At 71.4% G+C, this 44,115-nt stretch carries 38 protein-coding genes and 1 pseudogene; 26 read left to right on the plus strand and 13 right to left on the minus strand.

Going from position 1 to position 44,115, the window contains the following annotated elements; genetic code table 11:
• Nucleotides 1–4 precede the first annotated feature (4 nt).
• A complete protein-coding gene (locus tag FPZ41_RS17775) occupies nt 5–1,006 on the plus strand; it encodes a ScbA/BarX family gamma-butyrolactone biosynthesis protein (protein ID WP_228022792.1) in 1,002 nt (333 codons plus the stop codon).
• Nucleotides 1,007–1,105: 99 nt separating this feature from the next.
• A complete protein-coding gene (locus FPZ41_RS17780; RefSeq protein WP_322620376.1) occupies nt 1,106–1,711 on the plus strand; it encodes a response regulator transcription factor in 606 nt (201 codons plus the stop codon).
• Nucleotides 1,712–1,742: 31 nt separating this feature from the next.
• Here FPZ41_RS17780 and FPZ41_RS17785 read toward each other — a convergent pair whose 3' ends face one another.
• The gene (locus tag FPZ41_RS17785) at nt 1,743–2,993 is read right to left on the minus strand and encodes a sensor histidine kinase (protein WP_152863764.1); all 1,251 of its coding nucleotides are present in this window, start codon (nt 2,991–2,993) and stop codon (nt 1,743–1,745) included.
• A gap of 82 nt (nt 2,994–3,075) precedes the next feature.
• Entirely contained in the window at nt 3,076–4,671 is a 1,596-nt protein-coding gene (locus tag FPZ41_RS17790; protein ID WP_152863766.1) for a SagB/ThcOx family dehydrogenase, read from the minus strand.
• A 458-nt stretch (nt 4,672–5,129) separates the two neighbouring features.
• On the opposite strand from FPZ41_RS17790, the gene FPZ41_RS17795 reads away from it, so the two are divergent.
• From FPZ41_RS17795 to FPZ41_RS17820, 6 genes are all read left to right on the plus strand, one after another.
• On the plus strand, nt 5,130–5,966 hold the full coding sequence (locus FPZ41_RS17795) for an AfsR/SARP family transcriptional regulator (protein ID WP_152863768.1): 837 nt from the start codon (nt 5,130–5,132) through the stop codon (nt 5,964–5,966).
• A 117-nt stretch (nt 5,967–6,083) separates the two neighbouring features.
• Complete coding sequence (locus tag FPZ41_RS17800; RefSeq protein ID WP_228022791.1) at nt 6,084–6,875, plus strand: thioesterase II family protein; 792 nt, start codon at nt 6,084–6,086, stop codon at nt 6,873–6,875.
• 206 nt (nt 6,876–7,081) lie between these two features.
• Nucleotides 7,082–8,395, plus strand: a complete 1,314-nt coding sequence (locus FPZ41_RS17805) for an MFS transporter (protein WP_152863770.1) — start codon at nt 7,082–7,084, stop codon at nt 8,393–8,395.
• Between the two features lie 289 nt (nt 8,396–8,684).
• Entirely contained in the window at nt 8,685–10,271 is a 1,587-nt protein-coding gene (locus tag FPZ41_RS17810; RefSeq protein ID WP_152863773.1) for a class I adenylate-forming enzyme family protein, read from the plus strand.
• Nucleotides 10,261–11,685 carry a type III PLP-dependent enzyme domain-containing protein gene (locus FPZ41_RS17815; protein ID WP_152863775.1) on the plus strand — a complete coding sequence of 475 codons (1,425 nt, stop codon included), beginning with the start codon at nt 10,261–10,263 and terminating at the stop codon, nt 11,683–11,685. The genes FPZ41_RS17810 and FPZ41_RS17815 overlap by 11 nt, the downstream gene beginning before the upstream one ends.
• Nucleotides 11,686–11,864: 179 nt before the next feature.
• The gene (locus FPZ41_RS17820; RefSeq protein ID WP_152863777.1) at nt 11,865–13,109 is read left to right on the plus strand and encodes a cytochrome P450; all 1,245 of its coding nucleotides are present in this window, start codon (nt 11,865–11,867) and stop codon (nt 13,107–13,109) included.
• 88 nt (nt 13,110–13,197) lie between these two features.
• On the opposite strand, the gene FPZ41_RS17825 is transcribed toward FPZ41_RS17820, so the two are convergent.
• The 4 genes from FPZ41_RS17825 to FPZ41_RS17840 all read right to left on the minus strand — a co-directional run bounded on the left by FPZ41_RS17825 (nt 13,198) and on the right by FPZ41_RS17840 (nt 17,609).
• Nucleotides 13,198–14,460, minus strand: coding sequence for an FAD-dependent oxidoreductase (locus FPZ41_RS17825; protein WP_194236127.1), 1,263 nt, complete (start codon nt 14,458–14,460; stop codon nt 13,198–13,200).
• 25 nt (nt 14,461–14,485) lie between these two features.
• Entirely contained in the window at nt 14,486–15,763 is a 1,278-nt protein-coding gene (locus FPZ41_RS17830; RefSeq protein WP_322620372.1) for an MFS transporter, read from the minus strand.
• The gene (locus FPZ41_RS17835) at nt 15,760–16,947 is read right to left on the minus strand and encodes a PLP-dependent cysteine synthase family protein (protein WP_152863779.1); all 1,188 of its coding nucleotides are present in this window, start codon (nt 16,945–16,947) and stop codon (nt 15,760–15,762) included. The genes FPZ41_RS17830 and FPZ41_RS17835 overlap by 4 nt, the downstream gene beginning before the upstream one ends.
• 191 nt (nt 16,948–17,138) lie before the next feature.
• On the minus strand, nt 17,139–17,609 hold the full coding sequence (locus FPZ41_RS17840; RefSeq protein ID WP_152863781.1) for a hypothetical protein: 471 nt from the start codon (nt 17,607–17,609) through the stop codon (nt 17,139–17,141).
• A gap of 282 nt (nt 17,610–17,891) precedes the next feature.
• Here FPZ41_RS17840 and FPZ41_RS17845 point away from each other — a divergent pair, with 282 nt between their 5' ends.
• Genes FPZ41_RS17845 through FPZ41_RS17855 form a run of 3 tightly spaced genes read left to right on the plus strand, consistent with a single transcriptional unit; the run spans nt 17,892 to nt 19,641 of the window.
• A complete protein-coding gene (locus FPZ41_RS17845) occupies nt 17,892–18,248 on the plus strand; it encodes an ArsR/SmtB family transcription factor (RefSeq protein ID WP_152863783.1) in 357 nt (118 codons plus the stop codon).
• A complete protein-coding gene (locus FPZ41_RS17850) occupies nt 18,248–19,009 on the plus strand; it encodes a cation transporter (protein WP_407698790.1) in 762 nt (253 codons plus the stop codon). The genes FPZ41_RS17845 and FPZ41_RS17850 overlap by 1 nt, the downstream gene beginning before the upstream one ends.
• Nucleotides 19,006–19,641: a methyltransferase family protein gene (locus FPZ41_RS17855; RefSeq protein ID WP_322620373.1), complete on the plus strand. Its 636-nt coding sequence runs from the start codon at nt 19,006–19,008 to the stop codon at nt 19,639–19,641. The genes FPZ41_RS17850 and FPZ41_RS17855 overlap by 4 nt, the downstream gene beginning before the upstream one ends.
• A gap of 3 nt (nt 19,642–19,644) precedes the next feature.
• Here the strand turns inward: FPZ41_RS17855 and FPZ41_RS17860 are convergent, their stop codons facing one another.
• From FPZ41_RS17860 to FPZ41_RS17885, 6 genes are read right to left on the minus strand one after another with little or no spacing between them, the layout of a single operon-like run.
• Nucleotides 19,645–20,484, minus strand: coding sequence for an STM4011 family radical SAM protein (locus FPZ41_RS17860; RefSeq protein WP_152863787.1), 840 nt, complete (start codon nt 20,482–20,484; stop codon nt 19,645–19,647).
• Nucleotides 20,485–20,494: 10 nt separating this feature from the next.
• The gene (locus tag FPZ41_RS17865; protein WP_152863789.1) at nt 20,495–21,958 is read right to left on the minus strand and encodes an STM4012 family radical SAM protein; all 1,464 of its coding nucleotides are present in this window, start codon (nt 21,956–21,958) and stop codon (nt 20,495–20,497) included.
• Nucleotides 21,955–22,761 carry an STM4013/SEN3800 family hydrolase gene (locus tag FPZ41_RS17870; protein WP_152863835.1) on the minus strand — a complete coding sequence of 269 codons (807 nt, stop codon included), beginning with the start codon at nt 22,759–22,761 and terminating at the stop codon, nt 21,955–21,957. Before FPZ41_RS17870 ends, FPZ41_RS17865 begins: the two co-directional genes overlap by 4 nt.
• Before the next feature lie 59 nt (nt 22,762–22,820).
• Nucleotides 22,821–24,014: an STM4014 family protein gene (locus tag FPZ41_RS17875; RefSeq protein WP_152863791.1), complete on the minus strand. Its 1,194-nt coding sequence runs from the start codon at nt 24,012–24,014 to the stop codon at nt 22,821–22,823.
• On the minus strand, nt 23,995–24,960 hold the full coding sequence (locus FPZ41_RS17880; protein ID WP_152863793.1) for an STM4015 family protein: 966 nt from the start codon (nt 24,958–24,960) through the stop codon (nt 23,995–23,997). Before FPZ41_RS17880 ends, FPZ41_RS17875 begins: the two co-directional genes overlap by 20 nt.
• A 7-nt stretch (nt 24,961–24,967) precedes the next feature.
• Complete coding sequence (locus FPZ41_RS17885) at nt 24,968–25,924, minus strand: STM4015 family protein (protein ID WP_152863795.1); 957 nt, start codon at nt 25,922–25,924, stop codon at nt 24,968–24,970.
• A gap of 581 nt (nt 25,925–26,505) precedes the next feature.
• Between FPZ41_RS17885 and FPZ41_RS17890 the strand changes: the two genes are divergently transcribed.
• The 14 genes from FPZ41_RS17890 (at nt 26,506) to FPZ41_RS17955 (ending at nt 42,241) form a co-directional block, all read left to right on the plus strand.
• The gene (locus FPZ41_RS17890) at nt 26,506–28,032 is read left to right on the plus strand and encodes a DUF1593 domain-containing protein (RefSeq protein WP_152863797.1); all 1,527 of its coding nucleotides are present in this window, start codon (nt 26,506–26,508) and stop codon (nt 28,030–28,032) included.
• Between the two features lie 343 nt (nt 28,033–28,375).
• Nucleotides 28,376–29,413 (plus strand): sugar phosphate isomerase/epimerase family protein, encoded by a 1,038-nt coding sequence (locus FPZ41_RS17895; RefSeq protein ID WP_152863799.1) that lies wholly within the window; start codon nt 28,376–28,378, stop codon nt 29,411–29,413.
• On the plus strand, nt 29,410–30,321 hold the full coding sequence (locus tag FPZ41_RS17900) for a transketolase (protein ID WP_322620374.1): 912 nt from the start codon (nt 29,410–29,412) through the stop codon (nt 30,319–30,321). The genes FPZ41_RS17895 and FPZ41_RS17900 overlap by 4 nt, the downstream gene beginning before the upstream one ends.
• Nucleotides 30,318–31,274, plus strand: a complete 957-nt coding sequence (locus FPZ41_RS17905) for a transketolase family protein (protein WP_152863801.1) — start codon at nt 30,318–30,320, stop codon at nt 31,272–31,274. The genes FPZ41_RS17900 and FPZ41_RS17905 overlap by 4 nt, the downstream gene beginning before the upstream one ends.
• A complete protein-coding gene (locus FPZ41_RS17910) occupies nt 31,271–32,728 on the plus strand; it encodes an FGGY family carbohydrate kinase (protein WP_152863803.1) in 1,458 nt (485 codons plus the stop codon). Before FPZ41_RS17905 ends, FPZ41_RS17910 begins: the two co-directional genes overlap by 4 nt.
• 8 nt (nt 32,729–32,736) lie before the next feature.
• Entirely contained in the window at nt 32,737–33,420 is a 684-nt protein-coding gene (locus FPZ41_RS17915) for a DUF2291 family protein (RefSeq protein WP_194236129.1), read from the plus strand.
• 41 nt (nt 33,421–33,461) lie between these two features.
• Nucleotides 33,462–34,985: a sugar ABC transporter ATP-binding protein gene (locus tag FPZ41_RS17920; protein ID WP_322620375.1), complete on the plus strand. Its 1,524-nt coding sequence runs from the start codon at nt 33,462–33,464 to the stop codon at nt 34,983–34,985.
• Nucleotides 34,978–36,126 carry an ABC transporter permease gene (locus FPZ41_RS17925; RefSeq protein WP_152863809.1) on the plus strand — a complete coding sequence of 383 codons (1,149 nt, stop codon included), beginning with the start codon at nt 34,978–34,980 and terminating at the stop codon, nt 36,124–36,126. The genes FPZ41_RS17920 and FPZ41_RS17925 overlap by 8 nt, the downstream gene beginning before the upstream one ends.
• A gap of 65 nt (nt 36,127–36,191) precedes the next feature.
• Nucleotides 36,192–37,172 carry a D-ribose ABC transporter substrate-binding protein gene (locus tag FPZ41_RS17930; RefSeq protein WP_152863811.1) on the plus strand — a complete coding sequence of 327 codons (981 nt, stop codon included), beginning with the start codon at nt 36,192–36,194 and terminating at the stop codon, nt 37,170–37,172.
• Nucleotides 37,173–37,327: 155 nt separating this feature from the next.
• Nucleotides 37,328–38,260 (plus strand): sugar-binding transcriptional regulator, encoded by a 933-nt coding sequence (locus tag FPZ41_RS17935; protein WP_152863813.1) that lies wholly within the window; start codon nt 37,328–37,330, stop codon nt 38,258–38,260.
• A gap of 372 nt (nt 38,261–38,632) precedes the next feature.
• Nucleotides 38,633–38,959, plus strand: a complete 327-nt coding sequence (locus FPZ41_RS17940) for a hypothetical protein (protein ID WP_152863815.1) — start codon at nt 38,633–38,635, stop codon at nt 38,957–38,959.
• Nucleotides 38,960–38,977: 18 nt separating this feature from the next.
• Complete coding sequence (locus tag FPZ41_RS17945) at nt 38,978–40,042, plus strand: DUF6745 domain-containing protein (protein ID WP_152863817.1); 1,065 nt, start codon at nt 38,978–38,980, stop codon at nt 40,040–40,042.
• A gap of 702 nt (nt 40,043–40,744) precedes the next feature.
• On the plus strand, nt 40,745–41,515 hold the full coding sequence (locus FPZ41_RS17950; RefSeq protein WP_152863819.1) for a LamG domain-containing protein: 771 nt from the start codon (nt 40,745–40,747) through the stop codon (nt 41,513–41,515).
• Nucleotides 41,516–41,656: 141 nt separating this feature from the next.
• Nucleotides 41,657–42,241, plus strand: a complete 585-nt coding sequence (locus FPZ41_RS17955) for a sigma-70 family RNA polymerase sigma factor (protein WP_152863821.1) — start codon at nt 41,657–41,659, stop codon at nt 42,239–42,241.
• Nucleotides 42,242–42,244: 3 nt separating this feature from the next.
• Here the strand turns inward: FPZ41_RS17955 and FPZ41_RS17960 are convergent, their stop codons facing one another.
• Nucleotides 42,245–43,186, minus strand: a complete 942-nt coding sequence (locus tag FPZ41_RS17960; protein WP_152863823.1) for a hypothetical protein — start codon at nt 43,184–43,186, stop codon at nt 42,245–42,247.
• Between the two features lie 242 nt (nt 43,187–43,428).
• Between FPZ41_RS17960 and FPZ41_RS17965 the strand changes: the two are divergent.
• Nucleotides 43,429–44,115 (plus strand): annotated as a pseudogene (locus FPZ41_RS17965) (FtsK/SpoIIIE domain-containing protein); the annotation flags it as partial.

Consider the following 44,115-nt stretch of genomic DNA (forward strand, 5'->3'; position numbering starts at 1 on the left):
CCCCATGCCCGCCTCCACCCCCGCGACCGGGACGGCCCCGGTGCCACCCGGGAACGACCATGTGGAGCTGAGCTACGACGCGACCGTTCCACGCGCCCTGGTCCACAGAGCCTCGATAGCCGAGGTCTTCGTCACCGACTCGGCCAAGACGGGCGAGGACACGTTCGTCGTCGCCGCGCAGCTCCCGCGCGGCCATCTGATCGGGGAGAACTCCCCGCTGTACGACTTCAGCCTGATGGTCGAAGTAGTGCGTCAGGCAGGGGTCCTGATCGCCCACCGCCACCTGGAGGTGCGACTGGACTCCGCGTTCATCTTCCGGGACCTGACACTCCGTACCACCGCCTTCGAACCGCTGCGCATCGGCCGGCGGCCCGCCAGCGCGCGGATCACCGTGAGCGTGCGGACCCGGCGCAACAAGGCCGGCCGGCTGCAGGGGTTCAGCTTCCTCGGGGACATCGAGGTCGACGGACGGTCCGCGATGAAGGGTGAGGGCGGGCTGCTGATCCTGTCCAAGGCCGCCTACCAGGCCATGCGCAGCAGGCGGCTGTCGCCCGAGCACCCCGGCTTCCTGCTGCCGCGCTTCACGGCTGCCGAGCCGTCCCACGTGGGACGGCGGGACGCCCGGAACGTGTTCATCACCGAACCCGTCGCCGACGCGGGGCAGTTCGCCTGCCAGCTGGTGGTGGACACCAGTCATCCGCACGTCTTCGACCATCCGCTGGACCATGTGCCGGGCCATCTGCAGATGGAGGCCGCGCGTCAGCTGGCCGTCGCCGCCGTCGCCCGGCTGCACGCCCTGGACCCCTACAGCCTGTCGGTCGCCTCCATCGCCACCGACTTCACGGACTACGCGGAGCTGGACCGCATCACCAGGCTGCGGGCGACCGTCGACGGATTCCGCTGGGACGAGGAGCTGGGCACCTTCACCACGCCCGTCGTGGTGGAGGCCGTGCAGGAGGACACCATCACCACGGCCATGCGGCTCGAGGTGTCACAGTGGGTTTGAGAATTAAATGAACTCGTCACCGGAACCCTCCACTTCATAAAGTAAGGTTCCCGCCAAACAGATCGGCCTGATCATCCGAGCTTGACGTGGGGAAGCTTCGTGATACGCATCCTGCTAGCCGAGGACATGCACATGGTTCGCGGGGCGCTGGTCGCCCTGCTGTCCCTGGAGGATGACCTGAAGGTGGTCGCGGAGGTTGAGCGGGGTGACCACATCGTCCGTACGGCACTCGACTGCGACCCCGACGTCGCCATCATCGACGTCGACCTGCCCGGTCTCGACGGACTGAGTGCCGCCGCCCTGCTGGCCGAACAGCTGCCCTCGTGCCGCACGCTGATCCTCACGAGCCTCGGCCGGCCGGGGACGCTGCGCAAGGCGCTCGCGGCCCAGGTGGGCGGGTTCCTCCTCAAGGACGCGCCACCGGACCGACTGGCCGACGCGGTGCGGGAGGTCTCGGTGGGGAGGCGGGTGATCGACCCCCAACTGGCCCTGGCGGCCTTCGACAACGGCGAGAACCCGCTGACCCCCCGTGAGGTCGAGGTGCTGCGGATGGCCGCGGACGGAGCGGAGGCGGCGGAGATCGCCGGACGGCTGTTCCTGTCGGTGGGCACCGTGCGGAACTATCTGACAACGGTCGTTTCCAAACTCAACGCGCGTAACCGGGTCGACGCGATCCGGGTCGCCCGGGAGAGCGGCTGGCTGTAGGACATCGGTTTCGGGGGCGCCGCCGGCCGGTTCATCCGGCGGCGGGCCACCGGACCGGGGCCACCGCCCGCAGGACGAACCAGCCCGCCTCGTCCACCCCGGTCGACAGGCTGCCGCCGATCGACGTCAGCCGGAACTGAAGGTTCCCCAGGCCGCTGCCGTCCGGGATCGCGGGCGCGCCGTCGGGGCTCTGCGCGATGGGCTGCACCCCGTCGTTGGTGATGGTGAGGACCAGCTCGCCCAGGGCGGTCGTCCAGCTTTCGAGCCGGCAGCGCTCCGCCTTGCTGTGACGCAGCAGATTGGTGATGGCCTCCCGGAGGACGGTCGCCATGATGGTGTTCACCTCGCCCTCGGTGGGCGCGCCCCGGAAGTCCGTCGTCACCTGGATGCCGGCGGCCTCCAGCACCGACTGCGCCGACACCGCCTCCGTGGCCAGGGACATGTCCCGGTAGCCGCGGGCGACGGTGCGGACGTCGGCGAGTGCCTGGCGTGAGATCTCCAGGATGCTCTTCATCTCCTCCAGGGCGCGCTCGGGAGTCGCGGGCACGAGGCGGCACGCCAGCTCGCTCTTGAGGGTGACCGCCGACAGGCTGTAGCCGAGCAGGTCGTGAAGGTCCCGGGCGAACCGCAGCCGTTCCTGGCTGACGGCCAGCCGGGCGAGCTCCGCCTGCGCCGCCTGTACGTCGACCACGAGCTGGGCGAGGCGGCTCAGCCCGTACACGATCAGGCCCGTCAGCACGGTGGAGACGGTGATGTCGGCCGAGTCCGTGGCACTCATACCGAGCATCGGCCCCGTGGCGGCCGCCGTCACGGTGATGAGCCCGAACAGCGGCCAGGCCAGTACGGGTCTGAGGACCAGCAGCAGGGAGGCGCCCAGGAACCCGGCCATTTCGCCCCACCCGAGCCCCAGGGCGAACAGCGGCAGATAGGTCAGCACGGCCTGCAGGCTGAGGGTCCACCGGTACCAGCGGGCCCGGAAGTGCCGCAGGCGGTACGAGGAGTGGACCAGCTGGAGAAGGCCGATGAGGGCGAAGCTGAGACCCGAGACGACGAGGACGAACGCGCCCGGTTCCTCGGCCATGACGTTCAGGAAACCCACCAGGACGAAGCCGCACTCGACGATCACGACGACGCTCAGGGCGAGACGGGGTGGCGGGGCGTTCAGGCCCAGCGCGCGCACGGCGGTGGAGAGGGCCGAACCAGTGGTGCCGGCGCCGCCGGTGGAGATGTCCCGAGGGGATGTGTCGGTGTCTCTCCCCGAGCGCGGCGCAGCTGCCCCCATGAACGTCCCCCACAACGCGTACCGGATCAAGTGCTCTCAGTTTAGGTGGAGTGGCTGAAATTCGAAGGGGGGAATGCGGGGCTCATGAACTAACTGTGGGAGAACTGGGAGAAGTTGATGACGGTTCGGGCGGTGTGCCCAGGATGAAGCCCCCGACGCTTGGCTCGATCCGCCAGTCCGTGCCGGTGGTGCGGGCGGCCAGTTCGATGTCGCCGCTGCCGAGGGCGCAGGAGGCCAGGCCCATCGCGGTTCCGATCAGGTACAGGTTCTGGATCACCGCGCCGACGTGCTTGAGCGTCAGCGCGTAGGGCAGGCCGCTGTACTTCCACGCCAGGCGGTGGATGCGCGAGGTGATGGTGATGACCACGGCGGGCGGCTCGGTCAGCCCGGCGGTGACCTGTGCCTCCGCGAGCCGCTCGGGCAGCGTCGGATCCGTCTCGCCGTCACCGAGCCGCACCAGGCAGTGCTCCAGCGGGGCGTAGTAGTAGGTGCCCGGCGGGACGTCGGCGCAGTCCCGGACCGTGAGGTAGAACTCCAGCTCGTAGGCGTTGGCGCCACTGGGGTACGGGCGGTCGCTGAACGACTCCGTGTGCCCGCTCTCGTCGGGCGACTCGTGCAGGCTGCGGATCCTGAGCGCCCGGTACAGGAACTCGCCGAGCACGGCGGCCGTGAGCCGGTCCGGGCCGAAGGAGCGGACGGTGCGGCGCTCCTCCACCACGGTGGTCAGCGGCGGGTCGCTCGCCGCCACCTCGGTCAGGGAGGGCCGGGCGAGGGGGAGACGCGGGCCGTCCGGCAGCGGCTTGACGGCCGGGGCGGGGGCCGTGCGCTGGGCGAGCGGGTACGTGGCGCCGAAGTCCGCGTCGTGCCTGCCGAGCGTCGAGCGGCTGTGGAAGAACAGGTCGACGGCGGACCACGACAGCAGCGCCGGGTCCTGGTCCTCGGCGAAGTGCGGGACCGCGCCGCCGCCCGCCGGGGCGTCGCCCTGCGTGCCCTCCCCGGTGTGCGGCCGTTCCGCGGGGACCACCATGCCGGTCGCGAGCAGATGGGCGACGATGCCCGAGATCACCGGGGCGCTCAGCGGTACGGAGGCCGCCATCTGGTCGATGGTGACCGGACGGCCGAGCATGCCGATCAGCCAGGACACCTCCGGGCCGTGCACCACCACGCGATACAGCGACGCGGGGGACTCCAGGACGAAGCCCTGGCCCTCGCTGCGCAGGAACGCGAAGCGGGACAGCCGCACCGGATGGCACCGGTCGGCCGCGACCGGGCGGTAACGGGCCGACCGGGCGATCGGGACCACCGACATCAGCAGATGGTCCGACTCCTCCATGCTCAGCGAGCGCACCACCAGGTGCTGCAGCCGGTGCAGCACCGCGAGGATCTCCGTCTCCGGTCCCCCCGAAGGGGGGTGCATGGAGTCGTCGGCCGTCAGCCCGGCCACCGCGTTGGCCAGCGAGATCGGGCCGAGGCTCATCCGGCGCAGCGTCTCACGCACCGACGGGCCCGCCCCGCGCAGCCGCACTTCCCCCCACCGTCCGGAGAGCACCACGCAGCCGCTCGGGCCGCTCGTATCCACCAGGACGTCCTCGCGTAGCGACCAGAAGGAGACACAGCGCCTTTCGGTCTGCGCGGTCTGCGCGGTCACGGTGGTGCTGAACGGGCTCACAACGGACATGGCGGCTCCTACGGTGTACAGGCGACGGCGGTGGGGGACGCTGCGCGGCTCGGGCGGACGCGGATAGACGGTGAGGGGGGTGAGTCGAGCGGGCGGGGAGACGGTCAGGGGCAGGCCGTCAGGGACAAGCCGTCAGGGGGGAGGAGACCAACAAAAGCGGGCGGGCAGGGGGCGGCGAACAGGGTCAGGCAAACACGGAAACGGCTGTGTGAGGGTGCACAGCCGCCGTGAGCTGATCGGCGCTGATCGGCATACAGGATTGTTCGGGCATCGAGGGCACTAAGACAGTGTTCGTTTCATGGCTCCCCTGTGAATCCGTCATGGGTCGCCACCTCGGTAATTCATATGCGGCCAATGAAGCGCTCACTGGGGCGGCGTGGGCCGAGGTGCCATCGTTGAGCGCCGAGGAAGCCGAGCGGTTGGGGCTGCCGAGTGGTACTGGCTGAAGGGAGAACCAGATGGAGATCCGGGTCCTGGGGCCGCTCGTCGCCCAGCTCGACCGTACGTCCGTGGTACCCAGCGCGGCCAAGCCCCGTCAGGTGCTCGCCCTGCTGGCCCTGCACGCGGGCCAGGTCGTGACCGTGTCCACCCTGCTCGACGAACTGTGGGGGGACGCGCCGCCGCGCACCGCGCCCGCCACGCTCCAGACCTACATAAGACAGTTGCGCCGCATGCTGGCCTCGGCCCTGGGCCCGGCCGCCGTGCGCGGCCCCAAGGACGTGCTGTGCACGCGCTACGGCGGCTACGCGCTGGACGTGGCGCACGCCGGTGACGCGGTGGAGTTCCAGCAGCTGAGTGTGGCCGGGCAGATGGCGCTGCGTGAGGGAGCCACCCGTGAGGCCTCCCAGCTGCTGCACCAGGCGTTGGGGCTGTGGCGGGGACCCGCCCTGGCCGACGTACAGATCGGCCGCGCCCTGGAGATCGAGGTGGTGCGACTGGAGGAGACCAGGCTCGGCGCCCTCGACGCCCGGATCGAGGCCGACATGCGGCTCGGCCGGCACGCCCTGCTGCTCGGCGAGCTGACCGCGCTGGCCGCCCAGCACCCGCTGCACGAGACCGTGCACGCCCAACTCATGCTGGCGCTCTACCGCTGCGGCCGGCCCTCCCACGCCCTGAGTGCCTACCAGCGGCTGCGCACCTCCCTGATCCGCGAGCTCGCCCTGGAACCGTCGATGCGGCTCCAGCGCCTGCACCAGGCCATCCTCCAGGCCGACCCGGCACTGGAGTCACCGGACCCGCCGGCGGTCGGCGGCGACGACTGGTCCACCCTGCCCCTGACGGCTGCTTCGGCCTGAGCCGGTCCACTCCTTTCGGCGCGTTTGGCGGTCCTTAAGCGCTGCTTGAGACGCTGCGTCCACCAGGGGCCCCGCTCGTTCGGTGGCCACCGCGTACCGAGAGGAGATCGGGGCACTATGACGCGATACCTGAGGCGCGGTGGCACAGGCGAGGCCGACCGCCTCCGTATGTTCTGCTTCCCCTTCGCGGGCGGTGGCGCCTCCATCTACGCGGGGTGGCAGCGCCGGCTGGGAACCCAGGTGGAGGTGCTGCCGGTACAACTGCCCGGCCGCGAGGGCCGGATGGCGGAGCCGCGCTTCACCGATCTCCCCGCGCTCGTCGAGGACCTGGACCGCGAGCTCGGCGACGAACTCGACCGTCCCCATGTGGTGTACGGGCACAGCATGGGTGCCCTCATCGCCTTCGCCCTGGCCCAGTACCGCCAGGCCCGCGGCGAACGGCTGCCCCTCGCTCTCCTCCTCGGAGCCCACCGCGCCCCGCACCTGCCGGCCCCGCCGATCACCCACGGCTATGTGGCCGACGACAGCGAACTGGTGCGAAGACTCGCCTCCTTGGGCGGACTGCCCCAGGTGCTGCTGGACCGCCCGGACTGGCTGGCGGCTCTGCTGCCCGTCGTCAGGGACGACCTGCTGCTCTGCGAGGGTGCCGGGGGCGTGGACCGTACCCCGCTGCCGATTCCGTTGCACACCTTCGCCGGTGCCGACGACCGGCTGGTGACCGTCCCGGAGGTACGGGAGTGGTCCCTGTACTCCACCCGGGACAGCGAGACCGTGGAGGTGCCGGGCGGCCACTTCTTCATCAGGGAGCAGGAGACCGCCTTCCTCGACCGTCTCTCGGACGTGGTCAGCCGTTATGTCGACATCGTCGATCTGATGGGCATGGACCTGGTGGGCGCGCCGGTCGACTGACCGCCGGACCCGCACACGAAGCGGCCGCCTCTCCTCGAACACGTCGGAGGAAGGCGGCCGTTCGCCGACCGGGGCGGTGCCCGGAGGGCGGCGCTCCGGCCCAGGGGGCTGCCGCCGCGCAAGCCGTACTTCAGCGGTGCTCCCTACGGTCACGTCGGCGCTGCCCTCGGGCGAGTGGCGGCGAACCGAACACCGAAGGAGGTGCCATGGAGATCCCGGTACGCCTGCGACAGGCCCGCTCCGCGCTGCTGCTGGTCTTTCTCGTCCACGGAGCGGTCTTCGCCCTGCTGGTCACCCGTATCCCGGCGATCCAGGATCGTTACGGCCTCAGCGACGCCCAGCTCCCGATGTTCCTCGCGGCCGTACCGGCCCTGGCCGGCGTCGGCAGCATCACCGTCTCGCGAGTGGTGCGCCGGGTCCCCGCCCCCGTGGTGGTACGCGTGATCCAGCCCGTGATCTGTCTGTGCCTGGTCGGCGTCGGGGCGGGCGAGACCTTCTGGCAGCTCGCGGTCTGCCTGGCCGTCTTCGGGCTGCTGGTGGGCGCCCTGGAGGCGAGCCTGAACATGACGGGCGTCGGGATTCAGCGCGGCTACGGGCGCAGCATCATGCTGGGCTTCCACGGCGCCGCCAGCCTCGGCGGCATCCTCGGCGCCGTGCTCGCCTGGGCCGGAGCCAACTGGGACCTCTCCCTGCTCACGCTCTTCGCCGGTTCGGTCGTCCTGCTGCTGCCGGTCGCGATGTCGGTCGCCCCGCGCCTGACGCGGCAGGCGGACGGAGAGGCCGGACGGGACGGAGGTGCCGGACCGGCCACGGAGCAGCCCTCCCCGCAGTCCGCTCGCCCGCGGGGAGTGCCCTGGAAGCCGCTGCTGCCGCTCTGCCTGATCATGGCCGTGTCCGTCGTCGCCGACTCCACCGCCACCAACTGGAGCGCCAAGTTCCTTGAGGACACCCTGAACAGCTCGGAGGCGATGGCGACCGTGCCGTACGCCCTCTATATGGCGGCCACCCTGGTGGGCCGCGGGCTCGGGGACGGCTGGGTGCAGCGGTGGGGAGCGGCGGCCGTGGTGCGGGCGGGCGCCCTGCTCACCGCCGTCGGGTTCGCCATCGTCGCCGCCGCACCGGAACCCCTGACGGGTGCGTTCGGTTTCGCCGTCCTCGGCGCGGGGCTGTCCGTGATCCTGCCCCAGATCTTCGTGATCGGTGCGCAGCGGCTGCCGGGGGCGCCGGACACCGCCGTGGCCCGCGTCAACCTCTTCAACTACGTGGGCTTCCTGATCGGCCCGCCCCTGGTCGGGGCCATCGGGGCGGCCGTCTCCTACCGGGCGGCCATGTGTGTGCCGCTGGTGCTCATCCTGAGCGTCGTCCTCGTCGCCCGGTCGCTGACTCCGCCGGACCCGGCCAAGTCCGGCTCCGACTCCGACTCCGATTCCGAATCGGGCTCGGGTTCGGGCTCCGGCTCTGGCTCCGGTTCCGCCTCGCCCGTCCCGCGGCCCGAGGCAACCACGACAACCACCGGCTGAGGGACACCAGTTGACGGCTGACGGCTGACGGCTGACGGCTGAGGGCTGATGTCTGACGGCTGACGGCGCTGGTTCTCCCTCGCCGTCCGCCCGGAACCGTGCCCCGGCTGCCCGAGCGGCAGCCGGGGCACGGCCGTCTCCGCCCGGCCCGGTAACCCGTACCCGGCCCCGTACCCCGGCCCGCCAGGTCTTTAGCCAGGCCAAAGCACCAGCGCCGACGATCACGGAAGGGCGGATTCCAGGGCCCCAGCCGTGCGCCCCGCCGGACCGCAGACACCGAGGAGCAGCGATGACCGCGACCATGGTCGGTTCCCTCCCTGCCTCGGCGCTCATCGACGACGCCGTCGGCACGGAGAGCGCCCCCAGGGTCGACAACGCGGCCGAAGTGTTCCTGACGGCGGCCGTGGCCCGGCACCCCGACGCCCCGGCCGTGCGGGACCGCTACGGGCGGTGGACCTACGCCGAACTCGACGCCGCCGCCGACTCCTTCGCCCGTGAGCTGGACGGGCACGGCATCCGGCCCGGCGACCGGGTGCTGGCCCGCGTCGACAGCATCCGGGAGTTCACGGCCGTGCTCTACGGCACCTGGCGGCGTGGAGCCGTCCTGGTCCCGGTCAACCCGGGCATGAAGGCCTTCCATCTGCGTGCCGTGCTCGCCGACTGCGAGCCCTCGCTGATCGTCGTAGACAGCGGGGAGCGCACCGGCGCCGACGGTCTCACCTGGCCGTCCGGTGTACCGGTCGCCGTCGCCGGCGAGCTGGACCTGTCCGGACGCGCCGACCCCGCCGCCCGCACTCAGGCCGAGGTCCCCGCCGACCGGCTCGCCCTGCTCGTCTACACCTCGGGCAGCACCTCGGCGCCCAAGGCGGTGGCCTGCCCGCACGGCGCCGTGGTGTTCGCCGCGCGCGCCATCCAGGCCCGGCTGAACTACCGCCCGGACGACGTCGTGCTCACCGCCGTCCCCCTCTCCTTCGACTACGGCCTCTACCAGGCCCTGATCGGCGCGCTGGCCGGCGCCGAGCTGCTGCTGTCGGGACCCGCCGACCACGCCCGGCTGCTGGGCTTCGCCCGGGACCACGCCGCGACCGTCGTACCGCTCGTGCCGTCGCTGGGTGAACTGCTGGTCAAGCTCGCCACCCGCGACCCGCGGCCCACCCGCGTCCGGCTGTTCACCAGCACCGGGGCGACCCTCAACCCGCCGCTCATCGCCTCGCTCCGGGAGACCTTCCCGGGCGCCTCGGTGGCGCCCATGTACGGCACCACCGAGTGCAAGCGCATCACCATCCTGGAGCCCGACGGCGATCTCGCCCGCCCCGGCTCGGTCGGGCCCGCGCTGCCCGGCACCGAGGTGCTCGTCGTCGACGATGACGGACGACCCCTCCCGACGGGTGAGACCGGCGAGATCGTGGTGCGCGGCCCGCATGTGATGGCCGGTTACTGGCGGGCCCCGGAGCAGACCGCCCTGCACTTCCGGCAGGAGCGGGACGGCGGCCCGGTCACCCTGCACACCGGTGACTACGGCCGGCTCGACGAGGACGGGCACGTCTACTTCCAGGGCCGCAGGGACGACCTGTTCAAACGGCGCGGCTCGCGGATGAGTTCCGTCGAGATCGAGGCCGCCGTGCTCGACATCGACGGCGTACAGGAGGCCGCGCTGCTCGTCCCGAGGGACGACCGCGACATGGCCCTCTTCGTCGTCCCCGAGACACCGGACGTGACCGGCGAACAGGTACTGGCCCGGCTCGGGGACCGCCTCGAAGCGGCCAAGGTGCCCGACGTCTGCCATGTCCTGACCGCCCTGCCGCTCACCCCCACCGGCAAGACCAACCGCAAGGAGCTGCGCCGACAGCTCATGGAGGACACCGATGTCCGCTGACAAGAACCCCACGCGGCGCTCCGGCGACGATCTGACGCTCCGTCGGCTCATCGACCGGTACGGCAGCCCGCTCTACGTCTACGACCTGGCCCGCGTGCGCACCGCCCTGGAGGACCTGCGCGCGTCCCTGCCCCAGCCGGCCCGTATCTACTACTCGCTCAAAGCCAACGCGCACCCCTGCCTCGTCTCCGAACTCCGGCGGGGCGGAGCCCGCGCCGAGGCGACCTCGCGGGGCGAACTGGCCGCGGCCCTTCGGGCGGGCCATTCGGCGGCGGAGCTGATGTACTCCGGCCCCGGCAAGGGTCCGGCGGAACTCGGCGAGGCCGTCGCGGCGGGCATACGCACCTTCTCCGCCGAGTCGTTCGGCGACCTGGAGCGGATCGGGGCCGCCGCGGACGCCCGGGGTGTGACCGCGGACTGCATGCTGCGGATCAACGCCGCCGGCGCCCCCGGCCAGGACGAGCCGTGGATGACCGGCGGCCCGTCCCGGTTCGGCTTCGACCTCGACGAACTGGCGGAGCACGGGGGCGCCCGGCTCCTGGTGAAGGGCGTGCGGATCATCGGCATGCACTTCGTCCCGCTCACCAACGCCGGGAACGAGCAGGTCCTCCTCGCCGAACTGGCCCAGAGCGTGCGCACCGCCGCCCGGCTCCGGGACGAACTCGACATCCCGCTGCACCTGCTGGACCTCGGCGGAGGGTTCGCCGCCCCGTACGCGACCCCCGGCGAGCGGCCCGTCTACCCGGGGCTGCGCACGGCGTTGTGCGCCGTCCTCGACGAGCACCTCCCGGGCTGGCGGCACGGCGAACCGGTGGTCGCCTTCGAGTCCGGGCGTCATCTGGTCGGCGACAGCGGACGGCTGGTCGTCACCGTCACCGATGTGCGCAGCAGCCGCGGCAAGACGTACGCGGTGCTCGACGCGGGCGTCAACCATCTGGGCGGTCAGTCCGGTCTGGGCCGTCTCCTGCCGCTCTCCGCCCAGCCACTGACCGCTCCCGACCGCGTGACGGACGACGCGGGCGACACGGGGGCCGGTGACGCCAGGATCGGTGACACGGGGACTGGCGACTTGGGGGCCGGTGGCACGGGGACTGACGACACGGGGGCAGCCGAACCGTCCTTCGTGACGCTCGCCGGGCCGCTGTGCACGCCCGCCGACGTCCTGTCCCGCGCCGTCGACCTGCCAGGGGTGCGCCCGGGCGACCTGCTGGTCTTCCCCAACGTGGGGGCCTACGGACTGTCCGCGAACCTGCTCGGGTTCCTCGGCCATCCGGCCCCCGTCGAGGTCGTCGTGGACGGCGGCGAGACCGTCTCCGCCACCCGCCTGACCCTGAGCCGCCGCACCGCCGAACCCCGCACCGAGCCCCCACCGAACCCCGCACCGCATCCGGTACGGAAGACACCACCTCCCTGACCGGGACGGCCGAGCCCCGGCCGAGCGGCACCCCAAGGCCCACAGCCCTTCCCGGCGCTGTGGGCCCGCCCCCGCCGGTTCAGGCGCTCTTTATCGGTGCACAAGGCGCTCCTGCAACGGTCGCCTGGCAGCCCGACACCCGACACGTCTGCGAAGTCCGAAACCCTGGAGGCCACACGATGGACACCGCCTCATCGCCGTCCGCCGAGACCGAGACCAAGACCGGGACGGAGCCTGGACTCCAGTACCCCTTCCACCGTCCCTCGGCCGTGGAGGTGCCGCCCGTCTACGAGGAGCTGCGCGCCAAGTGCCCGGTGGCCAAGGTCCAGCTGCCCACCGGTGACGACGGGTATGTGGTCAGCCGTTACGACGACGTCCGTACCGTCCTGGCCGACCCCCGCTTCAGCCGTGCCGCGATGCTGGCCGAGGGGGCCCCGCAGCTCACCCCGGCCCCGCCCGTGCCCGGCAGCCTCTTCACGATGGACCCGCCCGAGCACACCAGGCTGCGCAAGCTCGTCTCGCGTGAGTTCACCGCGCGCCGGGTGCAGAACCTCCGCCCCCGTATCCAGGAGCTCACCGACCAGCTGCTGGACGAGATGGAGAAGCAGGCCCCGCCGCTCGACCTCAACCCGGCCTTCGCGTTCCCGCTGCCGGTGATGGTCATCTGCGAACTGCTCGGCGTTCCCTTCGAGGACCGGGAGAAGTTCCGCGGCTGGTCCGACGCCTTCGTCTCGCTCACCGCGCACACCGCCGACGAGGTGATGGCGCAGCGCATGTCGATGGTCCAGTACCTGGGCGAGCTGGTGCAGCGCAAGCGCGAGGAGCCCGCCGACGACCTCATGAGCGCCCTGGTCTCCGTGCACGACGAGGACGGCGACCGGCTCAGCGAGCACGAGCTGATCATCATGGGCATCACGCTGCTGGTGGCCGGGCACGAGACCACCGTCAGCATGATCGGCAAGTGTGTGCTGACGCTGCTGCGCCACCCCGAGCACCTGGCCGCGCTGCGGGAGCAGCCCGAGATGATCGAGCACGTGGTGGAGGAGCTGCTGCGGGTCAACCCCATCGGTGACGGCGGCCCGTTCCGCATCACCCTGGAGGACGTCGAGATCGGCGGCACCACCATCCCCAAGGGCAGCGGTGTGATCGCGGCGGTCGCCTCCGCCAACCAGGACCCGGACCGCTTCGGCGAGGAGCCCGAGGCCTTCGACCCGTCCCGGTCCTCGGCCACCGCTCACGTCGCGCTGGGCCACGGCCCGCACTTCTGCCTGGGTGCCGCTCTCGCGCGGGCCGAGCTGCAGATCGCCATCTCCTCGCTGGTCCGCCGCTTCCCGGAGCTGAGCCTGGCCGACGAGGTCGACAACCTCTCCATGACCAGCGGAATGATGGTGCACGCCCTGAACCGTCTGCCCGTCACCTGGTGAACCGCCGGCCCCGGTGAACGGCTCGCTGCCCGGGTTCCCCGACGGGAACCCGGGCAGCGGTCTGTCGTACGCCGTCCGGTGCGACGGATCAGTTGTGCGAGGCCGGCTGCTGCACGATGCGCTGGGCCACGGTCGGACCCGGCTCCTGCACCTGGAAGTACGCCCTGGCCAGCACCCGCTGCTGCAACGCCCGGTTGCCGTTCACGATCCGGTAGAGGGACCGGCGGGTCAGACCGCCCAGCCGCCCGTCGAGTGCGAAGAGCCGCTCCTGGCGCAGCTGGAGGGCACGCGAGAGGCGTACCGCTTCCTCGCGCGACTGCTGGAACTGTTCGCAGGCCCGTGTCAGTGCGTCCGCGCCGCCGCCGTCGGCCATCGCCTCCTCGACCAGCGGCGCCAGGGTGACCGCGTCGATGATCGCGTGGTTGACGCCCTGACCGAGGATCGGGGTCAGTGTGTGCGCGGCGTCGCCCATGAGGACCAGACCGGGCATGGACCAGCGGGGCACCACGGTGGTGAAGATGTCCAGCATCGAGGTGTCCGACCAGGCCTGCACCTCCTTGCGCACCGAGGCCGACAGCTCGGGGGCGAGCCGGTCCAGCTTCTCGTGCAGCGCGCTCAGCCCCTGGGCGCGCAGGTCCCTCAGGCCGCCCTTGGCGATGTTCAGGCCCACGCGCACGCTGTCCGGGTGGGTGGGGATGAACAGCCCGTGCTCACCGCCCCGGATGCGGATGCGGTACGTGTGGCTGTCCCACTCCTCGGGGAAGGGCAACCGCAGCCAGATGACGTCCCGGTCCAGCGGCTGCTTCTCGTACGCCAGCCCGGACATCTCCCGGACCTTGCTGAACCGTCCGTCGGCCGCCACCGTCAGGTCGGCCCGGACGACGATCTCACCGTCGGGGGTGCGGGCGCGCACCCCGGTCACCGGACCGCTCTCGCCCTGCTCCCGGAGCAGGCCCACGGCGGTGGCCGACTGACGGAGGGTGAAACCGGAGTGCTCCCGTCCGACATCGGCGAGGGCGGACAGCAGAGCGGGCTGGGGCAGCTCCACCGGGTACGGGTGGGGGTAGGGGAAGTCGGAGAAGTCGACATTCAGCACGGCGCTGCCGGAGTCGAGGATCTCCAAATGGTGCACCTGCGCGTACGTTCCGTCGAGGCGGCCGAGCAGTCCGAGCCGGTCCAGCAGCCACACCGAGTCCGGCGACACCGACTCGCCGCGGAACGACCGGTTGAAGTGCCCGCTCTGCTCCAGCACCACCACGGACACGGAACGCTTGGCGAGTTCCACGGCCAGGGCGAGCCCGGCGGGGCCTCCTCCGACCACGCACACCTGTGCGGTCAGCTCTGCTGTCATCGTTTTGCCGCCCCTCCAGGGAAAGTCATGGTCGGTCGATCGTGGGACGCCGGACTAAAGCTCCCCTTGCAGCGGCCCGGTGCCCGGGGCCGAGGTGTCCGGTGCGGGCGAGGGCGGCGACCGAGGCCGCGCACCCCAGCCCGGTGGCGGTCAGGGCACCCCAGGTGAGCCAGAGGGCGCCATGCCGCTCGGCGAAGTCCCACAGGGCGCCGGTCACGAGGTTGCCGAGGGTGATGCCCAGGCCTGAGACGGTGTTGTAGAGGCCGTAGTGGGTGGCGACCAGGCGGTTGCCGGACAGGGCGACGACGGTGTCCATCTCGAAGGGGTAGACCACGGCGGAGCCGGCCGCGAGCAGCCCCACCGCCGTGACCAGGGACACGAGGACCACCGCCGACGAACCGGGCGGGGTGAGCGCGAGGGGAAGGAACGCCAGGCCCATCGCGGTCAGTCCCCGTACCAGCGCCTGGCTGGGCCGCCACCGGTTCTTCGCCCAGCCGGTCAGGCGCAGTTGGCCGACGACGGCGACCGCGGCGGAGACGACGAAGAGCCCGCTGGTGGCGGCCGTGCCGTGCGCGCCGAGAGCGTCGGACGCGGCCAGCGGAAGGGCCAGGTAGACCTGGAAGGTCAGCACGTACGAGCCGATCATCGCGGCGGAGAAGAGCAGGAAGGGCCGGTTGGCCACCACCGTGCGCCACTGGGCCAGCACCCCGCCCCGGTCCTCGGTGGGACCGCGGTGGTCGGGCAGCGCCCGCCACTGCAGCACGGTCAGTACGGCGAAGATGGCCGCCGCGACCGTGCACACCAGGCGGAAGTCGGCGGCCAGCAGGGCCAGTCCGACCAGAGGGCCGAGGAACATGCCCGCCTGGTAGTAGACGTTGAAGGTGGCGAAGGCGTCCACGCGCCGCTCTCCCGCCTCGGCCGCGAGGTAGGCGCGCACAGCGGGGTTGAACAGGGCTCCGGCGAAGCCGGTCGCGGCGGACGCCGCGATCAGTGCGGGCAGATGGTCGACCCAGCCGAGAAGCGCGAAGCCCACGGTGCGCAGGAGGCACCCGGCCAGGATGGGGGCCTTGTAGCCGAAGCGGTCGGCGAGGGTGCCGCCGATGAGGAACATGCCCTGCTGGGAGAGGTTGCGCACGCCCAGCACCAGGCCGACGGCCCAGGCGGCGAGCGCGAGCTCGCCGGACAGATGGGCGGCCAGGTAGGGCATGAGCATGTAGAAGGCGAGGTTGATGGCGAACTGGTTGGCCATCAACAGCCTCACGGCCGGCGGAAAGGAGCGGGTCTGCCGCCACAGCGCCCTCACACCGACACCTCCACCGTCAGGCGCTCGCGGGCGGCATGGTCGACGTGCTCCTCGTGCTCTTCGCGCTCCTCGTGCTGTGCGGCCAGCGGGTCGACGACCGTGGTGCAGCGCGTCCAGCGGGCGACGGTCGTCTCGCCGGAGTGGGCGATCTCCTCCGGCTCGTCGGCCACTTGAACGTCCAGCAGGCCGTGCGTGCGGCAGTAGGTGTCGTCGAAGACCGTGCCGACGTAGCGCTGCGGCCCGTCGGGGAACACCGCCACGATCCGTGCCTCCGCCGGCATCCGGCCCGCCAGCCAGCGGGCCACCAGGGCGACCGCGCCGACGCTCCAGCCGCCGGTGGCGTACCGGCAGCGGGCCAGCGCGCGGGCCGCCCACACCGCTTCGGGGGCGGCGACCCAGTGGACCTCGTCGAACAGGTCGTAGGCCACGTTGCGGGGGTAGATGCTGCTGCCCAGGCCGCGCATCAGCCGCTGCCCGGCGGGCTGCCCGAAGATCGTCGATCCGGTGGTGTCGACGCCCACGATCCGCAGGGAGGGGAAGTACCGGCGCAGCACCGAACCGATCCCGGCGGAGTGGCCGCCGGTGCCGACGGACACGACCAGGGCGTCGATACGGCCGAGCTGGGCGACGAGTTCATGGGCGAGCGGTGCGTAGGCGGCCACGTTGTCCGGGTTGTGGTACTGGTCGGGGCACCAGGCGTCAGGGCACGCGGCGAGCAGGTCCTCGACGCGTTCACGGCGGGCCTGCTGCCAGCCGCCGTCCGGGTGCGGGGTGTCGACGACCTGGACGTCGGCGCCGTACGCGGTGAGCAGCCCGGTCATCAACGGTTCCATGCCGGGGTCGGTGACGACGGTGACCGGGTGGCCGAGGGTGACCCCGGCCAGGGCGAGTCCGAGGCCGAGGGTGCCGGAGGTGGACTCCACGATCCGGGCGCCGGGCAGCAGCAGGCCCCGCTCCCGGGCCGCCCGCACCATGTGCAGCGCGGTGCGGTCCTTGATGCCGCCGGGGTTGTGACCTTCGAGTTTGGCCCAGAAGCCGCGTCCGGCGGCGGTGAAGGGTTCCCCGACCCAGAGGACGGGGGTGTCGCCGACCAGCCCGGCCGGGGTGTGCGTGGGGCGTTTGGCGTCGGCGAGGAGCTGGGCGGGGCATTCGGGGACGGTGGTGCGGGTGGGGTGGTGGTTCATGGCGTGTCTCTCCTGCGGTCGGCGGGCGTGAGGGCGGGCCGACCGGATGGTGGCGGGACCCGGATGGTGAGGGGACCCGGGCCGTGGTGGGATCCGGACCGTGGTGGGATCCGGGCAGGACTGATCGACGGCCGCGGTGGGGCCGGCGGGAGCGTGGCTCGCCGCCCGGCCTGTGCGGCTTCAGCGGTCGGTCAGGTCCGCCACACGCCCAGACGGGCTCGTACCTGCCCGGCGGGAGACGGCACGGCGCCTGGATACGGCGGCGCGCCCGCGCGCACGGAGGAGGACGGCGGTTGCGGTTCGGCGTGCTCGACGGCGGGCTCGGTCTGGACGGCCGGCGCCGCCGGGGCGATACCGCGGGGCGGCTGCACAGTGGGCTCGTCCCGGTCCAGGCAACCCAGTTCGCTGCCGGAGCCCTCTCCGGTCTGCTGCTCGCCTTCACTGTGCGTGGTGTGCGCGGTGTGTGGCGTGCCGGACGGCTGTCCGCAGGACGGGGACGCGGCAGCCGCAGGAGGGGAGTCGACGCGGCCTGTGGCTGTCGGCGTCGGGCCGTGGGCGCAGGCGAGCAGATGCAGCAGGGCGCCCAGCAGCACCACGAGCACCGCCCCGATCCGCGACCGGGAGCGGCTGCCCTGGAAGACCGTGACCGTCCCAGCCGTCATGAACACAAACCGTAGTCAAGTGAACGCATAAGGTTCTGGTGAGTCTGCTGAGTCGTACGTGCCCGCAGGGGTGCGGCGGACGCGGGGAAACCAGGGGATACAGGGGGAACCGCTGGGCGGGGGCTGACCGCCGCGGTCTGGGCGGGCGGAGAAATCCGACTCCTGATCATCACCGCATCGGGTGAATCGGCCCCCTGGTCGGCCCCCGCGGCGCGGCGCTCTCGCCCCGGCATTTTGAGTTCAGGGTTTCCTGAATTCAGGAATTTGTGTACCGTCGGCCTCATGCTTATCGCCTCCGACTCTGCTTCCGGCACCGGCACCGACGTCGACGCCCTGGCCCGGTTCGGCCGTGCGCTCGCCGACCCGATCCGCTGCCGCATCCTGCTCGCCCTGCGTGAAGCCCCCGCCCACCCGGCGGACCTGGCCGAGGAGCTCGACATCTCCCGCACCCGGCTGTCGAACCACCTCGCCTGCCTGCGCGACTGCGGCATCGTCGTCGCGGTCCCCGAAGGCCGACGCGTGCGCTACGAACTCGCCGACGCCCGCCTCGGTCACGCCCTGGACGACCTGCGCGGCGCGGTCCTCGCCGTGGAGGCCGACCGCACCTGTCCGGACGCCGACGAGAAGGGATGCTGCTGATGGCGGCGACAGCTCCCGGCCCGAGCCCGCAGCGCGCCACCCAACTGGTCCGTCGCATACGGCTGCTCGTCGCCGTCACGATCACCTACAACGTGATCGAGGCAGTCGTCGCGATCACCGCGGGCACGATCGCCTCCTCCACCGCCCTCATCGGCTTCGGACTGGACTCGGTCATCGAGGTTTCCTCGGCGGCGGCCGTCGCCTGGCAGTTCTCCACCGCCGACCACGCCCTCCGCGAAGCCCGCGAGAAGACCGCCCTGCGCGTCATCGCCGTCTCCTTCTTCGCGCTCGCCGCGTACGTCACTGTGGACTCCGTCCGCGCGCTGGCGGGCACCGGCGAGGCCCGGCACTCCACCCCCGGCATGGTGCTGGCCGCCCTGTCCCTGCTCGTGATGCCGTTCCTGTCGGCGGCCCAGCGCCGCGCCGGACGCGAACTCGGCTCCGCCTCGGCGGTCGCCGACTCCAAGCAGACCCTGCTGTGCACCTACCTGTCCGGCGTGCTGCTCGTGGGCCTGCTCGCCAACTCCCTGCTCGGCTGGTCCTGGGCCGACCCGATCGCCGCCCTGGTGATCGCCGCCGTAGCCGTCAAGGAGGGCCGCGAGGCGTGGCGCGGTGACAACTGCTGCGCGGTACCGGCCGCCGGCACCGTCCCCCAGGGGCAGCAGAACGAGGTGCAGCAGAACGAGGTGCAACAGGACGTGTGCGGCTGCGGGCCGGGCTGCGCGTGCCGCGCCCCGCTGAAGGAGGTGGGCGTACGGTGACCGGCTGGGCCTGGACGGCACTCGCGCTCTACGTGGGGTGGCTGGCCGCCGCCTTCGGCGTCCGCTCGATCATCCAGCGCCTCCGTACCGGTGACACCGGCTTCCGCGGCCTGTCCCGCGCGTCGGGCCGGGCCGCCCGGGGGGCCGGAGTGCTCTTCGTCGCGGCACTCCTCGGCGCCGTCGTCGCACCCGCCGGGACCCTGGCCGGCCTGCCGGTCCTCGTCGAGGATGCTCCGGCCCTGTACGGCACCGGAGCGGCGATCACCGTGCTCGGCATCGTCGCCACGCTGATCGCGCAGGGAGCCATGGGAACGTCCTGGCGCGTCGGCGTGGACCAGGGCGAACGGACCGCACTCGTCACGAGGGGCCCCTTCTCGTACGTACGGAACCCGATCTTCACCGCGATGGGCATCACCGGGACCGGACTTGCGCTCATGGTGCCCAGCGTCCTGGCCCTGGCTGCCCTCGTCGCGCTGGCTGTCGCCGTCGAACTGCAGGTTCGGATCGTCGAAGAACCCTACCTACGGGCGGTGCACGGCACGGACTATCTCACGTACGGAGCCACGACCGGGCGCTTCGTGCCCGGCGTGGGGCAGTTGAGGTCCGGCGAGAAGAGCCCGGACACCGAGTGACGATCAGGCGGGTATCCGCTCCAGCACTCCGCCCGCGAACACGTCGTACAGCGGCAGGGTCTCCAGGTGGACGTAGCCGATGTGGCAGTCGCAGAGGGCCAGCGGGCAGGTGCGGGGGCGCAGTGCCCGCCGGTAGGAGCCGTCGTAGAGGTTGCCCAGCTCCGAGCGGACGAAGTGGCAGCGGCGGACCGTGCCCTCGCCGTCCACCGATATGACGGACTCGCCCGTCCGGCAGGGCAGTCCGGCGCTGCGATGCGCGTGGCGGCTGTACGGGAAGAGCGGGTCCAGGGCGGTCCACTCGTCGGCCTCGGCATCGGTGTACGTATGGCCCTCGGCGGCGTTGACCCACAGGTACACGTGGGCGGGGAGGTCGGCGCGCAGGCGGCGCGCGTGCTCCAGGTGCTCGGGAAGGCCGACGACGCCGACGCTGTGGCGGACGCCGCGGGTGGCCAGGTCGTGGCACTTGCTCAGGAAACGGTCGTACGGCGTCTGCCCGGGGTGGAAGGTGCACCACAGGGCGGCGGTGTCCAGGTCGGCGTCGGCGAGCCAGTCCGTACGGCAGCTGAGATTGGTCTGGATCGCCACCCGGCGGATGTGCGGCAGCCGGCTCAGCTCCACGAGCGTCCGCCGGTACCAGGAGCGCACCAGGCCCTCGCCCCACGGCGTGAACAGCAGGGAGAGCCGGTCTTCGTGCTGCTCGGCCGCCCACGCGGCGAAGCGCTCCAGCGCGGCGCGGTCCGCGGTCAGTTGGGCGCGGCTGTCCCGTCGCTTGGCGAAGGGGCAGTACGGGCAGTCGTAGTCGCACGACGCCAGCGGACCGCGGTAGAGGATCGTGAGGTCCATGCGGGCTCCGTCACTTCGGTTCGTACGAGGCCATGCGCTCCCGCACGGCCGGGGAGAACAGCTCGGGCCCCAGCGCGTCGGAATGGGCCAGCCCCTCCGGGGACAGCCGCAGCACGCCCTGTCCCGCGGAGTCGTCCAGCCAGCCCCGGTCGCCGAACCGCTCCAGCTCGGCGGGGAAGTCTTCGGCGGGCGAGGTGCCGAAACGGGCCCGGTAGTCGGCGACGGGCATGCCCTCGGCCTGCAGCAGCGACTGCAGCAGATGGCGGCGCCGGGCCTCCCCGGCGTCCATCCGCCGGCCGAAGTCGGCGTGACGGAAGTCCTCGGCCCCGCGAGCCGTGTAGTCGTCGATGATCCGGCGTATCTGGTGCATGTCCACGGCGTAGTCGAAGGAATAGTGCAGCGCGGAGGTGTAGGAGCGGGCGCCGCAGCCGAGGCCGACCATGCCGTCGGTCTGGCACGCGTAGTCCTCCCCGCCGGTGGTGGGGGCATCCGTGCGGCGGAACATGCGCATCGACACCTGTTCGTAGCCCCGCGCGAGCAGATGGTCGCGGCCGTGGCGGTACAGCCGCAGCCGCTGCTCGTCCCACTCGGCGTCGCCGGGCACAGGCCCTGGGTGCCGGCCGAGACCGGTGAGCGGGCGGACGTAGAGGGGATAGAGGTACAGCTCCTCGGGCCGCCAGGCGAGAGCCGCGTCGAGGGAGTGGCGCCAGGATTCCTCGGTCTGGCCGTCGATGCCGTAGATGAGGTCGATGTTGAGGACGGGGATGCCGGCGTCACGGATCCTGGCGAGGGCTGCCTCGACCTCCGCCCGGCGCTGCGGGCGTACGGCCGTGCGTGCCTCGGCGTCGACGAAGCTCTGCACGCCCAGGCTCAGCCGCGTGGTGCCACGTGCGGCCAGCACGGCCAGCCGGTCGGTGGTCGCGGTGGCGGGCGAGGCTTCCACGGACAGCGGGATCGCCGACAGATCGGCGCCCAGGCCCTGTTCGGCCAGATCACACAGCCGCTCCAGCTCGGCGGCCTCCAGGAACGTCGGCGTGCCGCCGCCGAAGGCCGCGCCCGCGAACCGCGCCCCCTCGCCCAGCGCCTCGCGCACCGCGGCCGCCTGACGTTCCAGCGCGTCCAGGTAGGCGGTGGTCAGGCCGTCGGGTGCCCCGATCCGGGTGAAGAGGTTGCAGAAGCCGCAGCGCACCTCGCAGAAGGGGATGTGGAAGTAGAGCGACAGGGCGTTCTTGGGCTCGTCCGCCCACAGGTCGCGCAAGGACGCGTCGTCCCGGCGCAGCGGGCGGTACGCGGTCTTGTGCGGATACGCGTAGACGTAGTGCTGGTACGGGCGGACGGCGGACGAGGCCGGGGTTTCGGAGACGGCCGTCTCGGTGCCGGTCGTTTCGGTGATGGCTGCTTCGGAGATTGCCGTCTCGGAGATTACCGTTTCGGAGATGGCCGTTTCGGAGATGGCCGTTTCGGCGCTGGTCATGAGGCCTCGTCGAGGAAGAAGTGGGCGTAGGGCACGGTCCAGACGACGTCATGGCCGATGCGGTGGCCGCTGTAGCCGTCCTCGCCGTACGCGGTGCCGTGGTCGGAGCAGACGATGGCGAAGCACGGGCGGCGGCTGCGGACGGCCGCGAAGAGCCGTCCCATGTGCCGGTCCACGTACTCAAGGGCCGCGGCGTGGGTGGCCCGGGAGTCGCCCGCATCACGGGTGGCGCCGGGCAGATGGAACCAGTTGGGCTGGTGCAGCGCCGACACGTTCACGAAGAGGAACAGACGCTGCTCCTGCGGGAGCCCGGCGACGACCTGCTCGGCGCGGGCCACCTGTGCCTCGAAGGACGCGGGGGAAGGCACCCCGAACTCGGGCTCCCAGTGGCTCTCCTGGAACATCCCGGGCAGGACGGAGCCCAGCGGCCCCCGCTTGTTGAAGAAGCCGACGCCGCCGATGCACACGGTGCGGTAGCCGGCGGCGGCCAGACCCGACACCAGGTCGGGCGTGTCGTAGACGAAGGTGTCGGGCGCGGTGGTCTCGCTGCCCTCGAAGCGGGCGGCGAAGAGACGTGGGTGCGGTCCCGGTGCGGCCGGTGTGGGCAGGAAGCCCGCGAACATCGCCTGGTGGGAGGCGTAGGTGAAGCTGCCCGGGGCGTGCCGGCGCTCCCAGACGCCGCCGGGCAGGTGCCGGGCGAGGTTCGGGATACGGCCGTCCGCCGCCAGTTCCTGGGCCACGTCGTAGCGGAGCGTGTCGAGCGTGACCAGCAGGAGGTCGTGACTGCCGACCACTTCGTTCATGTCGATCACGTCGTTCATGTTGTTCACGTCGTTCATGTTGTTCATGTCGATCGGCGGCGTCATGAGGATGCTCCTTGCGCCTCGCGCGTCCGCGCGGGGGTCGTTTCGCGCGTCGGTACGGGTGTCGTTTCCCCCATCCGCACGGCGGCCGGAACGGCGGCGACCTGCGCGGCGTACGTGTCCAGGCCCTCGGCGCCACTGCCCGGCAGGCCGGTCAGTCGGGGCAGCAGATCCCCGAAGGCGTTCACCTCGCCGACGGCGAAGCGGCTCCACCCGGTGGACGGCAGGACGTCCACGCCCACGCACAACGTGCCCGGGAAACACGCCGCCGCCCGCTCGGCGGCGTCCAGCACCTGGTCGAAGCCGCCGCCCGCGGCCCGGATCGCCTCGCGTGCCGCGTCCAGGTCACCGCGGGCGCCCCCCAGGTGCAGATTCGTCATGGGGTGACGGCTGGTCCGCACGACGGCGTGCGTGGCGCGTCCGGCGACCACGACCACCCGGAGATCGGCGGCACGGCCGCCCAGCGAGGCCTTCGGCAGCCACTGCTCGACATGGAGCCCGTCCGGGGCCAGGGCGTCGACGAGGGCGGCGACTTCGGGCTCCGAGGCGTACTGCCGCACCCGCAGGGAGTTGAAGAGCCGGCCGTCGGAGGCGGTCTCCACGGAGGTCGTCGCCCTGACCCGGCCGGGGCCCGCCACCGAGAGCGCCACGACACCGGACGCCGACGAACCGTGCGCCGGCTTCACGAACGCCCGCGAGATGCGCGCCGCCTTCAGCTTCTCCCGCAGCTCGTCCCAGCCGCCGAGCGGGCCCGTCAGAGCGGGAGGCACCGGGGCACCCGCGGCGGCGAGCCGGGCATGGCAGCGCCGCTTGTCGAACATCACCGCCACGTCCTCGGCATCGGCGGAGGGCACCGCACCCGCACGGCGCGCCGCGCCGGTCACATCCCGGACCGCCGCCGTGAAGCGCCGGTACCAGAGGGCTGTTCCCTCCACGCGGGTGGGATCTTCGGTGTTCCGCAGCAGCTCGTCGACCTCGGCATTCTCACCGGGGGAGTCGATCCGTACGAACTCGCCCGGCCGGAACGCGAACCGCCCGCACAGCACGTCGCGCCACGCCAGAACGCGCGGTTCCGTGTGCCCCGCCGCGCGGACGGCGTCGGCGAACATCGTCGTCCGCCGGTTCTCCGGATTGCTGACGACGGCGAACCGAAGGCCGGTGCCGGGGGTGTGGCTACTCGGAGACAGCGACATAGCGCCACTCCTCGTTCTGCCGGCGATGCGGAGTCTGATGCTCCGACAGGTCCACCTCGGTCCCGGCGGAGCCGAAGGCATTACGGACCCGGTCGGCCATGGCCTCACTCAGGAAGTGGTGGTGCAGGTCGAGCCACTTGAGATCGGTCAGCGGCTGGCCATCGAGCAGGGCTTCGGCACCGCTGTCGGTGAGGGTGCCCATGGACAGGCTCAGCGATTCGAGCTGGGCGACGACGGGGGCCGCGGCGACGGCGGCGGCGATCTCGTCCTGCAGCTCGCTGTCCTGCAGCCCGAGATGTCGCAGTGCCGGGAACCGGCCGCCGGACAGGATCGGAGCGAGGTCGGAGACGGTCGCGTCGCCGCCGTAGTGCGACACCCCGAGCCACAGCTCCAAGTGCTCCAGAGCGGGCAGTTCGCACGCTCCGACGGCCCGCACCACCTGCCCGGGCAGGCCTCCCGACTCGAACCGCAGCACACGCAGCGCCTCGTGGCGCACCGGGCGCAGCGACAGGGCCTCCTCGCCGAGCCCCTGGGAGTCGCCGCCGCGGACGCAGAACTCCTCCAGCAGCGGAAAGGCCTCCAGGGCGGGGGTGACATCGGTGAGCTGCAGCCAGGAGATCTCACACTCCTCGCCGGTGACATCGGCCAGAAAAAGAGCGCGCAGCGCGGGGAAGCGCTCCGCGTCGGCCGGGATCAGCTCCAGCGCCGGACGCAGCTCGGTGTACTCGCCGTCCCACCACGGCCCGATGACCAGAGCCCGTACATCCGGGCTCGGCACCCGGTCCATGAAGCTCCGCCACAGCTCGGGGAACGGCAGCTCCCCGGCCTCGTAGCAGTCCAGCCGCCAGGCCACGCCGTCCGCGGCCGGGAGCGGCTCCTCCCGGGGCTCGGGGAGCCAGAAGACGGGCAGCCCGTGAAAGGTCTCGAAGTGATCGGCGAAGGTCATGACCGCCTCATTCCGCGACCGCGGTGAAGCGGTGGACGACGCCGTCGTGCTCCCACGGCTCGCGTGTCTCGGACAGGTCGACCTCGACGCCGGACGGCTCCAGTGCCCCCCGAATCCGCTGGGCCACCGGCTCGGTGACGAAGTTGTGGTGGAGGTCCAGCCGGGCCAGGTGGGTGAGCGGCTGGCCGCCGAGCAGCGCCGTCACGCCCTCGTCGGAGAGCGCGCCGAGAGACAGGTCCAGCGAGGTGAGCTGGGCGACGACCGGGGCCGAGGCGACGGCAGCGGCGATCTCGTCCTGGATCTCGCTGTTGCGCAGGCCGAGGCGGCGCAGCGCCGGGAACTGCCCGCCGGCGAGGATCGGCGCGAGATCGGCGACGGTCGCGTCGCCGCCGTACCCCTCCACACCGAGCCACATGTCGAGGTGCTCCAGCGCGGGCAGCTCGCTGGCGGCGACCCCGCGTACCACCTCGCCGGGCAGGCCGCCGGCCTCGAAGCGGAGGGTGCGCAGACGCTTGTGCCGGATCGCGGGGAAGCGCAGTGCGGTGCCGCCGCGGACCCCGAACTCCTCCAGCAGCGGATAGGCATCGAGGACCGGCGTCACATCGGACTGCTCGATCCAGGAGATCTCGGCCTCCTCCATCTCCAGGTCACCGATGAAGACGGCCTGAAGGCCCGTCAGCCGCTCCCGGGCATCCACCAGCAGCTGCACGATGACGCCGGAGTCGTTGTCGTAGGGCTCGTCCCACTGGCCTACGACTATCGCGCGGACACCCGCAGGGTCCACGGAGTCGAGGAAGCGGCCCCACAGGTCGCTGAACTCCTCGTCCGAGCCGCCCCTGTAAGGATCGACGGCCAGCCGCCAGGCGACTGCGCCTGCCTCCGGCAACTCCTTCTGCGCGCCAGGCAGGGGGAATTCGAAGGCCGGAAGGCCGTGCAGTTCCTGCAGATGCTCGACGAGGGACATGTCGCTGGCCTCCAGAGGCGGATGAACGTGGTGCGCTGCCTGCGGAGAGTTCTACCAACCCGCACTGACAACGCCCTGCACGGGCCGTCCGGGTTCGTCGGGAGGCCGGGCGGGCCGTCCGGGTTCGTCGGGAGGCCGGTTCGGGGCCGCCGCACGGCTCGTCACCCCGCATCGGTGCCGGTGTCGCGAGCGTCCCTTCCGTAAATCCGGGCCCGGGTGGGTCGTTGGGTGGTCGGGAGGAACTTGCGTTCACACCGTTGACATGGTGTTGCAACGCACCCAGAATCCGACTGCGTAACCAGTCATGCATGAATAGACATTCAGTCGGTGTCCGAAGTCCTGAAGTCGGCCTGTTCACCCGACTCCGCACTCACCGACCACCGTGGCGAGGGGACGGCAACCCGTAGGCGCAGAACCAGAGTCACGCCTCGGCAAGCACTCGCCGCTCGACTGACGCGCGACTTCACGCCCGTACGCGGCAATGGGCAGTAATCAGCACCTGGAGGTGCCCGGTGGATCACCGACCCCAGACCAGCAGGACCAGGGCCCCGTCCCGCCTCTCCCGCGCCACCATCGTGTGCATGACCGCTCTCGGCCTCACGCTGTCGATCACCCCGACCGCGTCGATGGCCGCCTCCCACGCCTCGGCAGGCGGGCATCGGTACGTGGGCGTGGGCAGCCACGCCACCTCGCTGTCGGCCGCACCGCGCACGATCGTCACGACCGACCCGGAGCTGGACGACCTGAACTCGATGCTGCGCATGCTGCTGTACAGCAACGAGATCAACATCGCCGGCCTGGTCTACTCCTCCAGTCAGCACCACTACAAGGGCGACCCGAGCCGCGGTCTGGAACCGCACCGCTGGCCCGCTCCGGGCGCGCGCCTGCACATCGACGAGGCCGTCGACGCCTACGCCAAAGTCCACCCGAACCTCGTCCGGCACGACCAGCGCTACCCCTCGCCCGCCCGGCTGCGGTCCCTGATCGCGACGGGCAATGTCACCGACGAGGGCGACATGGCGGCGGACACCGAGGGCTCCGACCTGATCAAGAAGGTGCTGCTCGACGACAAGCCGGGGCAGGTGTTCCTCCAGGCCTGGGGCGGGCCCAACACCATCGCCCGTGCCCTCAAGTCGATCCAGGACCAGTACCGGGGCACCCCCCGCTGGCGCTCCGTCTACAACAAGATCGTGAACAAGGCGGTCATCACCAGCTTCGGGCAGCAGGACTCCACGTTCGAGGACTACATCAAGCCGAACTGGCCGGACATCCAGAACCGGGAGGTGGCCACCTCCATTTGGGGCTACGGCTCCCGCGACGTCGTCCGCCCCGAGGAGTCGTACTACCACTCGGCCGAATGGACCAGGGCCAACGTCTCCAGCGTCGGGCCGATCGGGGCCTCCTACCGCGTCTGGGGCGACGGCAAGCAGATGGCCGCGGGCTTCGACGACGAGGACTACTTCGGGCTGTCCGGGTACACCGCCGAGGAACTGAAGGCGATGGGCTACCTGGTCTGGACCCCGCCGCAGACCAAGGGGTCATGGATATCCGAGGGCGACTCCTCCAACTTCGCCCTCCTCATCGACAACGGTCTGCGCAGTTACGAGCACCCGAGTTGGGGCGGCTGGGGTGGCCGGCAGGTCGTCGACCCCGAGGATCCCCGTCGGTGGTCCAACCGGGGCGCACAGGACGCCGACGAGACGGGAGCCAAGCCCCGCGACTACGCCGCCGGGCGCTGGTTCTCCGCCATCCAGAACGACTTCGCGGCTCGTCTGAGATGGAGCGTCAGCGAGTTCCGCGACGCGAACCACAGCCCCCGCGTCCGCGTCGACCAGGGCCAGGACATCGTCCGCCGCGCGGGCCAGTCCGTCACGCTCACCTCCCGGGCCGGCGACCCGGACGGCGACGCCGTCACGCTCCGGTGGTGGCAGTACCGGGAGGCCGGAACCTACCCGGGCACCGTCGACGTCCAAGGCGAGGATGTCGCACGACTGACCATCCCGGCGGATGCCCGGCGCGGCCAGACCATCCATCTCATCCTGGAGGCCACGGACAACGGCACGCCCGCCCTCACCAGTTACCAGCGGGTCGTCGTCACCGTCCGCTGACCCGGTGGAGGGGCCCGCCTCAGCACCGGAGGCGGGCCGGTCCGGACACGCTCGCGGGACCACCCCGCGCCGTGGACGGGACCTGGGCGACGCACGCTGTCGTGCCCTCGCCGCGATCGAAGAAATACCGGGCCGGACGTGTGAACCGGACGGGCACACCAGGTGTGGCGGGCCGGAGCGCCCGCGAGGCCCCTCCCCCCGGGGGTGCCGGTGTGCCGGTCCGTCCGCGTGCCCGGAGCCGGACGCGCTTCCCGCGGCTTCCCCCTTTCCATCACCCGAGTTTCATCACCCGAGTCGGTCAGAACTCTTGACGCCCATGACTCCTGTTCATACCTTGAGCCGCATGTCCAGTCAGCAACGCATAGACATTCAGGAACCGGCTGGTGCAGAACCGCTCTACGGAGCCGGCGTCTGGCATTTCGCCACCTACGTCGACCGCTACGCCACCGACGGATACGGTGAGCCGCGCACCATCCTCGACGCGATCGAACTGGCCGGAGCGGTCGGTGACCTGTCGGTCCTCGACCTCAACTGGCCCTTCCCGCCCGGCGGCATCAGCACGGCGCAGGTGAAGTCCGCGCTGGCCGAGCACGGTCTGCGCGCCATGGCGATCACGCCGGAGTTCTACACCGGCAGGTTCGCCAAGGGAGGCTTCACCAACCCGGACCCCTCGACCCGCCGTGAGGCCATAGACCTCGTGGCGAGTGCGGCCGAGGTCGGCCGTGAACTCGGTGTGGACTACGTCAAGCTGTGGCCGGGTCAGGACGGCTACGACTACCCGTTCCAGGCCGACCACAGTGACCTGTGGGACAAGTCGGTGGGCGCCGTGCGTGAACTCGCGCAGGCATTCCCCGACTTGAAGTTCGCCATCGAGTACAAGCCCCGCGAGCCGCGCAACCGCATGGTCTTCTCCTCGATGGCCCGCACCTTGCTGGCCGTCCAGGACATGGGCGTGGACAACGTGGGCGTCCTGCTGGACTTCGGCCACTCGCTGTACGGCGGCGAGACGCCGGCGGAAGCGGCCCGGATGGCCATCGCCCGCGACAAGCTCTTCGCGATCGACGTCAACGACAACTTCCGGGGCTGGGACGACGACATGGTCGTCGGCTCGGTCCACCTGCTCGAAACCTTCGAGTTCTTCTTCGCGCTGCACGACGCGGGATGGCAGGGGGTCTGGCAGCTGGACCAGTTCCCCTTCCGGGAGGACCCGGTCGAGGCCGCGCGCGCCGGTGTCCGCACCATGCGTGCCTTCCACCACGCGCTCGAACTGCTCGACCGGGACGAGCTCGCCGCCGCTCAGTCGGACCAGGACGCGCTGCGCGCCCAGCGCATCGCCAAGCGAGCGCTCTTCCGGGCGCTCGCGGAAAGCGAGTCCGAGTGACGCTCACCGCGGGGGCCGCCACGGGTTCCCTTCATCACGACGCGGAGCAGGCCGAGCTCTACCGTGACCGCAGTGCGCGTCTGCGGGCGATGTCGTCCGCGGACGCCGCGCCGGAACTCGCCGGGATCGCCACCTCGGTTCGCCGTGACATCCTCACCACCATCCAGTCCGCCGGCATGGGCCATGTGGGAGGCGACCTGTCGGTCACCGACCTCCTGGTCACGGCCCTGTGGGGGACGCTGCGTCTCGACCCCCGAGACCCCGGCGCTCCGGAGCGCGACCGGTTCGTGCTGAGCAAGGGCCACTGTGCCGCCGCCCTGTACTCGGCCCTCGCCTCCTGCGGCTTCTTCCCCCGTGCGCGGCTGAGCGAGTTCATGGCGCCGCTGTCGCCGCTCAACGGCCATCCGGCACGTCTGAAGGTGCCGGGTGTGGAGACGAACACCGGTCCGCTGGGACACGGTCTCCCCGTCGCGACCGGCTGCGCACTGGGCGCTCGGCTCCGCGGGGAGTCCTGGCGCACCGTCGTCGTCCTGGGCGACGGCGAGATGCAGGAGGGCAGCAACTGGGAGGCCGCGATGACCGCCGCCCACTACGAGCTCGGCAACCTGACGGCCGTGGTGGACCGCAACCGGCTGCAGCAGGGGGCACGGACCGAGGACACCACGGCCCTGGACCCCCTGGACGCCAAGTGGGCGAGCTTCGGCTGGGAGGTGCGGGACATCGACGGTCACGACCACCAGGCGATCAAGGAGGCGTACACCCCCTCGTCCACGGGCCGCCCGGTCGCCGTCATCGCCCACACCGTCAAGGGCAAGGGGGTGTCCTTCATGGAGGACCGCGTCGAGTGGCACCACAAGGTGCCCACGGACGAACAGGTCCGTCTGGCGCTGGAGGAGTTGAACCGATGACCGTCGTCGCCGAAGAAGCCCCCACCCACGACTGCCGTGTCGACTTCGCCGACGAGCTGATCGCACTGGCCCGCGCCGACGAGCGCATCGTGGCCGTCTGCAATGACTCGGTCGGCTCCAGCAACCTCGTGAAGTTCCGCGAGGAGTTCCCCGACCGGCTGATCAATGTCGGGATAGCCGAGCAGGACCTGGTCGGTGTCGCGGCCGGCCTGGCCAACGCGGGCTTCATCCCCTTCGCGTCCGCTGCCGCGCCGTTCCTCACCGGGCGCGCCCTGGAACAGATCAAGGCCGACGTGGCCTACACGCACCGCCACGTCGTCCTCTGCGGCCAGAGCCCCGGCATGGCGTACGGCGAGCTGGGTCCCACGCACCACTCCATCGAGGACCTGTCGTGGATGCGGGCGGTTCCGGGGCTGCAGATCATCGTCCCCGCGGATCCCGTCGAGACCCGGCAGGCGGTCCGCTGGGCCGTCGAGTCGGGCGTGCCGACCTATCTGCGCATCCCGCGGTTCAAGATCCCTGCCGTGACCCCGGTCGGCACGTCGTTCGAAGCCGGCCGCGCCACCCGGCTCGCCGAGGGTTCGGACGTCGCCGTGCTCGCCGTGGGCACCATGGTCTCCCGGGCCGTGGAAGCCGCCCGCCTGCTGCGTGAGGACGGTGTCTCCGCGCGGGTGCTGAACATGGCTTCCGTCGAGCCGCTCGACACCGGGGCCGTGCTCGCGGCGGCACGGGAGACCGGAGTGATCGTGACCGCGGAGGAGGGCCTCCTCTCCGGTGGCCTGGGCGCCGCCGTCGCACGTGTCGTCGCCGAGCGGCACCCGGTGCCCCTGCGGATGCTGGGTGTCCCCTCCTTCGCCCCCACCGGAAGCACCGCCTTCCTGCTCGAACACTTCGGTCTCACCGCGCAGGGCGTCCGCACCGCCGCCCGGGAGCTGCTGGGACAGGTGCGATGACCACACACATCCTCGCTGTCGACCAGGGCACCAGTTCCACCAAGGCCGTGCTGCTGGACGCCGCCGGTCAGGTGGTCGCCCGCGCCAGTGCGCCGCTGGCCCAGTCCCACCCCGGTCCGGGGCTCGTGGAGCAGGACGCCCCGGCCCTGCTCGACAGTGTCCGCACGGCGGTGGCCGGGTGTCTGGCGGACGTCGACCCGCGGTCCGTGGCGGGTGTCGCGCTGAGCACGCAGCGGGAGTCGGTCGTCCTGTGGGACGCCCGGACCGGTACACCCCTGGCACCTGTGGTGAGCTGGCAGGACCGGCGCGGCGGCTCCCGCGCGGCCCGTATCGAGCGCGACGGCATGGGCGAGGAGGTGCGGCGCCGCACCGGCCTGCCCCTCGACCCCATGTTCTCCGCGCTGAAGATGGCCGCGCTCCTCGACGAGCACGACCCCCGGCGGGTGCGCGGGCGGGCCGGGCAGCTGCGGCTGGGCACGGTGGAGGCGTTCCTGCTCGACACCTTCACCGGGACGCCGGTCACCGAGATCGGCAACGCGTCCCGGACCCAGCTGCTCGACCTGGGCACGGGCGGCTGGGACGAGGAACTGCTCGCTCTCTTCGACGTCCCGCGCGCGGCACTGGGCGAGGTGGTCGCCTCCGACGGCGCTTTCGGGGAGATCCGGGGGCTCGCGCCCCTGCCCGACGGCACACCCGTGCTCGCGGTGCTGGGGGACTCGCATGCGGCGCTCTTCGCGCATGCCGGGTGGCGGCAGGGCACGGTCAAGGCCACGTACGGAACCGGTTCGTCGATCATGACGGTGGCCGGGTCCGCCGAGCCGGCGAACGGCATGTGCACCACGATCGCCTGGTCCATGGGGCAGGCGACGTTCGCGCACGAGGCCAACATCCGGTCCACCGGCCGTACGGTGACCTGGCTGGCCGACCTGCTGAAGACCTCGCCGGAGCAGATCCTCACCCGGGCCGCCGACGCGGACGCGGGCGACGTCACCCTGGTGCCGGCCTTCGGCGGCATCGGTGCCCCCTGGTGGGACGCCGGAGCCGTCCCCGTACTCGCCGGGTTCGATCTGTCCACCGGGCCCGAGCAGTTGGCGCGCGCCGCACTGGAGTCGGTGGCGCACCAGGTGGACGACGTCCTCACACAACTGCCCGGGGTACGCCGGATCGTCGCCGACGGAGGACTCAGCCGCAGCGACACACTCATGCAACTGCAAGCGGATCTGTCCGGCATCGAGGTCGCCCGGACGCTGGATCACGAGCTGTCGGCCGTGGGAGCCGCCCGGATGGCCGGCCTGCGGCTGGGCCTGTGGACGATCGGTGAACTGGAGAAGCGCACCGCCGACGCGCTGCACGTGTGCGCGCCCATCTGGGACGAAGAACGCCGCCGTGCCGCCGTCACGCGATGGCGGAGGTGTGTGGAAGCCGCCCGCAGTCTCGGGACACGCGGAAAGTAGAGGACGACATGGCACCACCTGCACTCCCTGCCGAGGGGACCACCGAGGGAACCACAAGGAAGCGCCGCGCATGGCTGACGCTCGGCCGCGGCTCCCTCATCGCTCTCGCCCTGCTGACCGTCGCCGTGGTGGCGACCACGACCTACCGCTCGGACACCGAGGCCCGCGCGGGCGACAAGACCGCGTTCGATCCCAGGACGTACGGGGCCGAGACGTACGCGCCGAAGGTCGTACCCGCGATCGAGAAGAACGCCGTCGAGGCCGCCACCCTCCACAAGGCGATGACGCAGGACGCCGACGCGGCCGGTGAGAAATACGGAAAGCGCAGCGGCACCGGGCCGTACTGCTACTCGGTCACGGTGACGGGGACCGCCGGAGCGGCCCGTAACGGCCTGATGGAGATCCAGGTCCCCGGCCTGGACAAGGTCCGTGTGTCGGTCCAGATCGGCCCGGCGATCAACGGCACCGCGCTGCGGGACGCGGCGGGGTTCATCACCTTCGGCCAGTTCACCAACCAGGTCGAGTACGCGGACGCCGCCACCGCGCTGAACGCCGCGATGAAGGACGCGGTGCTGAAGTCGTTCGACGCGGCGGCGGTGGAGGGTCAGGAGATCACCGTCACGGGTGCGGCGATGCCGCTGACGCCCGACGTCCTGACCATCACTCCGGTGTCGATCGAGGCGACGTCATGACGGCCGGCGTCCGTGGGAGCGGGCCGGCCCCGGAAGGTTCCGTGCCCGTCCTCAGGGCGGCCGAGGTCACGAAGGTGTACGGCGGCACGCACGCCCTCAGGGGTGTCTCGCTGGGCATCGCGGCCGGCCGGACCACGGTCCTGTTCGGTGAGAACGGCGCCGGCAAGTCGACGCTGATGAAGATCCTCAGCGCCGTCGAGCAGCCCAGCACCGGTCACATCGAACTCGACGGCGAGGCAGTCTCCTTCGACAGCGCGAGAAGCGCCGCGGACCACGGCATCTCCATCATCCACCAGGAGCTCAGCCTCTGCCCGAACCTGAGCATCCAGGACAACCTCTTCCTCGGCCGGGAACACACCCGCCGCGGCCTCCTGGACCGCTCCCGGCACCGCGACCTCGCCCGGCAGGTGCTCGGCAGGCTCGACCGGAGCCTCGACCCGGCCACGCTCGTCAGCGAACTGAGGCTCGGACAACAGCAGTTGGTGGAGATCGCCCGCGCGCTGCTGCAGCGGGCGCGAGTCCTCATCATGGACGAGCCCACCTCGGCGCTCAGCGCCCCGGAGGTGGACGTCCTGTTCCAGGTGATCAGCGACCTCAAGGCGGACGGTGTCGCCGTCGTCTACATCTCCCATCACCTGGAGGAGGCGCTCAGCGTTGCCGACGACGTGGCGGTCCTGCGCGACGGCCGGATGGTGGCCACGTCCCGCGCCGCCGACGTCGACCTCGCCTGGATCGTGCGCAAGATGGTCGGCCGGGACCAGGACTCCCTCTACCCGCACCGCGAACCCGCCCTGGGCCCCGTGGCCCTGGACGTGAACGAACTCTGTGTCGCCGACCCGTCGAGCCCCGGCCGGCTGTCGGTCGACGGGGTGTCGCTGACCGTGCGGGCCGGGGAGACGGTCGGCATCTACGGGCTGATGGGCAGCGGGCGCACCGAACTGCTGGAGTGCCTCGCGGGACGGCTGCCTGCCGCCTCCGGTGCCGTACGCCTCCAGGGCGAGCCGCTCACCGGGGACGTGCGCCATCGTATGGGCGCGGGCCTGGCCCTCGTGCCGGAGGACCGTCAGCGCGACGGGCTCGTGCAGTCCATGACGGTGGGCCAGAACATGTCGCTCGCCTCGCTGACCAGGTTCGCGCGCCGCCTGCTGGTCGACCGGCGGACGGAGAACAGCGCCGTGGCGTCGATGATCACCGACGCCACCGTCAAAGCCGCCGGGCCGGACGCGCCCATCGGCTCGCTCAGCGGCGGCAACCAGCAGAAGGTCGTCATCGCCAAGGCCGTGATGACGGACCCCCGTGTGCTGCTGCTGGACGAGCCGTCGCGCGGCGTGGACGTCGGGTCCAAGGCCGATGTCTTCGCGCTGATGGCGCACCAGGCGGAACGCGGCCTCGCGGTGCTCTTCAGCACCTCCGAGGCCGAGGAGGCACTGCGCATCCCCGACCGGCTGCTGATCCTCGCCCGCGGCCGCGTGGTCGCGGACGTGCGCCCCGCAGAGATCACCCGCGACCGCCTGATGAGTCTGGCCGACGGCGCGGACACCACTGAAGAGGCTCACCATGACTGACACCCTCACCAAGGACCACGAGCTGGTCACCCGGCAGCGGCAGGTGGCGGCGGTACAGGCCCGGCGGCTCAAGACCCTCGACTCGATCTTCGAACTGCGTGCCTTCATCGCTCTCGGCGTGCTGATCGTCGTCTTCAGCCTGCTCTCCGACTCGTTCCTCACGGTCGACAACCTCATCACCATGACCAAGCATGTGGCGATCAACGCCATCCTCGCCCTCGGCATGCTGCTGGTCATCCTGAAGGGCGGCATCGACCTCTCGGTGGGGTCGACCGTGGGACTGTCCGGAGTGATCGCCGGCGAGCTGCTCCAGGGACTGCACCTGAGCCTGTTCGACGTGGTGGCCTATCCGCGCGTGTGGGCCGTGGTGGTCGTCTGCATCGCGGTCGGCGCCCTGGTCGGCGCCGTCAACGGCATCCTCGTCACCCGGCTGAACGTCGCTCCGTTCATCGCCACCCTCGGCATGCTGTACGTGGCGCGGGCCACCGCCCTGCTCATCTCCGACGGCACCACCTACCCCGACCTGGCCGGTTCGCCCGCCACGCACAACACCGGCTTCGACTGGCTCGGGCAGGCACGTCCGCTCGGTCTCCCGGTGGCCGTGTGGATCATGATCGTGCTGGCCGTCGTCATCACCGTGCTGTTGCGTTCGACCCCCTTCGGACGGTGGCTCTACGCCACCGGAGGCAACGCGCGGGCCACCGAGCTGAGCGGTGTCCCCGTCAAGCGCGTCAAGACGGCCGTGTACGTCGTCTCCGGTGCCTGCGCGGCCATGGCGGGGCTCATCATCGCTTCCGAACTCACCTCCGCGGCACCCCAGGCCGGCGACACCTTCGAACTCAACGCCATCGCCGCGGTCGTCATCGGCGGCGCGGCGCTCTCGGGCGGACGCGGCAACGTCCGCGGGACGCTCGTCGGCGCCTTCGTCATCGGCTTCCTCGCGGACGGCCTGGTGATCGTGGGTGTCTCGACCTTCTGGCAGATGCTCATCAAGGGCGCCGTCATCGTCCTTGCCGTCATCCTCGACCAGAGCCAGCAGCGCTTCCAGCGCCGCAGGGCGGCCGCGTCGGCCGTGGCGGTCGCCGAGGAGGAGCCGCGCAGGGGCTCCGCGGACCGCGCACCTGCCGACGACACGACCTGATCACCGACCGAGGCACCACTCTCCCACCTCACCCGCACGCCTCACGTCCCCTCCAGGAGACCGTCATGCTCCCTCGCGCACGCACACTGGCCGCCCGCAGCACCGCCCTCCTCGCCGCAGGTCTCCTGCTGGCCGCCTGCAGCTCCTCGGACGACTCGTCCGACTCCGCGTCGGCCGGCTCCAGGAGCAACCTGATCGCGATCATCACCCCCTCTCCCGACAACCCATTCTTCAAGGCGGAGGCCGATTCCGCCGACAAGAAGGCCAAGAGTTTGGGATACAAGACGTCGGTTGCCTCGCACGACGACGATCCCAACAAGCAGAGCGAACTGATCGACGCCGCGATCTCGCGCAAGGCGGACGCCATCATCCTCGACAATGCCGGCGCCGACGCCTCGATAGGCCCGGTCCGCAAGGCGACCGAGAGCGGAATTCCGGTCTTCCTCATCGACCGGGAGATCAACGAGACGGGCATCGCCAAGGCCCAGATCGTGTCCAACAACTCCCAGGGGGCACAACTCGTGGCGCAGGAGTTCGTCGAGGCGATGGACGGAAAGGGGACATACGTCGAACTGACCGGCAAGGAGTCCGACACCAACGCGGGCGTCCGGTCCAAGGGGTACGCGGATGTGATCTCGCAGTACCCCGACATGAAGAAGGTCGCCGAGCAGACGGCCAACTGGGATCAGCAGGAGGCGTTCAGCAAGATGGAGACCATCCTCCAGCGGCACCCGAAGGTCGAGGGGGTGATCGCCGGCAACGACACCATGGCGCTCGGCGCCGTGGCGGCCCTGAAGTCCGCCAAGCGGACCGGCGTCGTCGTGGCAGGGTTCGACGGAAGTCCCGACGCCATCGCCCAGATCAAGGCCGGCACCATGCGCGCGACCGCCCTTCAGCCGGCGGCGCTCGGCGCGGAGCGCGCGGTCGAGCAGGCCGACAAGTTCATCAAGACCGGAAAGACGGGACAGCCCGAGAAGCAGGCCATCGACTGCGAACTGGTGACCAAGGAGAACGCCGCCGAATTCGGGGTCTTCGCCCGCCGCTGACCACGGCATACGGCGCTGTAACGGCCCGTCTCCGGGGGGCTCCGTGGCGCTAGCATGGCGGACGGACCATGCGCCCGAGTCCTCGGGCGCAAACGGATCTGAGAAAAGTAGGTGGAGGCACGGTGGCGGCAACGTCCACTCCAAGCCCCGATCACATGCGGCTCCTGGTCAAAGTGGCGCGCATGTACCACGAGCGCGGACTCCGGCAGCCCGAGATCGCGGAACATCTCAACATGTCGCAGCCCCGTGTCTCCCGTCTCCTGAAAGAGGCGGTCGACCGGGACGTGGTGCGCACCGTCGTGGTGCCCCCGGAGGGAGTCCACGCCGAACTCGAGGACGCCCTCATCGCACGGTACGGCCTTCGCGAAGCCATCGTCGTGGAGGTGGAAGGCTCGGGGTTCGACGTCATTCCCGCGCTCGCGGCGGCGACCGCCACCGTCCTGGACGCCACCCTCAAAAGAGGCGACGTCATCGGCATATCCTCGTGGAGCGCCACCCTGCTGGAGTCGGTGAACGTGATGCGTGCCAAGACTCCCTCGGTAGTGCAGGAGGTCGTCCAGATGCTCGGCGGGTCGGGAAGCCCGGAGGTGCAGCTGCACGCCACCCGTCTCACCAGCCGGCTGGCCGAACTCACCGGCGGGCGACCCGTGTTCGCTCCTTCGGCGGCTCTGGTGGGCAGCCGTGAACTGCGCGATCTGCTGTCGCGGGAACCCGCCATGGCCGAGGCCATGCAGGCCTGGTCCCGGCTGACCCTCGCCCTGGTCGGCATCGGCACGCTGGAGCCCTCGCCGCTGCTGCGGCGCTCCGGCAACGCCATCACCGCCGAGGACCAGCGAAGACTCAAGGAGCTGGGCGCTGTCGGCGATGTCTGTGCCAGGTACTTCGACATCACCGGAAAGCCGGTCGACGCGCCGTTCAACGACCGCCTGATCGGCATCGAGCCGGACCAACTGCGCGCGGTGGAGCGGAGGTTGGGCGTCGCGGGCGGACTGAACAAGGTGGCCGCCATCCGCGGGGCGCTGCGCGGCGGATGGGTCAACGTCCTGATCACCGATGTGGAAGTCGCACAGGAACTCCTGACCGACTGACTCCGCGCCCCGCACGGCCCGGCTCGGGGAAGCTGTGCCGGAGCCGCCGGTGTGCTCGTCCACGAAGCCTCCGGCCTCGATATTTCGTGACGGTCCGTCGGATTCTCCGGGATCCTCTGGGCAGGCCGTTTCGGTCGTCGGGCGAGCGCGGGCAGGTCTGTGGCCCGGCTCAGTGCTTCGCGAGGCGGAGGATGCGGCGCTGGCCTTGGTGACCAGCTGGGCGGCGGCGGAGAACAGCCGCAGCCTCAGGCGCTGGGGGTCCCGCAGCCGGGCGGGGGCGGTCCGAGGCGCGGTCCGGGGGCGTTGTCAGACCCCCCACGTAGCGTCGTGGTCATCGGGTCGGCGAGGCGCCGACGGCGAAGGGAGACACGCATGTACCGGCAGGGGGACGTCCTGATCGTGCCCATCGCGGAGGCGGTCGTGCCGCCGGGCACGGACCGGCTGCCGCGGCAGCCGCGGGACGCTCGGGGAAGGCTCGTGCTGGCCCTCGGCGAGGTCACCGGACACGCCCACGCGGTGGTGGGGCCGGGCACCCTGGTCCGGGAGGCCGGGCCGTTCGGTGCCTCCTACCTCCATCTCCCGGACGGCGGGAGGGTGGTGCACGAGGAGCACGCGGCGATACCGCTGCCGAAGGGCCGGTACCGGGTGGTGCGGCAGCGTGAGTACGCGCCCGGCGCGGTACGCGTCGTGGCGGACTGAGGCAGGGGGGACAGAACAATGACGACAACGACCCAGCCCACACAGACCAACGCGACGACCGCACAGACCGACGTGACGGCGGTATGGCGCGAGGTCGCGGCGGCGACCGGCCCGGAGGACCGCACGAAGGCGGAGGAAGGCGTGCGCCTGGCCTACCGGCTGGCGGGCCTGCCCGAGCCGGAGCGTATCGTCTGGGCGGGCTCGCCCCGCGAGGGCGTGGAGCTGGCCGCACGGTTCACGGCGGAGGGCACGGCCGGCCGCAGTGTCCGCGACGGGGTGCGTACGCGGCCGTGGGCAGCCGCACGCAAGCAGCTTGCCGGTCAACTCGGGCCGGCCGACTGGGCCGAGCACTGGGCCTTGACGGGCGCTCAGCTGTGGGACACCACCGCCATGCTGACCGAGCGCATACGGACGGGCGTGGTCGAGGCATCCAACGGCGTGCCGGGAGGGGAGCAATCCGTCCGTCTCATCATGCTCGACGCGGTCCTGGGCCAGCACGACGCGCCCTGGCTGGCAGCCTTCGACGGCCAGGACGGCGCGGAAGCACTCGACGGAGTCGCCGCAGTCGCCCGTGCCGCGGGCTGGTGGTGGCCGTACGAGAAGACGGCGGTCATCGCTGAACGCCCCGTGGAACTGCACCGCGACGAGGCGGGTCGGCTCGACCGCGGAGACGGCCCGGCACTCGCCTTCCCCGACGGGTTCGCGCTGCACGCCTGGCACGGCATGCCGGTACCCGCCGAGTTCCTCGACGGCCTCGCCACCCTGACCTCGCGACGGATACGCGAGGAGGAGAACGCCGAGCTGCGCCGCGTGATGCTGGAGCACTACGGCTACGACCGCTACCTGGAGGAGTCCGGCGCGGAACCCGTGCAGCGGGACGAAGCCGGTGTGCTGTGGCGTATCGAACTGGAAGGGGACGAGCCCCTGGTGATGGTCGAGGTCGTCAACTCCACCCCGGAGCCCGACGGCACCCACCGCACCTACTGGCTCCGGGTGCCGCCCCGGACCCGGACTGCCAGGGAGGGCGTCGCCTGGACCTTCGGACTGGACGAGGCCGACTACACGCCGGAGAGGGAAACCTGAGCCGACTCCAGCGCGTCCGGGGCGATGGGGGGAGATTGCCTCGGTGGTGGGTGCGGGCCGCTCGCGACGGCGCCGAGGGGCGCATCTGGCGAGGCGTGGCTCGCGGATGCGTCCGCGCCTGAAGCCGGAGACACCTCAAGCCGGAGAGACCTGAAGCCGGAGGCAAAGCCGTCGCACGCACCGGCCCCAGCAGGAACGGCAGGCCGTCGACGCCTTGACCTCGTTGCTTCTTGACTGTCCGCTCAAGTTGACTGTCCGCTCAAGCGCCCAGCCGCGGCCGACCAGGATCAGACGACCGATGGGCGCGACCTGACGGCCGACCAGGCATCCGAGGGGCGCATGCCGCGTTCTCCCCTGCACACCGAAGGCGGCAACGGAGTCGGGCACAACCCCCGGGGCAGATCCCGCCCCGCACCCCACCCGGATGCACGCCCGGGAAAAGGTGGCGGACCGACCGTCGTGTGAACAATTGCGAACGGTTGGTGGACGGCGTGTGTGCGCCGCCGGAACGGCACAACTCCCCATGGTCCACTTGCCCTCGGCGAGGCATCGCCGCATCTCCCGGCGCACGAACGCGCATCCACGGGTCCCCACGTCCGCTGTCTCACGGGCCTGTCACAATTACCTGCACACTGGAACCACTTCCGGATCGCACACGTGATCACCAGTGACGCATTGATGCCACCAAGCCTGGGGAAATTCATGACGCGCAGATGGTCGCTCATCACCACGATCGCCGTATTGACCGTCGCGCTGGCCTTCGTTGTCGTCCAACTGGTGCGCGGCCAGGACTCCGGGAAGGAACAGGTCGAGGCGAAGCCGGCCGCGTCGAGCCCGGACGCCGGCGCCGAGTCGTTGCAGGGGCTCGGATGGTGGCCCCTGCACCAGTCCGGCACCGCGAAGGTCGGCGAGTACGACGCCGTGGTCAGCGGCGGCACGCAGTGGACCGACGGCCCCGAGGGCGGCGCCCTGCGGCTGGACGGCACCAGCGGATACGTGGACACCAACACCCGGCTCGACACCGTGGACAAGGACTACTCGGTCGCCGCGCGGGTGCGCCTCACCGACCAGGACATGACCCGCATGCGCACCGCCGTGTCCCAGGACGGTGACCGGATCAGCACGTTCTTCCTCCAGTACTCCGGCCAGGACGGGAACTTCGCCTTCAGTTTCGGCGGTGCCCGTACGGTCGCGGAGACGCCCGAGAAGCCGCAGTCCGGCCGCTGGTACCACCTGACCGGCACATACAGCCAGAAGGACCTCCGGATGCGGGTCTACGTGGACGGCCAACTCGCGGCAACCAGGGTGGCCTCCAACAGCGTGAAGCCCACTGGCGCCGTGGTGATCGGACGCGGCAAGTTCGCCGGCAAGGCGGCCGACTTCTGGAACGGTGACATCGCCGACGTACATGTCTACGACCGGGAGCTGACGCCCCGTGAGGTGGGCTCGCTTTCCTCCAACGAACCGGGCTGATCGGCGCCAACGGGGCGAGTTCACCGCCGCCGGGGGCTGACGGGCGCCGCACGGGCGCACGGCGGCCCGCGGCGGCGCCTGCCGCTTCTCCCGCGCCGGTTGAACCTGTATCCCCCCACAGACGACCGGAGAGGAAGGCCCTTGTCGGCCAGCGCTTCGACCGAAGACCTGATACCCGGCCCCCAAGCCGAGGAACTCGGCCCCGACGAATTCCTCAGAGCGCTCTACGACTTCCACGGCAGCGCGTTGCTGCAGTTCGCCGCACGGCGGCTGGAGGGCGACTGGCACCGTGCCGAGGACGTCCTCCAGGAAGTCGCGATACGCGCCTGGCGGCACTCCGGGGAACTCGACCCGACCACGGATTCGGCGCGGCCCTGGCTGTTCACCGCGCTGCGCAATCTCGTCATCGACAGCCACCGGGCCCGCCAGGCCAGACCACCGGAGACCGGTGACCCCGAACTCGCCCACCTGCCGGTGTCCGACGGCGTGGACCACATCCTCACCTCCCAGGTACTCACCGAGGCGTTGTGGGATCTACGGCCGGCACAGCGCGAGGTCCTGCTGCACGTGCACTACCTGGGACGCAGCGTCAACCAGACGGCCAAGGTCCTCGGTGTGCCGCCGGGCACGGTCAAGTCCCGGACGTACTACGCCGCCCGCGCCCTGCGCGAGGCACTGCACAGCCGCGGGCTGTACGCGGACGGCCTGGACCGCGAGGCCGGATGACACTTATGCCAGACGTCCCGCGTGCCGGGTGATCTCCAGGCCGAGCGGCCCGGTGTCGAGCGATCCGCCCGCACCGGCACTCCAGCGCCACCCCGTGGGTGCCTCGCCGAGCACCAGCAGCGCGTCCCCGCGCCGCAGGCCGGCCAGTGCCCCCTCCCGTCGCGGGAGCTGTGAGGCGTCCACGACGAACAGATGCGGCGCCTCGCCCTGGACGGCGATCCGGCTGCTGCCCTCGATCAGCCGGAAGATCTGGGTGACGTCGGGCGATCCGGGCTCCGGCGCTCCTGTGCCCGCCGACGCCGCCGTGGCGAACGCCTCCTCCAGGCTGGCCGCGTTGTGCAGACGCGAGGTCCGCGGCTCGTCGCCGGAAAAGAGCCGGCCGTTGGCCAGGGATCCCACCAGGGTGACCTCGGCGAGCGCCCCCACCGGGCTGTCGAGCGCCTCGGCGACGACGGCCCGCACCAGGCTGTGTACCTCGTCGTCCGGACCCGTCACCGAGATGGGTCCCGCCGCCCGGGAGAGGTCGACCAGCACCCGGTCGGGGCCGTCCAGGCCCACGGTCACCGTCAGCGCGTACGGCAGGGCCGGTTCGCCTTCCGGGCCGGGGCGGTGCAGATCGTCGGGCGAGATCGTCCAGCGTTCGCCGTCCGCCTCGGCGGTCCAGGGCGCGGGGGCGGCCTCCTCGGCCCCGGCCAGCAGCAGTCCGAGCCGCTCCTCGGAGTAGACGACGGCGTACAGGTCGGGCAGCGACCGGCCGGAGCGCAGGCATTCGCCCGTCAGCCGGCGCAAGCCCGCGTTGACCACGTCCAGCGCCTCCCTCCCCACGACGGCGGCCGAGGCGGCGACGGGCTTCGGCGGGCGGGGCCGCCGCTCGGTGAGGATCAGCGCGGCCACCGCCCCGATCAGCGCCAGCCCCAGCACTACGGCCAGGACGTACCAGATCATCTTCTGACTCCTTGTCGGGACGCCCCGGCGGCGGAGCCGGGACAGTCGAAAGCGGGGTCGGCACACTCGCTGCGCCGTGCACCCGATGGCCACTACGGCGGCCGTCCGCGGATGGTTCACCGATGCGCCGGGTGAACCATCCGCGGACGGCCGCCGTAGGACCCGTCAGTGGCACGGGAGCCGCCGAGTGCGGCTGCCGAGGCCCCCATTCACGCAGGCTGGAGGACGTTTTCGTGTCGTTGATGTTGACCGTGGTCGAGGGGGGCGGTGACGCGTTCGACGTCCACCTCGACGCCGACCCCGACACGCCCGTGAGCGCTGTCGCGGAGGCGCTGGCCGGGGCGGGAGGCGTCCACCGGCCCCCGGAGGGCCTCGGCCTGTACGCCGGCGACCGTCTGCTGCCCGCCGATATGCGGCTGAGGGACGCGCCGCTCCACCACGCGGCCATCGTGGGCCTGGGCCGCCCTGCGGGCACCGCGTCGGCCGAACCGGACGGGCTGGTGGAGGTCCGTGCGGTCGGCGGGACCGGCGCGGGCGCCGTGCACCGGCTCGACATGGGCGAGTACCGGATCGGGCTGGCCCACGACGGGACCGCTCAGCTGCTGCGCGCCGTACCGGACCGTCCGTTCGCCGTCCTGACGGTGGGCCCCCAAGGACGCTGCCGTATCGCGCCCGACGCCTCCGCGCCGGGCGGCGGCACCCTGCAACTGGACCGCGAGGACCTCGCCGAGGCGACCGCCTGGTCGGCCGGCGCACAGCTCCTCGTCGGAGACTGCCTGCTCGAACTCGCCCTCCCGCAGAAGCCGGACGCGGCCGTGCAGCCGTCGGAGGACGGCACCGGCCGGGACTACAACCGGCCGCCGCGGCTGCGGCCGGCCGAGAACGCCACCCGCTTCACCCTGCCCTCCCCGCCCTGTCTCTTATACACA

The organism is Streptomyces acidicola, from assembly GCF_009377235.1.
Classification (GTDB): Bacteria; Actinomycetota; Actinomycetes; order Streptomycetales; family Streptomycetaceae; genus Streptomyces; species Streptomyces acidicola.

What these genes read in the sequence shown, in the direction of transcription:
- FPZ41_RS17800 (WP_228022791.1), top strand. Translation starts at nt 6,084, where the DNA reads ATGACGCGATACCTGAGGCGCGGTGGCACAGGCGAGGCCGACCGCCTC.
- FPZ41_RS17865 (WP_152863789.1), bottom strand. Translation starts at nt 21,958, where the DNA reads ATGACCAGCGCCGAAACGGCCATCTCCGAAACGGCCATCTCCGAAACG.
- FPZ41_RS17775 (WP_228022792.1), top strand. Translation starts at nt 5, where the DNA reads ATGCCCGCCTCCACCCCCGCGACCGGGACGGCCCCGGTGCCACCCGGG.
- FPZ41_RS17785 (WP_152863764.1), bottom strand. Translation starts at nt 2,993, where the DNA reads ATGGGGGCAGCTGCGCCGCGCTCGGGGAGAGACACCGACACATCCCCT.
- FPZ41_RS17860 (WP_152863787.1), bottom strand. Translation starts at nt 20,484, where the DNA reads ATGGACCTCACGATCCTCTACCGCGGTCCGCTGGCGTCGTGCGACTAC.
- FPZ41_RS17930 (WP_152863811.1), top strand. Translation starts at nt 36,192, where the DNA reads ATGCTCCCTCGCGCACGCACACTGGCCGCCCGCAGCACCGCCCTCCTC.
- FPZ41_RS17815 (WP_152863775.1), top strand. Translation starts at nt 10,261, where the DNA reads ATGTCCGCTGACAAGAACCCCACGCGGCGCTCCGGCGACGATCTGACG.
- FPZ41_RS17945 (WP_152863817.1), top strand. Translation starts at nt 38,978, where the DNA reads ATGACGACAACGACCCAGCCCACACAGACCAACGCGACGACCGCACAG.
- FPZ41_RS17870 (WP_152863835.1), bottom strand. Translation starts at nt 22,761, where the DNA reads ATGAACGAAGTGGTCGGCAGTCACGACCTCCTGCTGGTCACGCTCGAC.
- FPZ41_RS17925 (WP_152863809.1), top strand. Translation starts at nt 34,978, where the DNA reads ATGACTGACACCCTCACCAAGGACCACGAGCTGGTCACCCGGCAGCGG.
- FPZ41_RS17845 (WP_152863783.1), top strand. Translation starts at nt 17,892, where the DNA reads ATGCTTATCGCCTCCGACTCTGCTTCCGGCACCGGCACCGACGTCGAC.
- FPZ41_RS17790 (WP_152863766.1), bottom strand. Translation starts at nt 4,671, where the DNA reads ATGTCCGTTGTGAGCCCGTTCAGCACCACCGTGACCGCGCAGACCGCG.
- FPZ41_RS17910 (WP_152863803.1), top strand. Translation starts at nt 31,271, where the DNA reads ATGACCACACACATCCTCGCTGTCGACCAGGGCACCAGTTCCACCAAG.
- FPZ41_RS17885 (WP_152863795.1), bottom strand. Translation starts at nt 25,924, where the DNA reads ATGTCCCTCGTCGAGCATCTGCAGGAACTGCACGGCCTTCCGGCCTTC.
- FPZ41_RS17825 (WP_194236127.1), bottom strand. Translation starts at nt 14,460, where the DNA reads ATGACAGCAGAGCTGACCGCACAGGTGTGCGTGGTCGGAGGAGGCCCC.
- FPZ41_RS17850 (WP_407698790.1), top strand. Translation starts at nt 18,248, where the DNA reads ATGGCGGCGACAGCTCCCGGCCCGAGCCCGCAGCGCGCCACCCAACTG.
- FPZ41_RS17935 (WP_152863813.1), top strand. Translation starts at nt 37,328, where the DNA reads ATGCGGCTCCTGGTCAAAGTGGCGCGCATGTACCACGAGCGCGGACTC.
- FPZ41_RS17820 (WP_152863777.1), top strand. Translation starts at nt 11,865, where the DNA reads ATGGACACCGCCTCATCGCCGTCCGCCGAGACCGAGACCAAGACCGGG.
- FPZ41_RS17880 (WP_152863793.1), bottom strand. Translation starts at nt 24,960, where the DNA reads ATGACCTTCGCCGATCACTTCGAGACCTTTCACGGGCTGCCCGTCTTC.
- FPZ41_RS17810 (WP_152863773.1), top strand. Translation starts at nt 8,685, where the DNA reads ATGACCGCGACCATGGTCGGTTCCCTCCCTGCCTCGGCGCTCATCGAC.
- FPZ41_RS17795 (WP_152863768.1), top strand. Translation starts at nt 5,130, where the DNA reads ATGGAGATCCGGGTCCTGGGGCCGCTCGTCGCCCAGCTCGACCGTACG.
- FPZ41_RS17840 (WP_152863781.1), bottom strand. Translation starts at nt 17,609, where the DNA reads ATGACGGCTGGGACGGTCACGGTCTTCCAGGGCAGCCGCTCCCGGTCG.
- FPZ41_RS17835 (WP_152863779.1), bottom strand. Translation starts at nt 16,947, where the DNA reads ATGAACCACCACCCCACCCGCACCACCGTCCCCGAATGCCCCGCCCAG.
- FPZ41_RS17905 (WP_152863801.1), top strand. Translation starts at nt 30,318, where the DNA reads ATGACCGTCGTCGCCGAAGAAGCCCCCACCCACGACTGCCGTGTCGAC.
- FPZ41_RS17805 (WP_152863770.1), top strand. Translation starts at nt 7,082, where the DNA reads ATGGAGATCCCGGTACGCCTGCGACAGGCCCGCTCCGCGCTGCTGCTG.
- FPZ41_RS17940 (WP_152863815.1), top strand. Translation starts at nt 38,633, where the DNA reads ATGTACCGGCAGGGGGACGTCCTGATCGTGCCCATCGCGGAGGCGGTC.
- FPZ41_RS17960 (WP_152863823.1), bottom strand. Translation starts at nt 43,186, where the DNA reads ATGATCTGGTACGTCCTGGCCGTAGTGCTGGGGCTGGCGCTGATCGGG.
- FPZ41_RS17895 (WP_152863799.1), top strand. Translation starts at nt 28,376, where the DNA reads ATGTCCAGTCAGCAACGCATAGACATTCAGGAACCGGCTGGTGCAGAA.
- FPZ41_RS17875 (WP_152863791.1), bottom strand. Translation starts at nt 24,014, where the DNA reads ATGTCGCTGTCTCCGAGTAGCCACACCCCCGGCACCGGCCTTCGGTTC.
- FPZ41_RS17890 (WP_152863797.1), top strand. Translation starts at nt 26,506, where the DNA reads ATGACCGCTCTCGGCCTCACGCTGTCGATCACCCCGACCGCGTCGATG.
- FPZ41_RS17950 (WP_152863819.1), top strand. Translation starts at nt 40,745, where the DNA reads ATGACGCGCAGATGGTCGCTCATCACCACGATCGCCGTATTGACCGTC.
- FPZ41_RS17915 (WP_194236129.1), top strand. Translation starts at nt 32,737, where the DNA reads ATGGCACCACCTGCACTCCCTGCCGAGGGGACCACCGAGGGAACCACA.